The following is a 57,488-nucleotide window of genomic DNA, read 5'->3' as shown; positions in this document are numbered from 1 at the left end:
CCATGGCGGTCAGGGTCAGCCAGCCTCCCAGCCCGGCAATCGCATGGATCGGAATCGCCGCGGCCAGGAGCGCGTCGCCGAAGGCGCCCGCCGATCCGGCGAGAGCAAACGCGAACGCGGCGCCGAGCGCGACAGTTGCGCATAACGCGCCAAGTCCGACGATGACAAAGAGAGCAGATCCCTTCGGCTGGCTGACGAGAGTCAGGCCCAGATCGAGCGCGACCATCGCCAGACCCGCGCCGAGCACCACGCTGCCGGCCGGCAGAAGCCAAACGGCTGGAGCAATTCGTCCGGCCAGTGAGAGGAAACCCAATATCAAGCAGACCAGACCGACGTTGATGAGGAACAAGGCCGGCAAGGCCCATTTGTCGAAGGGGAGCGGCCTTGCGACGAGAACGGGAACGAACTGGAACAAGGCGCCGCATACCGAGAGACTGAGCCAACCGATACAGACCGCATGCACAACGACAAGCGTATCGGGAGCGCCGAGCTCTGCGGCGGGGTAACCGAGTCCGCCGACCAGCATTGCCAAGGCAACGAGCAGCCACCCCAGCGCTGCCGCGAAATAGCTCATCGTCCAGCGCGAGATTTTCGCCCCAATCATGAGCGGCTCCAGTTCTTGATCGCGGACGCAGCACTCGCGACGACGATGCGCCATTCGGCAGTTGCCGTCGCCCGGAGGAACGCAGCCAAGGGGACGCGAACGTTGAGCTTGCGCCATACGATCCCCGGCGATCGGAAAGATGCTAAACTGGCCCGACCGGCCATTCTTTGTCGGAGCGCAACATTCTGCGTCATCAGCGTCGTGATGACCACTCCAGCTCGACCCACGGACTCCCTGTCCCGTCGAGGAACATCCATGTCAGCCGGCAGACATCTTCGGGGGTCTGGCTTGGCAGTTCTGTGTCCCCCGCCCCCTCGATTGCTCGCAATCGCAATCAGCGCAGCTGGCTGGCTGAGTCTATAGTTCGATCCTGCCGAACACTTTCCAACCACCGCTCCACGTCTCCGCGGGCTTCGAGCTCAACCCCCATATCTCCGGCGAAACCTCTCCAGGCATCGATATTGCTGCGCGGCACGCCGACAATCGTCGGTATCGCAAGGTCCAACGCGCGGGCAATCAGATCAAGCGTTCCGCCTCCCCCGCACTCTGCCTTGCCAAATTTGTTCAACACCAGGATGTTTGGACGCGCATCCAGGCTGGCGAGGACTCGAACTGTCACCTCTGCCAGCGCCGATTCATCCAGCCGGCAACCTGTCGCTCCCGATCCACGATCCTCGAAGATCGGGGTTTGATTTGCCGTGTCGAGCTCCTCAAGCAGGACGTCGCACCTGCGATTTTCGTCGAGGAACAGCCTTCGCTGCAGTGCGCCGGCGACCTTCAATCGCGCTCGACGCGAGCGATCCACGAGGTGATCGAACGTCTCGTAGGGATATTTCCCGTCGTCGTATACGAGCGCCACGAGCGGCGCGGCCGCAACGCTGACTTTCTCTACTATCTCATCGTGCATGCGAATCCCAACATCAATTTGACGCTTCGACATTTTTAGCCCGCCCCTCCAGCACGGATAGCCTGCGGTGGATCCGTTCTAGGAGTGATCGATTTCATCCCTCTGCAGCGACCACTTGATCATGGAGGTCAGACAGACGATCGCGGGGTCGGCGGCGCGGTCGATAGCGCTCATCAACCCGAGCCAATCCTCATTCTCTGCGAGATTTGCAAAGCGCCGGACAGCAGCCGACGCATACTCACCGACTTCCTCGCCGAGGCGATCCGCGACAGAGCTGATGCGCACCAGGAGCGTGAGGTCGCCGCACCCCTGCAACACCGCACTCGACTTCGCGTCGTCACTGAGATCGTGAATGAGATCCCCGAGCAGCATGATCGCCCCCCTACTGCGGCAGTACCGATTGCGGCGCCGGCAACGTCACGCCAACGATCTCGGCGCGGCCTGCCAGATTGGCTACATATTGCGCGAGCGCCTGATGCCGCACACGCTCGGTGAGATATTGCGAAATGCGCGCCCTTGCCATGTCGAACGGCAGGACTTGTCCAAGGGCCCGTCGGTCGAGGCGCACGACATGGATACCAAAGCGTGTCTCAATCAGACCGACCTCTCCAACCGACATCCGGGCCAGCGCGGCGTCGAACTCTGCGGTCGTCTGCCCACGCGACAGCTGCCCGAGCCTGCCACCACTCTCCGCCGAGACCCTGCAATCGGAGCGTTCGCGCGCGATGGTCTCGAACAGTTCCGGGCTTCTCCGCACGGCCTCCACGATCGTCCGCCCCTCGTCTCGCGCAGCCGATCGAGCCATCGAATCGCTGCTCGGCGCGATCAGCAGGATGTGAGACGCTTCGTAGAGTTCACCGACCAGAAACCGCTGCCTGTTCTGATCGTAGAAGCGACGGCACGTCGATTCGTCCGGCTCGTGTATCAGAACCTCGCGTGCGATCAGCGCCCGCATCGCCGCTTCTTCCTCGGTTTCGCTGCGACCTTCGGCATCGCGCAGAGGAGCGGCCGTTATGCCGAGCCGCCTGACCTCCTGTCTCAGCAATTCGCGCACCGCAAGCGCGCGCGCCGCCGCTTGCCAGGCAAGGATCGGCTTGTCCGACGGATGGTTCTGAACTTCCCGGGCAATGACGTCGCGTTCGATCACGACTCCGTTCACACTGACCGGCTTCGGCTTTGGAAGCGCCGCGCCCAATGAACAGTCCATCGGCTACTCCGCAGGCTGAATTGGTTGCACAAGATGACGGCGTCCGTCGCGGCTGCGCACCACCTGATAGCCGCGGCGGCCGAGATACCACACCGGCGCACTCCAGATGTGGACCAGGCGGGTGAAGGGGAAGAGCAGGAAGATGGTCATTCCCAGGACCAGATGCGCCTTGAAGATCGGATGGACGTCGACAATGTTGGCGGCGATGCCGGGCTGCAACGTGAGAATGCCCTGCGCCCAGGCCATGAACTTGACCATCTCATGACCATCGAGATGACCGAGCGACACGGGGATGGTCGCCAAGCCAAGCAGCAGCTGGACGAACAGCACCAGAAGGATACCCGTGTCAGCAAAAGACGACGTCGCACGAATCCTGGGATCGAAAAGCCTGCGATGCGCGAGGAGCGAAATACCGACCAGGCACATCAGTCCGGCGCCGCCACCGGCGACGATCGCGAGCATCTGCTTGAAGCCGTGGGACACGCCGAGCATGTCAAACACCCAGATCGGCGTCAGCAGCCCGACGAAATGACCCGCAAAAATGAAGAGGATCCCAACATGGAAAAGGTTCGAGCCCCAGATCAATTGGCGCCGCCGAAGCAGCTGACTTGAGCCCGAGCGCCACGTGTATTGCTCGCGGTCGAATCGAATCAGACTACCGACCAGAAAGACTGTCAGGCAGAGATAGGGATACCAGCCGAAGACGATGGCATTGAGCGTTTGCATGGCCAATCCCTCATTGCAACTGTGACGGCGGCGCGTTGACCGCACGTTTGGCGTGGCGCAGTTTTGCGATCAGATTGTCGTGCCCACAGGCTGCCTGGTCGCCCCCTCCCGGGCCAAACCTGACCTCTTCATCCTCCCAGGCCGCGTCGAGCGCGTGCAGGTCCATCGGATCCACGTCCGCCGCCTTCAGCAGCTCATCGACGATCTCCACGCGGGGCTGCTCCGCGGCGATCTGGAGCAGCGCATCGAACACCGCCCTATAGCTCGACTGCCGACGCCCCAATCGTTCCGCGAGCGCGGCGATGATGTGACTGGTCTGGCCGAGCAACTCGCGCGCGTCCGCAAGCTCCCGGGTGGCGAGGAATTCGAGGAACAGCGGCAGATAATCCGGCAGCTCGTTGCCGGCGATGACGAGGTTCGCACGGTCATACATGGCCCGCAGGTCGACCATGGCCTGGCCGCGGTCGCGGCCTTCGCCATGGACGTGCTCGAACAGATGCAGCGCCAGGGTCTTGCTGCGATCGAACAGCAGGCCGTAGCGCTCCTGCAGGTCGTAGACGTCGCCCGTGGCGATCTCCTGCAGCAGCACATCGAGCTCCCGGCGAATGCCAAGCTGGACGAGGCCTTCCTGGTCGAGCACCCGCGCGAGCTCCGGGATAGCCGTGATCATTTCCCCGCTCGGATAGTTCAGCAATGCCGACAGCACCTTGAACGTCTTCATCAGGCGACCTCCATCGGGTTCTTGGCCTTACGCGGCGATCCGAACAGGTTGACTTCGCTTTCGCCCCCGGAGCAGCCGTTGCCGAACGAGAAGCCGCAGGAGCCGCGGATATCAAACGCGTCGGCACCGAGCTCGCGGTGCGCGGTCGGGATCACGAAGCGGTCCTCGTAGTTGGCGATCGCCATGATGTGGTACATGTCGTCGATCTGCGGGCCGCTCAGGCCGACGCGCCTCGCGATCGCCTCGTCGACCACGCCGTCGATGGTCTTGGCCCGCATATAGGCACGCATGGCCAGCATTCGCTCGAGCGCCAGCGTCACGGGCTTCTCGTCGCCCGCAGTCAGCAGATTGGCGAGGTACCGCATCGGAATGCGCAAGGATTTAACGTCGGGCATCTCGCCATCGTGCCCGATCTTGCCGGACGAGGCCGCCGACGTGATCGGCGACAGCGGCGGCACATACCAGACCATCGGCAGGGTCCGATACTCCGGGTGCAAGGGGAAGGCGACCTTCCATTCCATCGCCATCTTCCAGATCGGCGACCGTATCGCCGCCTCCAGCCATGCATGAGGGATGCCCTGGCGCTCGGCTTCCGCAAGCACGTTCGGATCGCTCGGATCGAGAAAGATGTCGAGCTGGGCCTGGTAGAGATCGCTCTCGTCGGGCTTGGCCGCGGCCTCTGCGATGCGGTCCGCGTCATACAGCACGACACCGAGATAGCGAATGCGCCCGACGCAGGTCTCGGAGCACACGGTCGGCTGCCCCGCCTCGATCCGAGGATAGCAGAAGATGCACTTCTCCGATTTTCCCGAGGACCAGTTATAATAGATCTTCTTGTATGGACAGCCGGAGACGCACATTCTCCAGCCGCGGCACTTGTCCTGATCGATGAGGACGATGCCGTCCTCCTCGCGCTTGTAGATCGCGCCGGACGGGCAGGATGCGACGCATGCCGGATTGAGGCAATGCTCGCACAGCCGCGGCAGATACATCATGAAGGTGTTCTCGAACTGGCCGTAGATCTCCTTCTGCACGCCGTCGAAATTGATGTCCTGAGAGCGCTTGGCGAATTCGCCGCCCAGGATCTCTTCCCAGTTCGGTCCCCACTCGATCTTTTCCATCCGCTCTCCAGACACCAGCGAGCGCGGCCGTGCCGTCGGCATCGCAGATGCCTCGGGCGCACTTTGCAGGTGCTGATAGTCGAAGGTGAACGGCTCGTAGTAGTCATCGATCTCGGGGAGGTCGGGATTGGCGAAGATATTCGCCAGAACCCGCCACTTGCCGCCGATCCGCGGCTGGATCGACCCGTCGCGATTGCGCGACCAGCCTCCCTTCCAGCGGGACTGGTTCTCCCAATCCTTGGGATAGCCAACGCCTGGTTTGGTCTCGACGTTGTTGAACCACGCGTATTCCATCCCCTCGCGGCTGGTCCAGACGTTCTTGCAGGTCACGCTGCAGGTGTGGCAGCCGATGCACTTGTCGAGATTGAGCACCATTGCGATCTGAGCACGGATCTTCATTCTGCAGCCTCCGAGGGGGTCGTGGCCGACCGGTTAGCAGTCGGCTGGTCCAGCCAATCAATCTTCGACATCTTCCGGACGATGACGAACTCGTCGCGGTTGGCGCCGACCGTGCCGTAGTAGTTGAAGCCATAGGCCTGCTGAGCGTAGCCCCCGATCATGTGCGTCGGCTTTGGAACGACACGCGTCACCGAATTGTGGATGCCGCCGCGCAGCCCCGTCTGCTCGGAGCCCGGCACGTTCACGATCTTTTCCTGAGCATGATACATCATGCACATGCCCTGCTTGACCCGCTGCGAGACCACAGCGCGCGCAACCAGCGCGCCATTGGTGTTGTAGGCCTCGATCCAGTCATTGTCGGCGATACCGGCAGCCTTTGCGTCGATCTCGCTGATCCACACGATGGGACCGCCGCGCGACAGGGTCAGCATCAGGAGATTGTCGGTATAGGTGGAGTGGATGCCCCACTTCTGATGGGGCGTAATGAAGTTCAGGATGACGGACGCATTGCCATTCGGCTTGCGATCGATCACCGGCTTGACGGTCTTGGTATCGATCGGCGGCCGGTAGACGCAGAAGCCCTCGCCGAAGGCCCTCATCCATAGGTGATCCTGATAGAGCTGCTGCCTGCCGGTCAGCGTCCGCCACGGGATCAGCTCGTGGACATTGGTGTAGCCGGCGTTGTAGCAGACCTTCTCCGACTCGAGCCCCGACCAGATCGGCGACGAGATGATCTTGCGCGGCTGCGCGACGACGTCGCGGAATCGGATCTTCTCGTCTTCCTTCGGAATGGCGAGATGAGCATGGTCGCGGCCGGTGAATTGCTCCAGGGACGACCACGCCTTGACCGCGACCTCGCCATTGGTTTCCGGCGCCAGGCTGAGGATCACCTCGCAAGCGTCGACCGCACTGTCGATGCGAGCCAGCCCCTGGGTCGGCCCGTCGTCAGCGACGACGCCGTTGAGACGCTTCAGGAGCTCGACCTCATGGTCGGTGTTCCAGGCCATCCCCTTGCCGCCATTGCCGAGCTTGTTCATCAACGGTCCAAGCGAGGTGAAGCGCTTGTAGAGATTCGGATAGTCACGTTCGACCACGGTGACCGCTGGCATGGTCTTGCCGGGGATCGGATCGATCTCGCCCTGCTTCCAGTCCTTGACGTCGAACGCCTGCGCGATTTCGCCCGGACTGTCATGCATGATCGGGGTCAGCACGACGTCCTTCTCGACCCCGAGCACTTCGGGCGCGACCCTGGAGAAGGCCTCCGCGATCCCCTTGTAGATGTCCCAATCGCTGCGCGATTCCCACACCGGATCGATCGCCGCCGAGAGCGGATGGATGAAGGGATGCATGTCGGACGTATTGAGGTCGTTCTTCTCGTACCAAGTGGCCGTCGGCAGCACGACGTCCGAATACATGCATGTGGTCGACATCCGGAAGTCGAGCGTGACCAGCAGATCGAGCTTTCCTTCCGGGGCCTCTTCGTGCCAAGTGACCTCGACCGGTCTATTGTGGCCCTGGTCGCCAAGATCCTTGCCGATCACGCCATGCTTGGTGCCGAGCAGATGCTTGAGGAAATATTCGTGGCCCTTGCCTGAGGCGCCGAGCAGGTTGGAGCGCCAGACGAAGAGGTTGCGGGGCCAGTTCTTCGGATGATCGGGATCCTCGCAGGAGAGCTTCAGCTCGCCCGACTTCAAGGCCTTCGCGACGTAGTCCTTCGGCTCCAGGCCGGCGGCGGCGGAGCGCTTCGATACCTCGATCGGATTGGCCTGCAGTTGCGGCGCGGACGGCAGCCATCCCATGCGCTCCGCGCGGACATTGTAGTCGATCAGCGCTCCGTCCCAAGAACCGGCCGGTGCGGTCGGTGAGAGAATCTCGCTGACATTGACCGTCTCGTAACGCCATTGGTCGGTGTGAGCGTAAAACGCCGAAGTCGAATTCATCTGCCTCGGCGGGCGCCCCCAATCGAGCGCAAAGGCGAGCGGCGTCCAGCCCGACTGCGGCCGCAGCTTTTCCTGACCCACATAATGCGACCAGCCACCGCCGGACTGGCCGACACAGCCGCACATCACCAGCATATTGATGATGCCGCGATAGTTCATGTCCATGTGGTACCAGTGGTTCAGACCGGCCCCGACGATGACCATCGAGCGCCCCCGGGTCTTGGACGCATTCGAGGCAAACTCGCGGGCAACCGCGATGATCTGGCCGCGCGGCACGCCGCAGATCGCCTCGGCCCATGCCGGAGTGTACGGTTCCAGATCGTCGTAGCTCCTGCCAAGGTGGTCGCCGCCGAAGCCGCGATCGACGCCATAATTGGCGGCGAACAAATCGAACACAGTGGCCACGGCCGCCTCGCCATCGGCAAGACGAAGTCGCTTCACCGGCACGTTGCGGGTCAGCACATCCGGATGACTGGTGCCGCTGAAGTGATCGTGCTGACGGTTGCCGAAATAGGGGAATCCCACCGGTGCGATGTCGTCCTCGATGCCGGCCAGAGACAGCCGCAGCCGGGTGTCGTTGTTCGCCGAGCACTTCTCTTCCAGACTCCACTTGCCTTTTTCGCCCCAGCGGAAGCCGACCGATCCCTTGGGCACGACAATGGCCCCGCTGATCTCATCATAGGCGACGGTCTTCCATTCGGGATTGTTGGCCTCGTCGAGCGATGTGGCGAAATCCGAGGCGCGCACGAACCGCTCAGGAACGAGCCGTCCCTCGGATTTCACCAGCCGCACCAGAAATGGCATATCCGTATACTGGCGCACATAGTCGTTGAAGTACGGCGTCTGCCGGTCGATGTGAAACTCCTTGAGGATCACGTGACCCATCGCCATCGCGAGCGCCGCGTCGGTGCCCTGCTTCGGCGACAGCCAGAGATCGGCGAATTTCGCGGCCTCGGAATAATCCGGGCAGACAACGACGCTCTTGGCCCCCTTGTAACGAACCTCAGTATAGAAATGCGCATCCGGCGTACGCGTCTGTGGCACGTTGGAGCCCCACAGCATCAGGAAGCCTGAATTGTACCAGTCCGCGCTTTCAGGTACGTCGGTCTGCTCGCCCCAGGTCTGTGGCGAGGCCGGCGGCAGGTCGCAATACCAATCGTAGAACGACATGCAGACGCCGCCGAGCAGCGACAGATAGCGCGCGCCGGCCGCGTAGCTCACCATGGACATCGCCGGGATCGGCGAAAATCCGAACACGCGGTCCGGACCATGGGCTCTGACCGTATAGGCATTGGCTGCCGCGATCAGCTCATTGACCTCGGCCCAACTCGCCCGCACGAAGCCGCCCAGTCCGCGCTTCTGCACATAGTCCGAGCGCTTGCTCGGATTCTCGACGATCGACTTCCAGGCTGCGACCGGCGTCATCCGCGCTCGCGCCTCGCGCCACAGCCTGAGCAGCCGCGAGCGCACCAGCGGATATTTCACCCGGTTTCCGGAATAGAGGTACCAGCTATAGCTCGCGCCGCGGGCGCAGCCGCGCGGCTCATGATTGGGAAGATCAGGGCGCGTCCGGGGGTAGTCGGTCTGCTGGGTCTCCCAGGTGACGATGCCGCCCTTGACGTAGACCTTCCACGAGCAGGAGCCGGTGCAGTTCACGCCATGCGTCGAGCGCACGATCTTGTCGTGCTGCCAGCGCTTGCGATAGCCCTCCTCCCAGGAACGGTCCTCGGTCGTCATCACGCCGTGTCCGCCTGCGAACTCCTCCTTGGCCCGGGTGAAGAAGGTCAGCCTATCGAGAAAATGGCTCATCGTTTACGTCCTCATTCAGCGGGTTGGGCAGCGGCCGCGATCGCCCGGCGCCGTTCGACGTCGTGCAGGACGCCGCCCTTGCGGGTGTAGACGGCCCAGGTGATCAGCACGCAGGTGACGTAGAAGCCGAAGAAGCCCCATAGGGCGGCCTGCACGCCGCCGGTGAGGTCGATCGAGGTGCCGTAGGATTTGGGAATGAAGAATGCGCCGAAGGCGGCAATCGCGGAGGTGAAGCCGGTGATGGCGGCGGATTCCTTCTCGGCCTGGCGCAGCCGAGTCTCCGCGTCCGCGGTCGGCATGAGCCGGGTCATTTCCTGGCGCATGATGTTGGGGATCATCTGGAAGGTCGATGCATTGCCGACGCCGGTCGCGAAGAACAGCAGCAGGAACATCGCAAAGAAGCCCCAGAATGCACCCGGCTGATCCTTGATGCCGAGGAAGTAGAGCACCCCGAGCACGCCGGCCATCATCAGCAGGAACACCCCGACGGTCACGCGCCCGCCGCCCCATTTGTCGGCCATCCAGCCCGTCGCGGACCGCGACAAGGCACCCACCAGCGGCCCGAGGAATGCGAACTGCAACGCGTCGACGGCCGGGAACTGGGTCTTCGCCAGCAGCGGGAAGCCCGCGGAATAGCCGATGAACGAGCCGAACGTGCCGGTGTAGAGCCAGCACATGATCCAGTTGTGCCGCCGCTGGAAGATGACGGCCTGATCGGCGAAGGACGCTTTCGCGGAGGCGATGTCGTTCATCCCGAACCAGGCGGCGAAAGCACTGGCGACGATGAACGGCACCCAGACGAAGCCGGCGTTCTGAAGCCAGATCGGCATCGGCTGCGACCCGCTCGTCGCCATCGCCGGATCTCCGCCGAACCAGCCGAACACGCCGACCGTGATGACGATCGGCACCACGAACTGGACGACGCTGACGCCGAGATTGCCGAGGCCGGCATTGAGCGCGAGCGCGTTGCCCTTCTCGGCGCGGGGGAAGAAGAAGGAGATGTTGGCCATCGACGAGGCGAAATTGCCGCCGCCAAAGCCGCACAGCAGAGCCAATATCAGGAACACCGGATAGGGCGTTGCGGGATTTTGCACCGCATAGCCGATTCCGATCGCGGGTATCAGCAGCGACCACGTGGCCAGCGTGGTCCACAGCCGGCCGCCGAAGATCGGCACCATGAAGGAGTAGAAGATGCGCAGAACTGCACCGGAGATCCCAGGCAGCGAAGCCAGCCAGAACAGCTCATCGGTCGTGAACTTGAAGCCGACCGAAGGCAGCTTCGCAACCACGACAGACCAGACCTGCCAGACCGCGAAGGACAACAGCAGCGCCGGAATGGAGATCCAGAGATTGCGTCGCGCGATGGCTCGGCCCTGCTCCCTCCAGAACGTGTCGTCCTCAGGCCGCCAGTCGGTGAGAACCGCGCCGGACAGGGCTCCGATGTGCTCGGGCCGGTGGATCTCCTCCATTTCCGGCAGCTCCGGCAGCCTCTTCAGCGCCTCGCCGGCAACGCCGCGCTCCATCTGCCGGATCGAGAGATGCATCCAGACCAGCGCGACCCCGACGAGCAGGAAGAGCAGCATGAAGCAGCTGGTTCGCAGACCGGTGAGATCGACCAGCGCGCCGAACGCGATCGGGAGCACGAATCCGCCGAGCCCGCCGATCATGCCGACCAGGCCGCCGACGGCTCCGACATTGTTCGGATAGTAGACGGGGATGTGCTTGTAGACGGCGGCCTTGCCGAGCGCCATGAAGAAGCCGAGCACGAAGACGATGACGACGAACGGGACGAGCCCCATCTCCAGATGAAAGCCGACCTTTCCGTTGACGGTCGTCACGACGTAGTCCGTCGGCGGGTAGGACAACAGGAAGGTCGCGGCGACACCGACCAGAAATGTCCAGTACATCACGCGACGGGCACCGAAGCGATCGGACAAGTGTCCGCCGTAGGCGCGAAACACGCTGGCCGGAAACGAGAACATGGCGGCCATCATGCCGGCCGACTGGATTCCGACACCGTAGACCTTGATCAGGTATTGCGGCAGCCACAGCGACAGCGCGACGAAGGCGCCGAAAACGAAGAAGTAGTACAGCGCAAAGCGCCAGACCTGGATGTTCTTAAGCGGCGCGAGCTCAAGCCAAGCGCTGCCGGCCTTCTGCTTGCGCTGCCTTCGCGAGCGGACCACCGGGTCCTCCTCGGAGAACAGCCAGAAGACGATCGCCATGACGCCGATCGCGAGCGCCCATATCTGGGCCACGGTCTGCCAGCCATAGGCGACCAGCACGAACGGCGCGACGAACTTGGTGACGGCGGCGCCCACATTGCCGGCGCCGAAGATTCCAAGCGCAGTGCCCTGCTTGGCCGTCGGATAGAACCGCGACACATAGGCGACGCCGACCGCGAACGAACCACCGGCGATTCCGACGAAGAGCGCGGCGACGAGAAATTGCGGATAGGTATGCGCCCAGGTCAGGAGATAGGTCGCGACCGCCGCGGCGAGCATCACGACGGTGTAGACGCGGCGCCCGCCATACTGATCGGTCCAGATGCCCAGTATCAGCCGGATCAGCGAGCCGCTCAGGATCGGGGTGCCGATCAGGAGACCGAACTCGGTTTCGTTCAGATCCAGCTCTTGCTTGATCCGGATGCCGATGATCGAGAAGATCGTCCACACCGCAAAGCAGATCGTGAACGAGATTGTTGAGAGCCAGAGTGCTCGCGTTCGGTGCTCAGGGCTGAAATCTGCGGCGTCCATGGTGGCCTCGACGTATGGCTTCGACGCCACAGCAGTTATTCGGGGCACCAGGGAAAGGTTTTGCGATGCATCAACCGGACGGTCCGGTCGGCCACAATCTGCCAAATGTCTCAGGTCGAATTGTCAGACTGCACGTATGCAATTGACTTTTGTCACGGTTCGGCGCGATAGCGGGTGAGTGACTCTTGGAGTTTCGCTTGCGCCCCGACGAACTCGCCCAGTTGAAGACGCTGCCGCTGTTTGCGGACCTCAGCGAGGAGAACCTGAAGCGGTTGCTCGGCGCGGCTCTGCTACAGCAATTTCCGGCCGGGGTGCGGTTGGCTCGCGAGGGAGATCAGGCCGACTTCCTGCATGTGCTGATTGGCGGGTTGGTGGAAATCTACACCGAGCAGGACGAGGCCGAGTGGGGCATCTCACTGCTTCGTCCCGTGTCGACCTTCATACTTGCTGCAGTCGTGGTCGATCAGGCGTATCTCAATTCAGCCCGCACGCTGACGGAGTCGCGGGTGCTGCTGATCCCCGCCCGCGATGTAAGGGCACTCTTCGACGAAGACATCGCATTCGCACGGATTGTTGCTCAGGAGCTGGCGTATGCCTATCGCGCTTCTGTCAAGAAACTGAAGGGCACCCTGGCCCGGTCGAGCATCGAGCGTCTCGCCAACTGGATCCTCGCCGAAGCCCAGCGCGAACCGGGGCATGCGAATATCGTCATCCCATTCGACCGCGGCACGCTGGCCTCCCACATCGGCACGACGCGCGAAAACCTGTCACGCAGTCTTGCCCAACTTACGAGCCATGGGATTCGCGTCCGCGGACGAGAGATCGTCATCGACCACAAGGAGCAGTTAGAGCTGTTTGCCCGGCCCAAGCCCCTGATCGACGATCCCGGCTCGTAGGCTTCTTTGGCGATCGGTCCTGCCCCTCTGTTGGGAACGGCAAATCAGCAGAGTACGGAAACGGAGCGTCGATATAGTTCTTCTCCGCCGCACACCCACTCCGCGTGACAGACGCTGAGACGCCCCGAAACCGATCGGCCCTGGAAAGTGCGGCCGGCAAAGCCGTGATCGCGGGCGACGCTGAGCCTTGTCCACGAACTCGTCGATCTCGATCGTACGCGTGGACTCCAGGGCGATCTCCTCGAGCTCCTCCTTCGAGACCTCGATGTACTGGCCCTTCTCGAGCTCATAGCCCTTGACGATGTCTTCGTTGGGGACCTCTTCGCCCGTATCGGCGTCGACCTTGACGTACTTGATCCGGTGGCCAGTTGTCCGGTTCAGCTGATTGAAGCTGATCTTCTCGGACTCGGAGGTGGCCGGGTAGAGGGCCACCGGGCACGTAACGAGCGACAGGCGCAGGAAGCCTTTCCAATTGGTGCGGGGGGCCATGTACGCGGAACTCCGGTTGAAATGGTCCGGACTCAAGACGAATGGCGGCGCCGGGTTCCGACGGGCGGCTTTGGTACGCTTCTAAATGGCTGATATCTCAGATAAAATAATGAAATCAACGCTTTGGCGCTTCTCCGTGGTGCCGATGATGGGTCTGGTCATCGTTCCCTGACGGGCCTCATGCGATACAACCGTCTGCGCCGAACGGCTGCTCCCGCAGCTTCTGTCAAACCACCGTCACGTAACGCGAACACAAGGAAACGATCCCGACCTTGGCGGCCGGGGCAGCCGAGCTTGATCCAGTGCTCGGAGCTGCGCCCGCACGGCGCGCTGCATCCGAAGACCGATCGCGGGAATTGCGGGTACCGAATCTTGACCGAAGCAGGCCATGCAGGCCCGTGCGACAATGATCTGATCGCGGAGAAGCAAGGCGTCGGGTCTCTCGGCGCCGGTCCCGTCGCCTGCCGGAGCACGGCTCGGCTGAGGGCGCTGAAGCTGCTGATTGCTGCATCCGGGCTCGCCGGGCTGGGCTATGAGATCGTATGGACGCGTCAGCTCGCCCTCGCCCTGGGGACGGAGATGATGGCCGTGCTCGGCGCCATCGCAGGATTTTTCGCCGGACTGGCGGTGGGCGCCTTCTTCCTCGATGGCCGGATCCGCCGCGCCGCCAATCCGCACCGGGTGTATGCCGTTCTCGAAACGGTCATCGGCCTGTGGGGGCTGTGTGCGATCTGGCTGCTTCCCGCGTGCGCGCGCGCCCTCGCGCCGCTGCTCGGCACGGCTCCGTCGCCGGTCCTGTTATGGAGCGCGAGCTTCCTGCTGCCGACGCTGGTGCTGTTGCCGGCGACGGTTGCGATGGGCGGGACGCTGACCGCGCTGGAACGGATGATGTCCGCGGCGCGTGGCACGCGGCCCGTCAGCGCCGGCGTCTACGGCGCGAACACGGCCGGCGCCGTCGCCGGCACGCTGCTGTCCACCTTCGTGCTGATCCCCGCGCTTGGATTGTCGACGACGCTGCTTTGCCTGGCAGCCGTCAATGCGGCCTGCGCGCTGGCGTCGCTTCGCCTCGGCCGAGCCGTGCAGGTCGACCCTCGGGCGGGCGATGATCGCGAGCCTGCTGTCGCCGACCTCCGCCTGACAGGAACGCTGTTCGTCACCGGCCTGCTCGGCATCGCGTTCGAAGTGCTGGTCGTGCGCCTGGCCGCGCAAATGATGCAGGACACGGTCTATAGCTTCGCCTGTCTCCTGGCCGCCTACCTGCTGGGCACCGCGATGGGCGGCATGATCTGGCAGCGCGTCGGGCCGAGGGTTGCGCTCGGCAGAACCGCGTTGATCAGCAGCACCGCGCTCGTCTGCCTCGGCACGGCGCTCGTGACGCCCTTGCTTAGCGGCGTCGCTGACAGCGCGGCGAGCCTCGGTGTCGCAGGCGAGCTCGGACTCGCGCTGGCGCTGTTCCTGTTGCCCGCGATGGCGATGGGCGCCTTGTTCGGCCAGCTCATGCAGGATGTCCGCAACGTCAGGGGATCGGTCGGCTGGGCCGTCGGCATCAACAGCCTCGGCGCAGCCATTGCGCCGCTGACCGCGGCACAGCTGCTGATTCCCGCTTTCGGCACTTGGAGAGCATTGGTCCTCGTTGCCGTCGGATATCTTCTGCTGCTGCAGCCCCAACGCGCTGCGCTGCGCTGGGCGGCGGCGCCCGCTCTACTTGCACTCGCGCTGTTGTGGCTTCCCGCCCCCCTGCTCATCAAGGTCCCGCCGGGCGGCAAGCTTCTGGCCGTGCGCGAGGGACCGATGGCGACCGCGAGCGTCGTCGACGACGCCTCAGGAGCACGCTATCTTGAGGTGAACGGCCACTTCCGCATGGGCGGCACCAGTTCGGTGCGATCCGATTTCCGCCAGGCCATGCTGCCGCTGCTCTTGCATCCGGCACCGCGCAGCGCCCTCTTCCTCGGTGTCGGCACCGGCGCGACCGTGCTCGGCGCGGCGCAAATGCCGGGCCTCGACGTGCGCGCGGTCGAGCTGTCCTCCGAGGTCGTCGCGCTGCTGCCCTGGTTCGACAACCCCGCGGCCGAGAAGGAAAGGCCGCCGATCTCCGTTGCCGATGCCCGGCGCTTCATCATCGCCGATGACGGACGCTACGACGTGATCGTGGCCGACCTGTTCCACCCGGCGCTCGATGGCAGCGGCGCGCTGTACACGGTTGAACATTTCGCGGCCGTCAAGCGGCGACTGGCGACCGAGGGCGTGTTCTGCCAGTGGCTGCCGCTCTATCAGCTCGATGCGCCGTCGCTGCGCGCGATCGTCAGGAGCTTTCTCGCAGTCTTCCCACAAGGGTCCGCCTGGCTGAACCATTACAGCGTGCGCACGCCGATGCTGGCTCTGATCGGATCAGGCGCCCCGAGCCCGATCGACCCCGAGTTCGTCGCCGCACGGTTCTCCGACCGGAAGCTTCACCCGGTCATTCAACCTCTCGGCTTCGATCAGCCGATCGATCTTCTGGGCCAGTATGTCGCCGGCGCGAAAGCGCTCGCGAGCTTCGCCGGGCCGGGACCGCGCAACACCGACGATTTCCCGTTCGTCACGTTCGACGCGCGCAGCAATGTCCACGCTCTCTCGGCGGCCCCATGGCAATTGCTGCTGACGGTCCTCAGCCAGACAAAGACCGACGCGGTCGATTTGCTGGAAGACTCGAAACGCGGAATGTGGGAGGATCGGCTCGGTGCCTATTGGCGGGCCCGCAACCGATTCATCCAGGCCGGCGCCGCGCTGACCGGCGAACCACGCGGGCCGGCGCTCATCGCAGCCGCCGCACCCGGTCTCCTCGATTCCATTCGCGCCAGCGCCGAGTTCGAGCCGGCCTATGCGCCGCTGATGAGCATGGCAAAAGCGCTGCTTGCATCCGATCGCGCGGCTGCTGAACGCCTGCTTCGGGCGATCGACGTCGCCGCGCCGTCGCGACGCGACGCGCGCGACCTGCTGTCGCGCGAGTTCGAACGGTAGCTCGTCAGGACGAGAAGCTGACGCGGTAGCCCCAGCAGTCCAGATGATCAGGAATCGCGTTGAAGGCGATCGTGATGCGCTGATCGCCCTGATTGCGCGGCACCTCGTGATAGAGATAGCTCGGGAACAGCACGAGATCGCCCGGCTCCGCCTCGGGCAGCACGTATTTGCCGGCATTGAACGGGCCGACTGCGGCGCTGCGCGTGTGATGGCGGAACGAGAAATCGCTGCCACCGGGCGGCCGCACGAACACGGTGCGGCTGCCGGGATGCGACGGCGTCAGATAGAAGATGCCCGAGATGAAGCTGTTGGCGTGGGCGTGCAGGGTCTGGTTGCCGCCGGTCTCCAGCATGTTCGTCCACATCTCCTTGACCGTCCAGCGCAGCTTCTCGCCGAACAGCAGCTCGCCGAAATCGACCAGCTTGGGCACGGCGAGTTCGGCGATGGTCTGAAACAGATTGTTGGCGCGAGGATCGGCGACCTCGGTGTGGAACAGCTGTCCGGACCGCAGATTGTTCTCGATCTTCGAATTGCGGATGGCTGCCACCGCCGCGTCCTTGAGCTCGGCGCTCAAGAGCCCGGGCGAACGCAACAACGGTATCGGGAAAAGAGCTTCGATCTGGTCCATGTCTCAAGGCCTTGCACGCGCCGCAACAGGACCGACAAATTGCCGACTTGCATGACAGCCGGATGACGAGAGTGGAGACGCGGCGCGCGCTCGTCAGCGCGTCGGCATTTCGTCGGCCCGAAGAATGTTGAGCCGCTCGCCGGGCTTCAGGCTGTGGGGCCGGTCGCGCACTTCCAGCACGGCCCGCTCGGCCTTCTCGACACAATCATCGAACTCGCCATTGCCGGCCTCGACCAGCGCCTGCTGAATGTCCCGCTCGGCGAAATAGCGCGAGACGTCGTCCGCCGGCAAGGTCGCCGCCTGCGCACGTGCCTCGGCCACCGCGGCGTCGCAGGCCTCCTGCGTCGGCTCCTCGTCATGCGCCGATGCGACGACGGTCGTGAGGGCAAGAACGGCGAGAATAACGGCGGACAAGCGAGGCATCACGTCGGCGAACCCCAGGGCACAGGTTTCAAAGACGAAGCACCGGTTCGCAAACCGGCGCTCGGAGCGAGCAGGATCCGACGGGGCGGTATCGTCCCGCCGGATCGATGCCGATCAATCAGTCGCGGTTGAAGGCCCAGCGACCCCAGTGGCCCCAGTGGCCCCAATGATCCCAGTCGTGCCAGTGGTGATGGTCGTGAGCCAGCTTTCGCGCCAGCTCCTTGTTCTTCTCCACCAGCAACTTGGGCGCATCGTACGGACGGACGAAGATCGGGTTCGCATAGAACCAGACGTTCGACCAAGCCTGCACGTCGTTGGTCACCTTCTTCACGCCGCCGACCGTGCCGAGGTGCGACGGACATGCCGGATCCGTGCAACTGACGGTGGCGTTGTTGGCGTCGAGCAGCGGATTGCCGGCGCTATCGGACACGTTCGGCGTGGCCGGCGGAATGTTGGTGCCGCGGGCGCGGATGTAGAACGGTGTCTGGCCGGCGATGAAGGTGGTCGTGAAGCTGAGGCGGGTCGAACCGTCGCGCAGCTTGCGGCTCCGCATCTTGGTCGCCTGGATCTGCTTCGCGATCTTGGCCGACGGGTTGTAGACGATGGCCGCACCATCGACACCCTTGGCATTGGCCACCGCATAGCCCGGGGCGCCCGGCGCGATCGGACCGGTGATGTCGCCGGTAATCAGATCGACGTGGTCGAGATAGGGCTTGTTCAACGGCTGCTTGATGCCGACCGGCAGCAGCAGCGGATTGTTGAAGCTGTATGGGCTGTTGTTGGAGGCCGGAACGGTCATCTCCATCTCGAGCGTGACCTTCTCGCCGGGACGCACGACCAGCGTCTCGCCCATGGTCTTCCAGTCGTCGTCCCACTCACCCTTCGCACGGAACTCCATGTCGGAGTCGATGATGTGGGCGTTGACCGAATAAGAGTTGCCCGAACGCATGCCGTCGATGATGGACTGCTGGGAGAAACGCCGCTCGTTCGGCACGTAGAGCCTGGTGTACTCGCCGGGGATGAAGTCCGCCGTCGTGCCGGGATCGCGCGCGCCATAGACGCCGCGGCTGTGCCAGTCCGAGCTCTGGAACAGGAAGAAGTTGCGGCCTTCGCCGAGCAGACCATCCCACAGCCCGCCGACCTTGGCGGTGTAGACGCCCTGCATGCCGTAGGTGCCGCCGCCGACTGCGCCTGAGCCATAGGAGCCCGAGCCGCCGTTCACGCCGCCCTCGGCCATGTGACCCGGGGCCTCGATGCCGAACGCGACCGTCGGGCCGGCATTGTTGAAGTCACGGAAGTGCTCGATGTTGTAGCCGGCCGAGCCGTTCGGGTTGAACGGTCCCTGCCGCTCGGTATGGGTCGGCACCACATAGGATTGCAGCGGGTGGTTCGCCTGCAGCCAGGCGATGCCGGCGACTGCCTTCTGGTGGCCGGCCGTGCCGGAATTGTTGACATTGTCCTTCCCGGCCCAGACCGGGTTGTTGCTGGCATCGACCGGACCGATCGCGTCAGTGTCCCCGCGGTCGAAGCGATATTCGAACTCGGCCATCTTGTCCGCATTGCCGTAGCCCCGCGGGTTCTGGCCGGCGATCACCGCGACGTCGCCATGCTCGTGGCCGGGCAGGATCCACTCCAGGCCCTCGACCAGCACCTTGTTGTAGGTCGCGGTGCGATTGACGATGGTCGGATACTCGATCTCCTTGATCGACTGCCAGCGCCACATCTTGGCGCTGGTGCCGGTGCCGTTGGGCGTGCCCTTCAGACTGGTGATCGTAATGCCGTCGATGGTCTTGCCGAGCGTCTGGCTCCAATACGTCGTCGTATTGTCGCCCGGGATGTTGGCGCTCGCATCGCTGAAGCGGCAATCACGATTGCCCGAACCGCCGTGGTTGCCGAGCGTGAACCAGTCGAGATCGAAATTGTTTCCGCCAGCCGCCGCAGTGCCCTTGCCGACCGAGCGGTCGATCGCATAGCCGGCTGCAACCGAACCGTCGGTGCAGGTGTTGTGGTTGTGCATGTCGCCGGCGACATACGGACTGTTCTTGCTCGTTTCCCCCCAACGCTCCCCAGCGTCGGCGCTCTGTGACAGGGCCAGCGAGACCGAGGCCGCTGTCAGCAGGATTGTCTTGGTAGATGGAACCATTATCGTCGCCCCTAAAGAATTCGATCGATCTCCAAACCGAGATGACAACGCGACCGATGCGCCGTTATCATTCGCGGCGCGAACAAACCAAAACTCGGAGACAGTTTGTTGAAGGATTTATTTTTGCCGGTGCCTTCCCCACGAACATCGCGGTCCGCAGTCGTTGCGAAATTTTTGTGACACTGACGTTTGCCCGGTGACAACGGCAAGTGTGCCGTTGCATATACGCGCCGCGCAACGAGCGCGGTCCGAGTTGTAAAGAACGTATGTCAGCCCCTGCCATGTCGAATGCGGCGCAGACCTTCGAGAGCGCCTCTGCACGCTCCAATCAGCAAGATGGCAACAGCTCTTCCCCTGCGCGATCATCATCCGTGACCGCCCTGCGCGGGCTCAGCAGGGAGCCACTCCTGCACTTCCTTGTTCTCGGTGGCCTGATCTTTGCGGCCGATGCCATCATCCACCCGCCGGCGAAGGACGAGAAGGTCATTGCGGTGACCAAGGCTCTGCGCCAGTCCTTCATCGACACGTTCGACGAGGACAAGCAGCGGACCCCGAGCGAGACCGAGCTGCAGAAGATGGTCGAGGCCTGGGTCGCCAGCGAAATCCTCTATCGCGAGGGCAAGACGCTCGGTGTCGACCGCGGCGACGAGATGATCCGCGACCGTGTCGCGTTCAAGCTGCAATATCTGATCTTCGATCAGGTGCGCGTGCCGCAGCCGAGCGACGAGCAGTTGCGCGCCTGGTTCGCCGACAATCATGCGCGGTTCGACGAGCCCGAGCGTGTCAGCTTCTTCATGACGCCACCCAGCGACGAATCGACGGCGCGGCGCTACCTTGACGACATTCGCGAGCAGCGCGAATCCGAGGAGCTGCGCGATCAGACGCGCGCGGTTCTCGACCGACCAGTGCCGAGCCTGGCCGCCGGCTTCGGCGACGGCTTCAGCGACGGCCTGCTCAAGGCGCCCCTCCAGGAATGGACCTTGCTGCAGTCGAAGGACGGGTGGCACGTGGTTCGTCTCGACGCCCGGACGCCGGGCGCTCCGGCGAAACTCGAGGACATTCGCGCCGAGGCGGCCAAGATCTGGCACACCGAAGAGACGCGGAAGCGGGCCTGGGAGGCGGTGAGCCGGCTCAAGGCCAACTACACGATCAGGTACGAGCCGTGACCGGCGCGCGCGCCCTGCTCGCCATCGTGCTCGCGCTCGCGGCGCTGCTGCCTGGGCGGCCGGCGGCTGCGCATCAGGCGACGATCGCCGTGCTCGAGTTTCGCGAGATGCGCTCCGGCGTCTATATCGGGCGATGGACGACCTTGCCGAAGGATGGCGTCAACCGCATCGATCTCAAGATGCCCCCGCATTGCTACCTGCGCCTGCCGGAGCTGAATTGCGGCGACAAGGGCCTCGTCGGACAGATGACGATCGCCAATCTCGGCGAGGACATGTCGGCAGCCATCATCCGCGTGACGTCCCTGGCTGGAGAGACGCGCAGCTACACGATCTCGGCGGCCAATCCGGTCGTGACGGTGCTCGGCACCGACGCGCCGACGCTCGAGACCTGGCTCGAGCTTGCGAAGACCTATGTCAATCTCGGCATCGACCATATCCTGCTCGGCGCCGATCACCTGCTGTTCGTGCTCGGGCTGATCTGGATCGTCCAGGGCGGCTGGCGTCTGCTCAAGACGATCACGGCCTTCACCATCGGCCACAGCGCCTCGCTCGCCGCAACGGCGTTCGGATGGATCGGCGTTGCCGAGGGGCCGCTCAATGCCTGCATCGCGCTCAGCATCGTGTTCGTCGGCGTCGAGATCGTCAAACAGCAGCGCGGCGAGACCGGGCTGACCGCCCGCTATCCATGGGCCGTCGCCTTCAGCTTCGGTCTCGTGCACGGCATCGGCTTCGCCAGCGCGCTGGCCGGGCTCGGGCTCGAGCGGCGGATCCTGCCTGCGGCGCTGCTCTTCTTCAATGTCGGCGTCGAGATCGGACAGATCCTGTTCGTGCTGCTGGTGCTGGCGCTGATCTGGGCGCATCGCCGCCTCGGCGCGGCGCTGCCGCGATGGGGCGCCGAGCTGCCGGCCTATGCGATCGGCTCAGTGTCGATGTTCTGGTTCCTGGGCCGTCTGGTGCGGGTTCTGGCGGCCGCATGATGACGAATGGGACGAACATGATCGCGCGCAAACTCCTGCACACCATGTTGGGTGCGGCGCTGCTCTCGCTGCTGTCGGCGGATCCGAGCCTTGCCCACGAGCAGACGGGCGTCGGCGGCGGGCTGGCCAGCGGCCTGCTGCATCCCTTGACGGGGCTGGATCACCTGGTCGCGATGGTTGCAGTCGGCATCTGGGGCGCGCAGCTCGGCGGCGCTGCGATCTGGATCCTGCCGGTCGTCTTCCCGCTGGTGATGGCGTTCGGTGCCGTCCTGGGAATCCTCAAGATCGGGCTGCCCGTCCCGGAGCTCATCATCGCGCTCTCGGCGCTGGTCCTCGGGCTTGCGGTCGCGCTGCGCATCCGTGTCCCGTTCGCGATTGCGGCCGTCATCGTTGCGATCTTCGCCATTTTCCACGGTCATGCCCACGGCGTCGAGCTTCCGACGGCGGCGAATCCCCTGGCCTATGGCTGCGGCTTCGTGGTCGCGACCGGCCTTCTCCACGCCTGCGGCATCACCATCGGCGCGCTCGCGCGCTGGCCGGGCGGAGAGCGGATCATCCAGGGCGTCGGGGCAGCCATCGCCGCGCTCGGCGGCTACTTCCTGGTCTCCAGCCTGGGAGTCGCGGCATGAGCACGTTCCGCCGGACTGCGCTGCTCGCATCAGTGCTGCTGCTGACGCAAGCGCAGATCGCCGATGCCCACATCGTATCGGCCCGGCTCGGCGACTTCTACGCCGGTGCCCTGCATCCGCTGCTCACCCTGCAGGACGTCGTGGTCTGGGTCGCGCTCGGATTGCTGGCCGGCTCGCTCGGCGCGGCGAGCGGACGATGGCTGGTCGTGGTGTTTCCGGTCGGCCTGTGCGCGGGGCTTGCGCTCGCCGCCGGCTCGGGCGTGACGGCAGTGTCCCCGTTCGTCGATGCCGCGACCATTCTCATTCTCGGGCTGCTGCTCGCGACGGCCTTGCGCATTCCTGTGGTACTACTGAGCGTGGTTGCATTCGTGCTCGGTGTGATGCGCGGTGCCGCCAATGCCGGCGAGCTCGGGCCGCAGACCGACCGCCTCCTCTACGCCGCCGGGCTCGCCGGTGCGGGCTACGCCACCATCACCCTCGTGATGGCGCTCGCGCTCAGCTTCAGGCGTCCCGACACCGAGCCGCTGTCGAGCTGGCGCGGGATCGCCGTGCGCGCGGTCGGCGGCTGGGTCGCCGCGATTGGCCTGATGATGGCGGGACTATCGCTCGCATCCTGAGCCGCCTATGCTCAGGCGATCTGACACCGCTAGTCCCCACATCGCGTGACGAACGCCATCAACATCCTCTCCATCCTCGTGCTGCTCCTGACCTGCGCCGGCCTGATCTGGACGGATCTGCGCAGCGGCCTGCTGCCGGACTGGATGAATGCGCTGGTCGCCGCCAGCGGCCTTCTAAGAACCGCGACGCTCGACGATCTGCCCGAGGCGCTCTGGAATGTCGCCGGAGCCGTTGCCGTCGGTGTGGCGCTGCTGCTGCTGCGCCACCTCTACATGATGGCCCGCGGCCGCCAGGGACTGGGCCTCGGTGACGTCAAGTTTCTCATGGCAGCAACGTTCTGGGCCGGCCTGCCGAGTCTGCCGATCCTGCTGCTCGTTGCCACGACGACGGCACTCGCCGCGGCGCTCGCGCTCTCCTTCACGGGCCGCCGGCTGACAGCCCAGACGGCACTGCCGTTCGGTCCGTTCCTCATCCTCGGCCTGCTTGCCGTGCTCGTCCTGCAAGCCAGCAGCAGTGAGTTGATCGTGACCTTCTGAATACCGTGGGACGATGTCCTCATCGCGCGCGCCGCGCCATCCGCTCGCGTCCGCCCGGTGGCATGGGCGGGGTCATCGGCGCCGCCTGCACGTCGCTGTTTGCCGTCGTGCCGAGCTGCGGCATCTGCAAGGTGACTGTCTCCGGTGCCTTCAGCAGCGAGGCCTCGCGCGGTCGCAGCGACTGCAGCACCCACCCCTCATGCGAGGCGCCGACCCGCAAGCGCAGCGATGCCTGCGACGAGGCATCGACGAAGATGCCGAAGCTCTCCTCATCCCCGATGACCGTGCCCACGAGTTGCAGGTTTGGTCGTTCCGGCTCTCTCGGCGGCGGAGGCGGCGGCGCGCGCATCACCATGACGGGTGCGGCAACCGGCGGCGGCCGGCGCGAGGCCGAGAAGATCGGACGGTCGCGCGTCACCGAGAGAGCGCTGATGGGAACGTCCCACAGCGGATTGGCGCTCGTGCCAGCCGGGACTTGCACGCTGGCAGCAGCGGCCGGCCGGTTGGAATCGAATGGCGCGGCCTGGACAGGCGAAGCAGGCTCGGGACCATCCGCCGTCTCGCCGCACGCCCGGCCGAGCGAAGCTGTAAGAATGCACACGGTAGCAACGGTGACGAGACCTGAGCGGACGAACGATCGCATCACATCTTTCCTTGCCATTGGCCCGACACGGTGACCAGCACCGTCAGCCGCCCCACGCCGCCGGCGGCAGCCGCCAGCGGCTGCTGCACGTGCAGTTGATCGACGAAGAGAAACGGCAATCCGGCTTCGAGGTCATAGAGCAGCTGCTGCAGCGCCGGCTGCTCGAGCTCGCAGCTGGCGACGACGCTGATCAGGTTGGCGTTGGCGGTGGCGCGCGCCGCCGGCAGTTCGACCTGGGTCGACAGCACGCTGCCGCCGACCTTGCTGATCGCCTCCGTGAGGCGCTGCACCAGCGCCGCGCCCGCGATGGTGACCGTTCGTCCCTCGACGAACACCGATCCGCCCGGAGCCGTCGCGCTGCCCGCGGCCGAACTGCCGGCCGGCCGTTTGCGTCCGGAAAACTGCGACAGCTGCGCGTTGGCGTCGTTGAGCTGGTCGCGCTTGGCGACGAGATCGACGACCGCTGCAGCACCAAGCCAGAGCAGCGCCACGATGGTCACCGCATAGAGGATCGCAGAAGCGGCCGGCGAGTTCACGAAGATTCGGCGCAGCGATGTCGACCAGTTCATGCCCGGTCTCCGAAATAGGCGTTGATGCGCGCCTCGATATGGAAGCGCTCGCCCGCTTCCCCGGCGGTGCGCGTCGTCGGCGCGTAGAAGGTGGCGCGGCTGAACTGCGGCGATTGCTCGATCAGCCGGATCAGCGCGGGTGCATCCTGGGTCAGGCCGGAGATCTGCAGCCGATCGTTCTCGATATGCATCTCGACGACGTAAGTCCCGTCGGGCAGGATCTTCGACAACGTGTCGAGGACGATGACGCTGGCGGGGCTGGTCTGCTTGCGCTTGGCGAGCAGCCCGTCGGCGGCGGTGGCGCCCATCGCGGGCCGCAAGGCGGCGCGAAGCCGCGCGACCTGCGCCTGGGCGTCATCGAGCTCACCATCCACATATCCGCCGATCAATGTCGTCGTGATCAGCAGCATCGCCGTGGTCGCAGCCACCGACAGCCAGCCGAGCTTGAGCACGCGCCCGAGATCGCAGCCGCCGACGAACGACGAGCGCAGCGACGTCTTGAAGATCTGGATGGGGGCGGCATCGGGTGAGCCTGAGCCGACGTCGGTCGTGATGACGAGCTTGGCGGCGCCAACCTGATCGGCCAAGGCGAGCAAGGGCTGGACCAGAGCCCGCGGCGTCGCCGCGAGCGTTAGTGCGATCCGGTCGTTGGCAGTGCGTGGGGCGCTGTAACCGTAGAGGACCTGTTCGAGATTCCACGGCGTCAGCCTGCCGATCTGGGTCCGGATCATGCCGTCGAGAAACGGCTCGGCCTGCTTCGGATAGTCGAGGGGGCGGATCAGGACGCTCTCGGCGGCAAGATGAATCTCCAGCGCGGCGCCGCGCAGCGTTCGCAGCCACTCCGGCGAGAGCCCGACCTGCGCTGCGCCCGCGGCCGGATTCACCCTTGCCGGCGCCAGCGTCGGTTTCGCCTTCGGCGGCGCCTGCACCGTCATGACGACGGTTTCTGGCTGATCGTAGCGGATCAGGACCCGCGGACGTCTGAGCTGCCGATCGGCTACGGCCTCGATCGCTGCGGCGACGCTCGCCGTCCACACCGTCAGTCCGCGCTCGATCGCTTCGGTCAGCTTCATGGCATCCTCTGCGCCTGGAGCGCTCCCCTCGGTTGCGGCCCGTCGTCCTGCCGCGCCAGCAGCCGATAAGGCTCCTCCCCTTCGCCGGGAACGATCACCGCCGTCGCCGCATGACGAAGCCCGCCCGCCGGACCGACGACGATGCGTAGTCGGTAAGCCTTGCTCCTGCCCTTGGCGGCATCCTTCGCAGCGGGGCCCAGCGTCTTGGCGAGCGTATCGGCATCCTGTGACAGCGACGCCCGCGCGTTAAGGAAATCCTTCAAGATCAGCGGTGTCATTCCCGGCAATGCGGCAACGACTTCCGGCGCCGCGATCGTCGGATCGATGCCGGGAGAGCCGTTGAAGACGGTCACCAACGGAAGCACCCGATCGATCAGCGATGCGGGAATGCCGAGGACGAGCGACAGCTCGCCGCCATGCGCGAACGGCGCCAGGCGCGGCACCCGTTTGAGACCGGCCGCCGCGTAGCGCGCCTCCTCCGCCTGGGCCTTGGCTGCATCGGACGGCTTGGAGCGCCAAGCAACCACCCGCTCGGCATGATCCTTGGCAGCGTCCCGGTCGACGCCCAACGTGACGAAGAGATTTTCGAGCATGTCCTCCGACGCGGTGTTGAGATCGATCCGCGCCGCTTCGTTGACGAACGAGACCGCAATGTCGTTGCCTGCAAGCGCCAGCTGGAAACCGCCCTGTCTCGGCCGCTCCTCGTCCTTGGACAGCAGCAGACGATAGGCCGAGAGTTCGATGGCCGCCGAGATCAGCGCATCGGCCTCGACCGCTTCGTCTTCGAGCCGCAGCAATCGCGCCGAGCTTCCCAATTGCTGCGAGACGACCACGACGAGGGCGGCCAGCGCCGCAAGCATCCACAGCGCCGCAATGAGGATGAAGCCATCCTGCACGCCGCGCCCGTCGGCAGAACCTCTGGTGACGGAAGGGGCCGGCATCAATCGATCGGCTCGCTCTTGTTTGGTTGAGGCGGCTCGGCCGCGGCCGGCTGGTTTGCGGTGCCGCCCGCTCCCGAATCGGCAAAGCCGCCGCCCGGCGCATCGACCTGAATACGGACTGCGCTGACGAGAACGGCGGCGCCGCCGCGGCTGTCGTCGTGCACCGTCATGCGAACGGCGGACGGCAGCCTGGTCGCATCGCGCCACTCCGTCGTCCATGCCATCGTCCTGTCAGCATAGGCGAACGACATGCGGAACGGCGCAGACAACAGCACCACGGGATCGCCGAAACGGAAATGCTCGGTCACTGGCTGACCGACCGACACAGGCTCGAACGCGGCACGCGATCGCCGCAGAGCGCGCTCGCCCCTGCTCCCTTCCTCGCCGATGCGCACGATATCGAGGCCATGTCCCGCATTCGGACCAAACTCGGCGCGCACGAACACCGCCGAGACCTCGTTGCCCACGAACAGCGGTCCCTTCTGCTCGCGATTGGCCGAAACAAACTGCGCGGCGGCGAAATCATCGCCGACCCGCCGCAGCGCAGCGGCCACCATCTCCGCGCGCTGCACGCGATCCAGGCCACGCTTCCACGCCGGCAGCCATTGCGACGTCACTGCGGCCAGCGCCGACAAGACGATGCCGGCAATCGCGAGCGCGCCGAGCGCCTCGATCAGCGCGAAGCCCTGCTGTTGCGGCCGATCGGATCGGACGATCATCAGCGCGCTCCTCGCGCGAGGCGGACGGTCTGCACATCGGCCATGGCGCCCGAGCCGGTCTTGACGCGCAAGGTCACCGCCTCCGGAATCCACCCGGTCTGTCCGGCCGGTTCATTCCAATCACCGCCGAGCGGCCTGATCTGCAGCACCACCGCACCGGAGCCGGAGCGCTGATCGGTGCTGCCCGGCTGCAGCCGGCCGCGATCGGTCAGCAATGTGGCCAGCGCCAGCCTCATGTCGGTGACGAGGGTGACGTGCTGCTCGAGCTTGCGAACACTGGCCGCGTTGCGCGACACCACGGCGCCGATGGCGATGATCGACACGCTAACGATGGCGAGGGCGACGAGCACCTCGATCAGCGTGAAGCCGGCTTCACTCCGGCCAGTGCTCTCAACCATTGGCGAGCGCGCGCGAGACAATGTCGATTCTCCCCGTCAGCCAGTTCACCCTGATCTCCAGGCTCAGATCGGCGCGCGACAATGTGATCGCTCCTCCGCAGGACAGTCCGTCAGGAAAGAAGCTGATCGTCGCCAGCACCGGCCGATGCTGGCAGCTGCGCGGCAACGTCGCCAGGAACGCGACATCGTCGGGCAGCTTCAGCGCAGCCGCGCCGCTACCGGAGCGGATCAGGCGGCGCGACGTGTCGATCTCGGTGTCGACGCGCGTGCCTGTCCGCATCGACGAGGCACGATCGGACTTCAGGAGCGTCGCCGCTTGCAGCGCATAGGCCTGCAGCCGCGGCCGCGACGTCTGCCGCGGCAGGTAAGGCAGCGCGACGGACGCCAGCAGCGCGACGATCGCGAGCACACAGACCATCTCGAGCAGCGTAAAGCCGCGCTGGCCGTCGTCACTCACCGCGCGCGCTCGTCTGCGTTCCCAGGACGATGTCCGCCGCCGTCCCGCTGCCGCCCTCCTGGCCATCGGCGCCGTAGGACAGGATGTCATACGGGCCGTGATCGCCCGGTGCGCGGTAGACGTAGGCCGTGTTCCACGGATCTTTCGGGACGGCCCCGCCTCTGAGATAAGGACCGTTCCAGGTGCTCAGTCCGGCCGGCCGTTGCGCCAACGCACCGAGGCCTTCCGAGGTCGAGGGGTAGCGGCCGGCATCGAGATAGAACAGGTCGAGCGCCGCCGAAAAGCTCTGCAACTGGATCCGCGCTGCCTTGGTCTTGGATTCGCTGAGATAGTTCAGAACGCGCGGACCGATCAGCCCCATGATCAGCCCGATGATCGTGATCACGACCAGCATCTCGACCAGCGTGAAGCCGCGCTCGTGTTCGCGCCCGGCCCTCATGGCCGGCCCGATCTGCGTATCCGATCTCATGTCGTTCTCCTTGATGTCGGTCAGCCGACCAGTTGCGTCACCGAAAGCAGGGCCGTCATGATCGAGACGATCAGGCCACCGACGACCACGCTGATGAGCAGAATGGCGGCGGGACCGACGATGCCGACGACACGGTCGAGTCCCCGCTGCAGCTTGGCTTCGTAGAATTCTGCGATCCGGGTCGACAGCGTCGGCAGTTGGCCGGTCTCCTCGCCGAGCCGCAGCATGCGCAGCGCCATCGGCGGCAGCATGTTGTCGGCCGACAGCGCCTGGGACAGCTTGCCACCGTGACGGACGCGATCCGCCGCCGCCGACCATGGCGCGCGCGACGACGTCACCGCCATCACGTCAACGAGGATGCGCAGTGCAGCGCTCAGATTGACGCCGCAGCCGAGCAGCAGGCCGAGATTGCGACAGAACAGGCTGGTCCGATAGAACAGCAAGAGGCTGCCGATGCCGGGCGTCACCGCCAGCACACTGGTCAGGCCGGCGCGAACCGCGGGCTGACGCAACAGCCACCAGCCTGCCGCAAGCAGCGCCGCACAGCCGAGCGTGATCGCAGCTGCATTGGCGCGCAGCAGATCCGACATCGTCATGAAGAAGCCGAGCGCGGTATCGGCACGGCCACCGAAGTCGCGCAGCACGGCGGAGAAGTTCGGCAGCACGGCCACGAGAAAGAACAGCATTACGCCGATCGCCGCGAGGAACACGAAGGCGGGATACTGCATCGCGTCGGTCAATTTGCGGCGCGTCGCCTCCGAACGCTCGCGTTCGCCGGCCAGCGCGGTCAGCACATGATCGAGCGTTCCCGACGCCTCGCCGACGCGCATGAGCGCGACATACATCGGCGAGAACAGCTGCGGCTGGGCAGCCGCCGCGTCGGCGAAGCTTTCACCGGCCATGATCGCCGCGCGCAGCCGCGCCACCACGGGACGCAGGCGACCGATGTCGGAATCGCCGGACAACAGATCGAGCGCGTCGTCGAGTCGCGCGCCGGCCTTGAGCAGCAGGGCCAGATCGCGCGTGAACGTGGTCACTTCAGCCGCGGACGGAGCGCCGAAGGAAAGTCCGGACGCACCGCCCGTCCGCTCCTTCGTCTCCTCGACGGTTTCGATCGGCAGCAGCTGCAGATAGGAGATGCGCCGCTCGACCTCGCCGCGCGACGGCGCGTCGAGAGATCCGACGACGATTTCACCGGACTGCGTCAGGGCGCGATAGCGGTAGCTCGGCACGATTCACCTCACCGCGCCACGAGGACACGAAGCAGCTCGGAGGCCGAGGTGACGCCGGCGCGGCACTTGGCGACACCGTCGTCGAGCATCGTCGTCATGCCTTCCCGGATCGCCAGCCGATCGATCGCGAGGCCGTCGGCACTGTCAGCGATCAGCTCACGCAGGCTGCTGGTCAGCTCGAGCAGCTCGAACACGCCGACACGGCCGCGATAGCCGCTCTGGCCGCATCGCTCGCATCCCGTCGGATGCCAGGTGATGTCGCCGGGCACGAGGCCGAGATGACCGAGGCGCGGATCCTGGCGGCACGTCTCCTCATCAAGCGGCTGCGGCGTCTTGCATTGATCGCAGAGCTGGCGCACCAGCCGCTGCGCGATCACCGCGCGCAGGGTCGAGCGCAACAAGAAGCCTTCGACGCCAAGGTCGAGCAGGCGCGGCACCGCCGCCGCGGCGGTTTCCGTGTGCAGCGTCGTCAGCACCAGATGGCCGGTCAGCGCAGCATGGACGGCGACATGTGCCGTCTCGCTGTCTCGGACTTCGCCGACCATGATGACGTCGGGATCCTGACGCACGAAGGAGCGCAGCGCGCTCGCAAATGTCAACCCGATCGTCGGCTTGATCTGCGACTGATTGATGCCGGGGATCTCATATTCCACCGGATCCTCGACGGTGAGGATCTTGCGCTCCGGCGTGTTGAGCATCGACAGGATCGTCGCCAGCGTCGTGGTCTTGCCGCTGCCGGTCGGCCCCGTGATCACGATCATGCCGTGCGGCAGCGTGATCAGGCGCCGGAGCGCGGTGTCATCGCGCGTGGAGAGGCCGAGACGGCTCGCCACGAGCTGCGAGCGATCCTTCGGCAGGATGCGCAGCACCGCCGATTCCCCGTGCTGGGTTGGCATGATCGCAACACGGACGTCGATCTCGGCTCGGCCGGCGCGAATGCGCGCGGCCCCGTCCTGCGGCAGACGCCGCTCGGCAATGTTGAGACCGGCGACGATCTTGATGCGCGAGATCACCGCCTGCGGCAGCACGCCCGCAGGCGCCGCGATCGGACGCAACAGGCCGTCGACCCGCAGCCTGACCACGAGACCGGTCGAGAACGGCTCGATGTGGATGTCGCTGGCGCGCATCTCGACGGCCTTCTCGATCAGGTCGTTGACCGCGCGGACGACCGGCGCGCCGCTCGCGAGATCGCGCAGGCTTTCGATGTCGTCGTCGCGGAGCTCCTGCGCCGGCGAGATCTCGGCCTCGTCGGAATCGCCAAGTCGTTGGTCGAGGACGACGGCGATATCGTCATGCGAGGCGACCTTGAAAAGAGTCTGCGGGCCAAGCACCAGCTCGGCGGCCCGGCGCACGGCCTGATCGGTCGGGTCGGCCATCGCGAACACGGCGGCGCCGTCAGAGTCTTTGTATGGATAGCCGAGCACTTCGCGCAGGAAGCGATCGGAGAACTCACTCACCGCGGGCAGTGCCGCCATCAGCTCGCGCAGCGCGACGCGCTCCAGTCCGGTGAAGCCGGCAACCTCCTCCGCGAAAACGTCGGCGGTCAAGCCGAACCTGTCCCAGAGCGCGATCTGCGTTTCGCCCGCGGCTCCGCCTTCGCCCGCCGCCAGGGGATGGCGCTCGCGAAGATAGGCATGGAATTGGGTCGACAGTGTACCGCTCATGGCGTGATCCGGGTGGCGCCCGTGCCGGCTCTACGTCTCGGCACGGCGCAACTGGCGACCGACGTTATCGATCGCGAACATGACGGCTGTACGAATGTGGACGGCGCGGACATTTCCGACACACATGTCGCGCAAAGGCGGGCGGCATCAGGCAAAGATACATAAGTGTCACATTGGACCGCTATGCAGGCTGCGCGGTCGAACGAGGCGCGATCCTGGTTCGGCCGGTCAACACGAGTAGATCGGTAAGTCCATGTTTCGTATCGGCAATCGAAGCCAGTCCGCTGCGGTTGTCAGACATGCCTGGTTGCTGACCATCGCGGTGCTGCTCGCGTCCTGCAACATGGCAACGCTCAATTCCCAGGCCAGCGCGCCGGCCGATGTCGACGTCATCGACAAGGTGCGCTCGCTCGATATCCTGCCGCGCGACAATGCACCGGTCGCATCGATCCAGGGACGCCCCGAGGTCGAGCGGGCGAGCGCGCGGACCTATCAGGGGACCACGGTTCAGGAGGTCGCCGAGGTCAGGCCGCTTCCGGCGGCCGATGGCAAGGGCTATGACCTCAATTTCGAGAACACGCCGATCGCAGTGGTCGCGAAGGTCGTGATCGGCGACATCCTCGGCGCGGGCTACTCGATCGATCCCCGCGTGCAGGGCAGCGTCAGCCTGGTGTCGGCGCGGCCGGTGCCGAAATCCGACATCCTGTTCGTGCTGGAGAGCGCGCTGCGCCTGTCGGGCGTCGTGCTGGTCCGCGAAGGCGGCGGCTACAAGCTGACTCCGCTCGGCGACGCCATCGGCGCCGGACGCGTCGACGGCGAGGCCGGCCGCGCCGAGCCCGGCTACGGCGTCTCCGTCGTGCCGCTGCAATATGTCGGCGCGCAGACGATCCTCAAGCTGATGGACAGCTTCGCGACCCGGGCCGGCAGCGTGCGCGCCGACACCACCCGAAACCTGCTGCTGATCCAGGGCACAGGAGCCGAGCGACGCTCCGCGATCGAAACAGTGATGAGCTTCGACGTCGACTGGATGCGCGGCCAGTCGGTCGGCATCTTCCCGGTCAGCAATTCGGCGCCGGAGCCGTTGATGGCGGAGCTGGAGAAGATCATGGATTCCGGCGAGAACGGGCTGAGCCAGAGCCTGGTCAAGCTACAGGTCGTCAATCGCCTGAACGCGATCATGGTCGTAACGCGCAAGCCGGCGCTGCTGCAGAGCGCGGCGACCTGGATCCGCCGGCTCGACCAGGCCGACTCCGGGCGCACCAGCGTCCACGTCTACCGCGTCCGCTACGGCGACGCGCGCCAGCTCGCCAAGGTGCTCACCGACATGTTCGGCGGCGCCGGCTCGTCCTCCACCGACGGCGCCGACGGCCAGACCGCGCCGGGGTCCGACGGCACGACGACGTCGGTCGCCGATCGGCTCTCCTTCAACACCAATGCAGCGGGATCATCGAGTTCGAGCGCCAATCCGGCGAGCCGGTCCCAAGGCGGTGGTCTCTCGAGCATGTCATCTTCGAGCACGTCGTCCTCCAGCAGTACGCCGTCCTCGACCGGGCTGGAGCCACGCAGCAGTGGTGCCGGCGGAGGCCAGGCCATCATGCCGAATGTCCGGATCACCCCGGACACGGTGAACAACTCGCTGCTCATCTATGCCGACCGCGAGAACTACCGCATCATCTCCAGCACGCTGCAGCAGCTCGACCAGCCGGTGCTGCAGGTCGGGATCGACGCCACGATTGCCGAAGTGACGCTCACCAACGAGCTGTCCTACGGCGTGCAGGCCTATCTTTCGAGCAAGGTGCTCGGCCTCGGGACCGACAAAGGATCGATCACCAATACGCAAACCACGTCGGTGGCCACGGCCACGACATCCGCGGCGACGACGGCCTTGATCAACCGCGCTCTGCCCGGCTTCAACTTCCTGATCGGACACGAAGCCTCGCCCAACATGATCCTCGACGCACTCCATACTGTCACCAGCGTCAAGGTGCTCTCCAATCCCTCGCTGGTCGTGATCAACAACCAGACCGCCACCCTGCAGGTCGGCGACGTCGTGCCGGTATCGACCGGCAGCGCGACCGTACTGTCGTCGAGCAACACGGTGGTCAACACCATCGACTATCGCAACACCGGCATCATCCTGCGCGTCGTGCCGCGGATCGCCGCCAACGGCAATGTGCGGCTCGAGGTCGAGCAGGAGATCAGCAACGTCGCGGCCCAGACCGCCGCGAGTCTCACGCCGACGGTGTCGCAACGCAAGGTCAAGAGCGCCATCTCCGTCGCCAACGGCCAGACCGTGCTGCTGGCGGGCCTGATCAGCGAGCAGCAGACCGGCAATCGCAACGGCATTCCGGGCTTCGACGAGATTCCAGTTCTTGGCGACGCGTTCTCGCATCAGGGCAAGAAGGGCACGCGCACCGAGCTCATCATCTTCATCCGGCCGCAGATCATTCGCGACGGCAGCGATGCGCATCAGGTCGCAGAAGAACTCCGTTCCAAGCTCCGCGGATCAGTCGGAGCGAGCATCACGGATGATTTGCGTGTCCGCACCACCCGTTGACCCCAGCCAAGTGATCCGGCCGACGATGGGGCGCCTCGCCATCGCCTGCTCCGCAGCCATCCTGCTGCTGGGAGCACTGGCCTCGCCCGTTCGCGCCGATTCGGTCAGCACCGCACGCATCGCCTATGCGCGCGGCGACTTCGTCCGCGCCGTGCGCGTGCTGACCCCGCCTGCCCTGCGCGGCGATCCACGCGCTCAGGCGATGCTCGGCTTCATGTATGAAAACGGCTTTGGAACCCCGCAGGCCTACGAGGTCGCCAGCGATCTCTATTGCCAGGCCGCCGCAGCCGGCAATCCGTTCGGCCAAGCGATGCTCGGCCTGATGTACGACAAGGGTCATGGCGTTCCACAGGACGTCGTGCTCGCCTACAAATGGCTGAACCTTGCTGCCGGACATGCCAAGTCGACCCAGCGCAGCTACTTCCTGCGGCTTCGCAACGCCGTGGCCTCGAAGATGTCGGCCAGCCAGATCGCCCAAGGCCAGGCCCTCGCGCTGGACTGGATCCCGGGCCAGCTCTGACCGGCATCGCCGATCGGCGATCTTCTTCAGAGTTCAGAGCGAGCCGGCTTCCTGCGGCGATGAGCGAAGGCCCGCCGGCATGTGATGCCGGGCCTGCACGATGCTGCGCCGTGCGTCTCCTGCATCTACGCAAATGCGCGTCTCGCGCGCATTTCACAAAACCGAAGCAAGACCGACACCACGTTGCAATTTGTTGCCGCGATAAATTGCCGCAGGCGAGCAGCCATTCGTAAGCGCGCGCCACCACCCCACTCCGTCCGGAGATGTCATGACCAGAACAGTCACGCGGTCCAAGGCGCTCGCCCTTGCGACCACCGCCGTCTTCACCGCGACCAGCGTCGCACCAGCCTTCGCCGGCGCGGCGACCAGCACCCCGATCGAGCACGTCATCATCATCGTCGGTGAGAACCACACCTTCGACAATCTGTTCGGCACCTACAAGCCGAAGGCTGGTCAGGCCATCGACAATCTGCTCAGCAAGGGCATCGTCAACGAGGACGGCACGCCGGGGCGGCATTTCAAGAAGGCGGAACAGCGGATCGGTCGCGACGAGGCTCGCTACAGTGCCGAGACCGCGTCCACTGGCGCCTACGCAACGCTGCCGCAGCCCTACACCACATATGGAATCGGCCTGCCGCAGAACGTCCTCGACACCCGCTTCCCGGCCAATCTTCCCAATGGCCCGTATCAGATTTCGAAATACGTCTCCTACGCCGCCTATACCGGCGATCCGGTGCACCGCTTCTTCCAGATGTGGCAGGACATCGACGGCGGCAAGCACGACAAGTTCGTGTGGGTCGAGCAGACCATCGGCACCGGCTCGAACGGACAGCCCTATCCGGCCGGCGGGTTCAACCCGATGGAAGGCGCCATCTCGATGGGCTTCTACAACATGAACCCGTTCACCGATGCCTCCGGCAAGGCCCAGCCCGGTGACGCGCCGTTCTTCAAGCAGCTCGCCGACGAATATGCGATCAGCGACAATTATCATCAGGCCATCATGGGCGGCACCGGCGCCAACTTCCAGGCCCTCGTGACCGGCCACGCCGCGTTTTTCACCAACCCCGAGACGCTGAACGGCGCCCCGGCCGTGCCCTATGCCAACCAGATCGAAAATCCGGATCCGGTTGCCGGCACCAACAACTACTACAAGCAGGACGGCTACAGCGGCGGCTCCTACGTCAACTGCTCCGATCCGTCAGCGCCCGGCGTCGCCGCCATCAACGAGCAGCTGTTCAAGAACGGCGTCACCAGCAACAATTGCGCGTCGAACCATTATTATCTCGTCAACAATTACAGCATGTTCTGGAACCAGACCAGCGCGAAGCCGAATGCGCTCGGCTCGGACAAGTTCGTGCTGCCGCCGCAGAGTGCGCCGACCATCGCTGACGTGATGACGGCAAAGGGCGTGTCCTGGAAGTACTACAGCGCCGATCGCGGCGACGACGCCACCACCTTCGCCAAGAGCGTCGACGGCGTGCCGCTGCTGTTCCACTCCTATTGCGGCATCTGCGACCCGCTCACCGGCTTCAACAACATCATGAAGAACCCCGCCGAGGAAGCCAAGCTGCAGAACTACGGCGCCTTCGTGAAGGACGTGCAGAGCAACACGTTGCCGGCCGTGTCGTTCGTGCGTCCGTTCGAGGCGCTCGCAGGGCATCCCGCCGATTCGACCACGGACCTCTATGAGAAGTTTCTCGAGGCCCTGATCAATCGCGTCAAGGCCAACCCGCAGCTCTGGGCCAAGACCGCGATCTTCATCACGACGGACGAGGGCGGCGGCTACTATGACTCCGGCTATGTCCAGCCGGTGGACTTCCTCGGCGACGGCACCCGCATTCCCTTCATCCTGGTCTCGCCGCTGGCCAAGAAGGGTCATGTCGACCACACCTATTACGATCACGTCTCGCTGCTGAAATTCATCGAGCGCAACTGGCGGCTGCCCACGATCTCCGCCGTCAGCCGCGACCGGCTGCCCAACCCGATTCATGATCGGGACGACAACCGCTACGTGCCGAAGAACCGTCCGGCGATCGGCGACCTGATGAACCTGTTCGCCTTCAGCGATAACGATGGCGATCACGATCACGACGGCGGCTGGCATCATCACGACCACGGTGAGCACGGACACGGCGACGACCGCTGATCGACGGGAGTCTGCCGTTGTCAAGAACAGCCCGCCGCACACGTTGCGGCGGGCCCTTCTGTGCATTGTCCGCGGCGGACGACATTGATGGTGCACCGAATTGCAACATCGTGACGCCGTCAGCGGATTGTCAGCCGATCGTCACGCCCCCGTTATCGACCCTCCGCATCGTCCCGCCGCCGCTTGAATGAAGCGGCGCGATGCAACCGAGGTCTTGGGGGATCTTGTAGAATGTCACTTCGATCATCATTCAAATCTGCCTTTCACGAACTGCTCACATTGTCTGTCACGATGTTGTTGCTCGCGTTCGCCGCTGCCGCGCCAAGCCTCGCGCACGATCACGGCTTCGACGACGACGACGACGACAGCTACGCCATCGGTCTGTGGGGCGACCTACCCTATTCCACGCTGCAGGCCACCGTCGGCGTCCCGAACCTGATCGCGGACATGAACGCCCACCGGCTGAAGTTCACCGCGCATGACGGCGACCTGAAGCAGGGCTCCAATTCCGCCTGCGACGCCGGCCTCTATGCCCAGGCGCTCGCCTTCTTCAACAGCCTCGAGGCGCCGGCCATGTTCACGCCCGGCGACAACGACTGGGTCGATTGCGATCGCCCCTCGAATGGCGGCTTCAACTCACGCGACCGGCTCGACTACGAGCGCAAGGTGTTCTTCTCGACGCCGTTCTCGCTCGGCCAACGCAAGCTGCGCCAGGAGGTGCAGACCGATCCGCTGTGTCTCAGCGCCAACGGCACCAAGGTCGGCTGCGTCGAGAATCGCCGCTGGACCGTTGGCCGCGTGACCTATGCGACGCTGAACATCCAGGGCTCCTGCAACAATCTCTGCGACACCAATCCAGATCCGGACGAATACAACGCGCGCAATGCAGCCGTGATTCTCTGGATGCAGCAGACCTTCGCAGAGGCCAGGAAGCGCCATTCCGCTGCGGTGATGTTCATCACCCAGGGCAACCCGGGCTGGGACCAGGCCGATCCCACGCGCGCGCCGCTGCGCGATCCCAAGACGCTCGCCGAGACCGACGGGCAGCCGGATGGCTTCGTCAGCTTCCTGACCGCGTTGCGCACCGAGGTGGAGACGTTCCGCAGGCCGGTCGCCTACGTCCATGGCGATTCGCATTACTTCCGGATCGACCAGCCGTTGCTCAACAGTGCCGGCCAGCGGCTGGAGAACTTCGTTCGTGTCGAAACGTTCGGCGACAATCAGGGCAACGGCAACAACGACGTGCGCTGGGTCAAGGTGACCGTCGATCCGCGCAGCCGCGACGTGTTTTCCTTCCAGCCCGTCACGGTGCCGGCGAACCGCACCGCCGTGCCGGCGCCGGCCCGCAACTGAGCCTCATCATGATCGGGTCGTCCAGCCTGGCTGGGCGACCCTCGTCCTTCGCCAAGCAGCTCTGAAGTTGGACTCAACCGAGCGACCGCAGCCAGGCCAGCCGCGCGATCGCCTGCGACGCCAGCCGCTGCATCAGATCGAGCCGGTCCGGTTCGGTCGCTCGCTCCGCATGCTCCAGATACGCGTCCGCGAGCGCCTCCGCCAGCAAGGCTGCATCGGCTTGCGCGAGCGCCGCCGGCAGGCGCAGCAGGTCCGCAACCTCCGATGCCATTGCCGCGGCTTCATACGCAAGCTCGCGCACGCGATCCGCCGGGCGACCAGCGGCGCGCGCAGCCATCGCGCCGAGCAGTTCCGCGAGGCGGCGTTCCAGCCGGCCGGCGTCGATCGTGCCCGTGTCCGACGCCACCGTCGCCGCGCGCCTGGCGTCGGCCTCAAGATGATAGGCACGGCGCCGCTCCTTGCGCAGCGTCGCGACGTGACCGAGTTCCTCTCGCGCCATGGCCTCGGACGCCTTCTTGACCTCGGGATCATCGGCAAATGCCGCGACATAGGACCAGAACGCGAAGGCCCGCTCCTCGTTGCGCACCGCCATCGACAGCGCGCGGTACGGCGTCATCAGCCGTGAGTCCTGGATTTCGCGCGCCGCGCCGGGCTCAAAGGTCTCCGGCGGCTGCCAGCGCACCAGCGACGCATCGGGGGCACGCCCCGTTCGCGCTTGCGACCATTGCGCGACACTGTCGACATGCTCGCGCTCGGCCGCGGCCAACCTCGCGAAGACGTCGGCCAGATCGAGCCGGCCTTGACGCTGCATCTCTCCGGACAGCTCGTCGTAGCGATCGGCCGCCTCCTGCTCCATCGCATTGGCGAGCGCGAACAGCTCGTCAATCGAATGCAGGTTCCCGGCCGGTTCCGACTTGAGCGAAAGCGTGCGTGACAACAACATATGATAGTCTGCCTGATTGTCCTGGCCTGTTTGATCCAGCGCAACGTCCGTCGGATTGCGACCCACTAGACAACCGGCACGATAAGGAGTCAATTTAGCCCGACTCTATTTGCTCCGGGATTGTCAATGGCGACGATCCTTTCCTTCCCCGAAACAGTCCTGACTGGAATACGGCCCTTCGTGGGCCGGCCGTTCCGCTTGAGGTGATCATGGTTGCGAGTGATGTCGCCACCAAACGGTGGCGCATGCCTGCTATCTTGGTAGCAATCCTCATCGGGCTCTGCACGATCGCGGCCCCGCGCGCAGCACATGCTGCCGGCGATCTCGCAACCTACCTCTCGAAGATCACGCCGGGTGAGCTCTTCCCCGATGCGGATCGTTTCGGCGTGCCGCAAGGCGAGCCGCCGATCATGCCGGTGTATCGCGGCGATCAGCTCAAGGGTTACGTCTATCTCAACTCCGATTTCGCCAATTCCGTCGGCTATTCGGGCAAGCCGATCCACATCCTCGTCGGCATCGATCCCAAGGGCGTCATCACCGGGCTGAAGCTGGTCGATCACAAGGAGCCGATCGTGCTGATCGGCATTCCCGAGCCACGCATCGTTGCCGCACTCAATGGCCTGCTCGGCAAGGACATGACGCCGATCTCGCACGGCGCAGAACATGCGCCGCAGGCCGACATCGTCTCGGGTGCCACGGTCACCGTGCTGGTGATGCACGACAGCATCGTGCGCGCCGCCACGCGCCTGATCCGCAGCGGCCGCATTGGTGCCGGCGCTGCGGCGAGCGCCGCCGCAGCACAGCCGGGCGTGACCAGGACGGTCGATCCCGACAAGAGCGAGATCCGTGACTGGGGCAACCTGCTCGGCGACGGCTCGGTGCGGCGCCTGCATCTCAGCATCGGCGACGTCAACGACGCATTCGCCAAGTCGGGCAATGCGGCGGCCGCGCAAAATCCCGAGCCCGGCGATGCCGGCGACACCTTCATCGATCTCTATGTGGCCATGGCCAGCGTGCCCACCATCGGCCGCAGCCTGCTCGGCGACGAGGGCTATCAGCGACTCAAGCAGCGATTGCAGCCCGGACAGCAGGCGATCGTCGTCGCCGGCGACGGCGTCTACTCGTTCAAGGGCTCCGCTTATGTCCGAGGCGGCATCTTCGACCGTATCGAGGTGCTGCAGGAGGGCGGAAGCACACGGTTCCGCGACAAGAACCACATGCGACTCGGTGCGCTGGCCGCCGCCGGCGCGCCCGCCCTGCGCGAGATCGGACTGTTCGTCACGCCGCCCGAATTCACGCTCGACCCGACCGAGCCATGGCAGCTCCAGCTCCTGGTGCAACGAAGCACCGGCAGCCACGACAAGGCGTTCCTGACTTTCGATGTCGACTACGCCGTTCCAGACGTTTATCTGAAGCACGAGACGCGCGCCGCTGCGACGCCGGCGACGGCCGCACAGCCCGCCCCGTCCACCGCGCAACCAGTCACCGACGACACCGAAGAGCCGTTATGGATGCGCATCTGGCGCTCGCAGACGGTCTCCATCGGCATCACCGCGCTCGCGCTGGCCGTGCTCACCGGGATCTTCTTCTTCCAGAACGTTCTGGTGCGCCGTCCCCGGCTCTACACGTGGGTCCGCCGCGCCTATCTCCTGTTCGTGCTGGTCTGGCTCGGCTGGTACGCCAACGCCCAGCTCTCTGTCGTCAACGTCGTCACCTTCATCAACGCGCTGCTGACCGGCTTCCATTGGGAGTTCTTCCTCGCAGCGCCCTTGATCTTCATCCTGTGGGCGGCAACGGCGGCTGGACTGCTGTTCTGGGGCCGCGGGCCGTTCTGCGGCTGGCTCTGTCCGTTCGGCGCGCTGCAGGAGCTGACCAACACAGTGGCAAAATGGCTCAAGGTGCCGCAGATCACGGTGCCCTGGGGGCTGCACGAGCGGCTGTGGCCGATCAAATACATCATCTTCCTCGGTCTGTTTGGGCTGTCGCTGTATTCGGTCGCGCTCGCCGAGCAGGTCGCGGAGGTCGAGCCGTTCAAGACTGCGATCATCCTGAAATTCTCGCGCAGCTGGCCGTTCGTGCTGTATGCCGCGGCGCTGCTCGGCATCGGCCTGTTCATCGAACGCTTCTTCTGCCGCTATCTCTGCCCGCTGGGCGCCGCGCTCGCGATTCCCGGTCGCATCCGCACCTTCGAATGGCTGCGCCGCTGGAAGGAGTGCGGCTCGCCCTGCCAGCGCTGCGCCAAGGAATGCCCGGTGCAGTCGATCCATCCCGAGGGACACATCAACGTCAATGAGTGCATCTACTGCATGCATTGCCAGGAGCTCTACTACGACGACCAGCGCTGTCCGCACATGATCCAAGTCCGGCTCAAGCGCGAGAAGTTCGAGGCGATGTCATCGCCGTCGATGCGCGCCGCCAAATCCGGTCCGAAGACCGTGATCACCCACGCCGGCCGGCCGACGACGGCGCCGGCCCAATCCAACGATCTCACCCATCCATCATAAGGAGACGACGATGGCGCACGACGACGACCAGACGAAACTCAGCCGCCGGCAGATCGTCGGCACCGCCGCACTGGGCGCGGCCGGCGTGGCCGGCAGCATCGGCCTCGGCAAGAGCATCGAGACGACACCGGCCGCGGCGCAGGCGCGAGCTGGACAGAGCGGGGGCAAGGCCGAGGTCGCGCCGGGTCAGCTCGACGAATACTACGTCTTCTTCTCCAGCGGTCAGACCGGCGAGCTTCGCATCGTCGGCATGCCGTCGATGCGCGAGCTGATGCGTATCCCCGTCTTCAACCGGTGCAGCGCCACCGGCTGGGGCCAGACCAACGAGAGCCGCAAGATCATGACCGAGGGGCTGCTGCCCGAGACGCGCGAGCGGCTCAAGGATCGGCTCGGCATCTGGATGAACGGCGACTGCCACCATCCACACATGTCGTTCACCAACGGCACCTATGACGGACGCTACGTCTTCATCAACGACAAGGCCAATACCCGCCTAGCCCGCATTCGCACCGACGTCATGAAGTGCGACAAGATCATCGAGCTGCCGAACCAGTACACGATCCACGGCATGCGTCCGCAGAAATTCCCGCGCACCGGCTACCTGTTCTGCAACGGCGAATATGAGGTGCCGCTGCCGAACGACGGCAAGGTGCTCGACGACAAGTCGAAATACTGGTCGATGTTCTCGGCCGTCGACGGCGACACCATGACGGTTGCCTGGCAGGTGATCGTCGACGGCAATCTCGACAACACCGATTGCGACTACCAGGGCAAATATGCCTTCGCGACCTGCTACAATTCCGAGAAGGGCGTGACGCTCGCCGAGATGACCGCGAGCGAGCAGGACTGGGTGACGATCTTCAACATCAAGCGCATCGAGGAGGCCGTCAAGAAGGGAGACTTCAAGGAGATGAACGGCGTTCCCGTCATCGATGGCCGCAAGGGATCACCCTACACCCGCTACGTTCCGGTCTCGAACAGCCCGCACGGCCTCAACACGGCCCCCGACGGCATCCATGTCATCGCCAACGGCAAGCTGGCGCCGACGGTCACGGTGATCGACGTCCGCCTGATCGACAACCTGTTCGACGACAAGATCAAGCCGCGCGATGTCGTCGTGGCCGAGCCGGAGCTCGGCCTCGGGCCGCTGCACACCGCCTTCGACGGCCGGGGCAATGCCTACACCACGCTGTTCCTCGACAGCCAGGTCTGTAAATGGAGCCTCGATCTCGCCAAGCGCGCCTTCAAGGGCGAGAAGGTCAACCCGATCATCCAGAAGCTCGACGTCCACTATCAGCCGGGTCACAACCACGCCTCGATGGGCGAGACCCGCGAAGCCGACGGCAAATGGCTGCTGTCGCTGAACAAGTTCTCCAAGGACCGTTTCCTGAATGTCGGCCCGCTCAAGCCGGAGAACGACCAGCTGATCGACATCTCCGGCGACAAGATGGAGCTGGTGCACGACGGCCCGAGCTTCGCCGAGCCGCACGACGCCGTGATCGTGCATCGCTCCAAGCTCGAGGGGCGCGTGACCTCGATCTGGAAGCGCGACGACCCGTTCTTCGCCGACGCCCGCAAGCAGGCCGCGGCCGACGGCGTCACACTGGAGAGCGACGCCAAGGTGATCCGCGACGGCAACAAGGTGCGCGTCTACATGTGGTCCAGCGCGCCTGCCTACGCGCTCGAGAAGTTCGAGGTCAAGCAGGGCGACGAGGTGACCGTCTATGTCACCAACATCGACGACGTCGAGGACCTGGTGCACGGCTTCTGCATCGTCAACTACGGCGTCAACATGGAGATCGATCCGCAGCAGACCTCGTCCGTGACGTTCATCGCGGACAAGCCCGGCGTGTACTGGTATTTCTGCACATGGTTCTGCCACGCCATGCACATGGAAATGCGCGGACGCATGCTGGTCTCGCCGCGGAACGCGTGAGCGATGCGGCGCATGCGCCATATCAAGACTCTGGGGCTGGCGACGCTCGTCGTCGCCGGCCTGCCCTTCCGCGCCCAGGCGGCGACTCTGCAGGTCGGAGCTGAAACCACCGACCTGCAGGCCCTGCTCGACCGCGCCGCCGACGGCGACGAGATCGCGCTCGCCACCGGCACCTATCGCGGACCGCTACGGATCAGCCACCGCTTGACGCTGGCTGGGGCTCCAGGCGCCGTGATCAGCGGTGGCGGCGAGGGCAGCGTCATCACCGTGGCGGCGCCGGGCACCGTCATTCGCGGCCTCGCCATCGACGGATCCGGCCGTGCGCTGGAGCAGATGGATTCCGGCATCTTCGTCGAGCAGGCCGCGCACGACGCACTGATCGAGAACAACCGCATCGAAGGCAATCTGTTCGGCGTCTATCTGCACGGATCGGCCAACGCCATGGTCCGTCACAACAGCATCATCGGCCTGCGCGCGACGCGTGGCGGCGTGACCGGCAACGGCGTCTCCGTCTGGAACGCGCCGGGCGCCAAGGTGATCGACAACCAATTCCGGTACGGCCGCGATGGCGTGTTCGCCATCACCAGCCGCAACAACGTCTTCAGCCGCAATCGCTTCAGCGACCTGCGCTTCGCGGTGCACTTCATGTACACCAACGACAGCGAAATCTCCGGCAACGTCTCGACCCGCAACATCATCGGCTATGCGATGATGTTCTCCAAGGCGCTCGTCGTGAGGGATAACGTCTCGGATCACGACCGCGACCGCGGCTTGCTGTTCAACGCGGCCAATGGCTCGCAGATCTCCGGCAACAGCGTGATCGGCGGGCTCCAGCCGGCAGACCGCTGGGCCACCGCGGAGAACCGGGGCACCGACGAAGGCGTGCCGCAGGCCGATGCGAGCACGGCCACGCCGACCGCCGGCGCCCGTCCCGGTCCCGAGAAATGCGTGTTCATCTACAACACCAACAACAACCATATCACCGACAACTGGTTCGAAGGGTGCGAGATCGGCGTTCACTTCACCGCCGGCTCCGAGGGCAACGACATCAGGGGCAATGCCTTCGTCAACAATGCCAGCCAGATCAAGTATGTCGGCACCCGCCATCTCGACTGGTCGAAAAACGGCCGCGGCAATTATTGGAGCGACAACCCGGGCTTCGACCTCAACGGCGACGGCATCGCCGACACCGCCTATCGGCCGAATGATCTGATCGACCGCGTATTGTGGACCGCGCCGGCCGCCAAGGTCCTGATCAACAGCCCAGCCGTGCAGGTGATCCGCTGGGCGCAGGCGCAGTTTCCCGCGATCCTGCCCGGCGGAGTCGTCGACAGCCATCCCCTGATATCGCCGCCGGCGCGCCGCGCCGCTGCAGAAAGCGGGCCTCGATGACCGCGACGATCCATGTCGCCGACGTGATCAAGCACTACGGCAAGGTCGAAGCCGTGAGGGGCGTCTCGTTCGATCTCGCCGCCGGCGAGATGGTGGCGCTGATCGGCCACAACGGCGCCGGCAAGACGACGCTGATGAAGATCATGCTCGGGCTGATCCGCCCCACCCGCGGCACCATCGCCGTACTCGGTGAAAATCCAGCCGCCGGCGAGTTCTCCTCGCGGCGCCGCCTCGGCTACCTGCCGGAGAACGTCGCCTTCGATGCCGCCCTTACCGGCCGCGAGACCCAGACCTTCTACGCACGGCTCAAGCGCGAGCCGGTCGGACAGGCCCTCGAGCTGCTCGACGTCGTCGGACTAGGCGATGCCGCAAAGCGCCGCGTCAACACCTACTCCAAGGGCATGCGCCAGCGCCTTGGGCTGGCACAGGCGCTGATCGGCCGCCCGCGCGTGCTGCTGCTCGACGAACCGACCAGCGGTCTCGATCCGGAGCTCCGCCAGACCTTCTACGAGGTGATCGAGCGGCTCGCCGCCGAGGGCACGACGGTGCTGCTGTCGTCGCATGCGCTGACCGAGTTGGAGGAACGCGCCGGCCGCGTCATCATTATGAACCGCGGCCTGAAGGTCGCCGACGGCACACTCGACGAGCTGCGCCGCCTCGCGCGATTGCCGACCCGGATTCGAGTCAAGGTCGCCTCCCTGCCGCCGTCGGGCCCGCCGGCCTGGCTCCCGCCGGCCGCGTCCTATCGCCGGGTGAACGGCCACATCGTCGAGATCGACGCAGCGCCGGACGAGAAGATCGAGCTGCTGCGTCTGGCGACGGCCGACGCCACCGCCGTCCAGGATCTCGAGCTCATTCCACCCAGTCTCGACGAGCTCTACGCGCATTTCCTGCGCCACGCGGAGCACCCGCAATGACCAGCGTCATCACCATCGCCGCCAAGGAGATCCAGCAGGCGATCCGCAATCGCTGGGTGCTGGCCTCGACCCTGCTGCTGGCCGGACTCGCGCTGTCGCTGACCTTCCTCGGCAGCGCACCGACCGGTACCGTCGGCGCGCGAGCGCTCGATGTGGTCATCGTCAGCCTGTCGAGCCTGACCATCTTCCTGATCCCGCTGATCGCGCTTCTGATCTCGCACGATGCCATCGTCGGCGACATGGAGCGCGGCACCATGCTGCTGCTGCTCAGCTATCCCGTAGCGCGCTGGCAGGTGCTGCTCGGCAAGTTCCTCGGTCATCTCGCGGTGCTCGCCTTCGCGACCTGCCTCGGCTATGGCGCCGCCGCGGTGGCGCTGCTGATCGCCGGCAGCCACTTCGACAGCGACGGGCTCGCGGCCTTCGCGGCGATGATCGGCTCCTCCGTTCTGCTTGGCGCGGTGTTCGTCGCAATCGGCTATCTCGTCAGCGCCGTCGTGCGCGACCGCGGCACCGCAGCGGGTGTCAGCATCGGCCTGTGGCTCGTGCTCGTCCTGATCTACGACATGGCGTTGCTCGGCCTTCTGGTGATCGACCAGGGCCGCAACGTCTCCGGCGGCGTGCTCAGCGCGCTGCTGCTGCTCAATCCGACCGATGCCTACCGGCTTTTCAACCTGACCGGCTTCGCCAATGTCAGCCTGTTCTCCGGCATGGCCGGGCTCGCCGGCAGCAGCACGCTGTCGGTGCAGGCGCTGCTCGCGGCGCTGGTGCTGTGGACGTTGGTACCGCTCGCCGGCGCCGCGCTGGCCTTCTCACGGAGGGAGCTATGAAACGCCTCGCTTTCGCCTGCGCGCTCATCACCGCCTTTGCTCTCGGCGCCTGCAACGACAAGCAGGCCGCCGCGCCGCCGCCGCCGATCAAGCTGACGGCGGAGGCGATCGGGCACTATTGCGGCATGAACCTGCTCGAGCATTCCGGTCCCAAGGGACAGATCTTCGCCGCCAGCCTGATCGAGCCGGTGTGGTTCTCCTCGGCCCGCGACGCCATCGCCTTCACGATGCTGCCCGACGAGCCCAAGGACATCCAGGCGATCTACGTCTCCGACATGGGCAAGGCCGCGAGCTGGGACAATCCGGGTGCCGACAATTGGGTCGAAGCCCGCAAGGCGGTGTTCGTGATCGGCAGCCGACTCAGAAGCGGCATGGGCAGCGACGAGGCTGTACCGTTCTCGGATCGGAGCGCCGCCGAGCGCTTCGCGGCCGAGCACGGCGGTCGCATCGTCGGCTTCACCGAGGTGCCGCGCGACTATGTGCTGAGCTCCCCCGACGACAACGCCGGCACGAACGAGCCGGGCCACAAGGACACGACTGAGGTGCGACGATGACAAATCAGCTCTCGCGTCGGCGCTTCATCCGCATCAGCGCCGCACTGGCGGGCCTTGCGATCGCACCCTGCGGCAGGCAGGCGGCCGGCAGCACCGCTGGCCTCGTCGAATGGCGCGGCACGTTGCTCGGCGCCGTTGCCACGATCAAGCTTCATCACCATGACCGGCGCGAGGCCGAGCGGGTGATCACGGTCTCGATCAGCGAAGCACGGCGACTCGAGCGCCTGTTCAGCCTTTATCTTGAGGACTCGGCGCTGGTCACATTGAACCGCACCGGCGTGTTGGTCGCACCGGCGCCGGAGCTGGTCGACATCCTCACGCTCTCGCAGCGCTACGCCGCGTTGACCGACGGCCGCTTCGACCCGACCGTGCAGCCGCTGTGGACGCTCTATGCCGATCATTTTTCGCGCCCCGATGCGAATCCCGACGGCCCACCGCAGGCGGCCGTACAAGAGGCGCTGGCGCGGGTCGGCCATCAGCGGCTCAGCGTCAGCCGCGATCGCATCGTCATGCCGCGCGGCACGGCGCTCACCCTGAATGGCATCGCGCAGGGCTATGTCACGGATCGGATCGTCGACCTGCTGCGCAGCGAAGGCGTGCAGCAGAGCCTGGTCGACATGGGCGAAGCCCGCGCCATCGGCGCGCGGCCGGACGCCCGGCCCTGGGAGATCGCGATCGCCGACCCCGACAGTCCCGATCGGATCGCCGCGATGCTACCGATCATCGATCGGGCCGTATCGACGTCAGGCGCCTATGGCCTCCGCTTCGATCCGCACGGCCGCTTCAATCATCTGTTCGATCCGCACAGCGGCGGCTGCGCGCAGCGCTATCGCAGCGTGACCACGGTCGCCGGCAATGCCACGGCGGCCGACGCGCTTTCGACCGCGTTTAGTCTGATGTCGGAGCCTGAGATCCGTGCGCTGCTGCCGCGCACCGAGGTCGACCGTGTCCACCTGATCGACGCGGCGGGAGCCGCAGTCGACCTTATCGGTTGAATTCTTTCTGCGGCTGGATCAGTCGAGAGCACGATCACAGGACGCCAGTCGAGGGACGAAACCACCGGCAGCTCGGACGCGATGCGCGCAGCGGGCCCGCCTCTTCATGTCATATCAAAACCGTGCAGCCATCTCCACGAGCCGCCTGTGCGCCCGCTCACGCGCCACGCCGGTGTGCGCGGCCGGCCCGCTGGTCGGCCCGATCGCCACGAAGTGCAGATCGCGAAGCCCCATGAAGCGCAGCGCCTCGCGCAAATAGGGCGTCGCGAGATCGGTGCGCCCCCGGCTGATGCCGCTGGTGAAGTCGCCTCCGCTGGCGAGGATCACCAGCGTCGGACGATCCTTCAGAAGTGGCAGGTAGCCGCGCGACGGATCGAAGCGAAAGGTGAGGCCCGGCTGATTGATGATATCCAGCCAGTGCTTGAGCTTGTAGGGAATGCCGAAATTCCACATCGGCGTCGAGATCACGACGCGCTCGGCCAGATCGAGCCGCACCGCCATGCGCTCGGCCACCGCGAACGCCTCCCGCTGGCCATCGGTGAAGGCGCGTCCACCCGTGCGGGCATACTTCGCCTGCAAAATCTCGCCCTCGAACTCCGGCAGCTTCTCGCGCCACAGATTCATCTCGTCGACGTCCCAGCCCGGCCGCGCCTGCCTGAAGCGGTCGAGGAAGGCGTGCGCGCCGGCGCTGGATTCGGAGTCTGCCCGCGGCGAGGCGACGAGATGCAGCAGCTTGGGCATGTCTCACCCCAGCGCCCTGATCACTGCGTCGGCCCTAGTCACGACAGCAACGTTCTGCATGGCGAAGTTGATCGACGCATTGTGCCAGTCCGCGTTCATCGTCGAGCAGCAATCCTCCGGCACCACCATGAAGTAGCCTTTGTCGGCCCCTGTGCGCGCGGTGTGCTCGACCGACATGTTGGTCCAGGCCCCCGTATTGATGATCACGTCACGCCCGGTGGCCTTGAGAATGGTCTCGAGCCGCGTGCCCTCCCAGGCGCTCATCCGCATCTTCTCGACGACGAAGTCCCCGCTCCGCGGCTCCAGCCCAGCGACCGGCGCAGCCCCCCAGCTGCCGCGCACCATCGCCTTGCTGTCGACCAGCCCCTCGAACAGCGGCGCGTTCAACGTCACGCCGGGGGCACCGGGCTCGACGACGAACCAGACGTGGACGATGACGACGCCGCGTGCGCGCGCGACCTCGGCAAGCCGGCGGACGTTGTCGACGACGCGCTGCTGCCTAGCATGACCGGGAGCCCCGGAATCGGCAAACGCGCCGCCGTCCATGATGACGTCGTTCTGCAGATCCTGGATGATCATCGCGCAGCGGCGCGGATCGAGCTGCATGTCGCCCGACGCCAGCAGCGGCGCCGATGGCGCGCCTGCGGACGTCGCGCTGGATGGGGACGAGCCCGCCGCAGCCCCCCGCGCCTGGGCCCTCATATAGGGCTCGTGGCGCGGGCCGACCTTGGTCGCGATCGCATAGACCGAATGCGTCGCGGTGAGATAGAGCGTGCGAAAATCGGCGCCGCCCCAGGCGAGATTGGCGACCAGTTCCGGGACGCGCACCTTGCCGAGCAACTCGCCGGTGCGCGCATAGACCCAGACGCCGCCCGGCGCGGTCACCCAGACATTGCCGCGCTGATCGCATTTCATGCCGTCGGGCACGCCGGGCTCCAGCTCGGAGCGGATGCCGCTAGCAAACACGCGCCCGTTCGAGAGCGCCCCGTCGCTACCGACGTCGAACACGCGGATCAACGCCTGCACGGTGTCGTTGACATAGAGCAGCGCCTCGTCCGGCGAGAAGCACAGCCCGTTCGGCTGATCGAACAGATAACGATCGACCAGCAGCCGCGGCGGACCGCCGCCCGGTGGCACACGGTACACGCCCTGGAAGCCGAGCTGGCGCGGCCGCTCGACGCCGTAGACCGGCATGCGGCCATACCAGGGATCGGAGAAGTAGATTGCGCCGCTGGAATGGACGCACACGTCGTTCGGACTGTTGAGCTCCTGGTTGTCGACATGCGAGGCCAGGATCTCGCGGCGGCCATCGGGCCGCTCGCGCACCAGCGACGACGTCGCGTGCTCGCAGACGATCAAATTGAGGTCGGCATCATAGGTCATGCCGTTGCACTTGTTCGACGGCCGACGCATCTCGACCACGCCGCGCCTCGCGTCCCAGCGGCGGCGGACGTCGGCCGGCATATCGGAGAACAGCAGGAAATGCTCGATCGGGTGCCAGATCGGCCCTTCCGTGAAGTCGAAGCCGGTCGCGACCTGGGACACCGGTGCGTAGGGGTCGATCAGGCTCTCGAATTCAGGGCGCAAGGTCACATGGGTCATGGCCGATCCTCGCGCCGACTACGCCGGAAACCAGTGCCGCTGCGGCAGCGACTGCACGATGGGACCCGGCACCTGGTCGTGCAACCGCCCTGTCACCACGCCGCCCTCGATCTTGGCCGGGCGATCATGCACCGGCAACAGATAGCGGGAGCTCGACAGCAGCTTCTTGATCGCCGCCTTCTCGGCGCGCTTCGAGGTGCCGTGATTGCCGGTCGTGCGCGGCTCCGCGTCCTGGATCTCGTTGAACGGGGTCACGATCTGGTCGTTGAAGTCGTAGATCACGTCGCCGCAGATGGTGGCGATGCCGTCGGCGGTGTGGACGTGGATGTTCATCGAGCCTTCGGTGTGGGCATTGGCGGCATCGCAATAGACCCCCGGCATCAGCTCGACAGGTCCGGTCAGCTCGAGATCGAGGAAGCGCAGCGCGCTCTTGGTGTGCAGCCGGTCGATCAGATGCTTGATGTCCGGCGCCGGATATTGCGGGTGCATCAGCCCGGACACCGAATATTCAAGCTCGCGGCGGTTGAGCACGACCGTCGTGTTCATCGGGAACAGATCGTCCTTTCCCGCATGATCGATGTGCAGATGGGTGTGGCAGACATAACGGACGTCGCCCATGCGCACGCCATGCCGCGCCAGCTGGTTCTCGATCATGTTCTCATGGTACTGCAGCCCGCGCATGCCCAGCGTCTCCATGATCTGGTTGGAGCGGTAGCCGGTGTCGACCACGACCGGATACGGTCCGCCCAGGATCAGGAAGCCGAGCGTCAGCACCCGGCGGGTGCGGCCGCAGTCGCGGCCCAGCACGAGGAAGCTCGATTCGAGCTCGATATCACCATAGTCGAGAATCTTGATTTCCAGCGCCATGAGCGTTCCCTGTTGCTTTTGTTGTCGTTGCAGGCGGTATCATCCCAGCCGATAGACGCGGCGCGCCGTCTCTCCCATGACCTGCGCGCGTGCACGCTTGTCGAGGCCGTGGATGGCAGCCTCATAGGCTGCCACCAGTGTGCGATAGTCGGTCCAGAGCTTCTCGATCGGAAAGTTCGAGCCGAACAGGCAGCGCTCGGGGCCGAAGATAGCGAGGGTCTCGCGTACGACATCGGCGACATCAGCGGGATCGTTGCGGCGGATGAAGGTGCCGAGGCCCGAGAGCTTGCTGACGACATTGCGGCAGGCCGCAAGCTTATGCATGCCGGCGCGCCATTGCTCGCGTCCCGCCGGCGACCGGTCCTCCAGCATGCCGGCGTGCTGGAGGACGAAGGTGACGGCCGGACAGCTCTCGGCCAGCGCCGCGGCGCCGGCCATTTGCCCGGCAAACACCTGCAGGTCGAACGACCAGCCGTAGTCGGCCAGCCGCGCCATGTTGGCGCGGACATTCCGTTGACTGCAGAGATCGGGCGACTCCGCGAACCGGTACAACGGATTCTTATGCCAGTGCAGCTGCATGCGAACGCCGCGCACCAGCGGATAACGCGCGAGCCGATCGAATTGCGGCCGCGCGTCATCAACGGCGAGATCGGCATAGGCGACGATGGCATGCGGATAGCCGTGCTGATCGGCGGTGCGCTGCACCCACGCGGCCTCCTCCTCGAAGCCGTCCTTGGCCCAGTTGGTCTGGACGTAGACCGATTGCGTCACACCGCTGCCGGCGATGTCCCCGAGATATTCCTCGATCGGGTAGTCGCGCCGGATCGACTCATAGGGCCCGAAGATCCGCGGCTGCATCGGGCCGACCAGCCAGGGCAGGTCGGCCTGGCGCCAGATGTGATGATGCGCATCGACATAGCCGGTCATGCCGCCCTCCTCTGCGCCAGCGACAACACATGCGCGACGATGGCTTCGTCCGAGCCGCCCGGCACCATGTCATCGACAAGTGGCGCAATGGCCTGCAGCGCTTCCGTCTGCGGCCTGAAGCCCGGCCCAGTCGCCAGCGGCGTCAGCCAGCTCAGGCGCCAGGCGCGCAGCGACAGTTTCCACACGGCTTCGCGGAGCACTTGATGGTCACCCCGCTCCAGCCCGTCCGAGATCACCAGAACCGCCGCGCCCCGCGCATAGATCGAGAATCGCGGCACGCCGAGGAAGGCCTGCAGCGCCTCGCCGATGCGCGTGCCGCCGTCCCAGTCGCTGACGAGATGCGAAGCCGCCAGCAGCGCCTGCTCGCGCCGCTTCAGCCGCAACGGCCGCGTGACCCGCGTCAGCCGCGTGCCCAAGGTGAACACCTCGGCCTGCGGCACCGCCTGGACCAACACATGAGCGAGCCGCATGTTGTCCTCGGTCCGCGCCTTCATCGAGCCGGAGACGTCGATCAACAGCAGCAGCCGGCGCAGCCGCGGCCGGCGCCTCAAGCGCCGCAGCGACAGCACCTCGCCATCGCGCCGCACGCTTTCACGCAAGGTTCGGCGCAGGTCGACGAAGCTGCCGCGCCGCGCGCGCATGCGCCGATGGCCTCGCCGCTTCGGTAGCTTAGCCCGGGCCTGCCGTGCCAGGCGCTGCAAGGCATTGCCGTCGGTTGTCGCCGCCAGACGACGGGCCACCACGGCCTCGGCGCGCGTGGCGGCGAGCCCGGATTCGTTCTGCTCCTGGGCGCTGTCGGGATCGACGCCGCCGTCGCCCTCCTCCTGCAACCGGACGACATCGTCCGGCTGATCGGTCTCGCTGAGAGCCGTCCGTTCGGTCACACCGAAATGGATGTCGAACAGCAAATTGTAGGTCGCGAGCCGCTCGGGCGGTGGCGCCAGGGTCGCCGCGCCGGCACGGCGGATGTCGTCGAGGCTCCTCGGCCCCAGCAGTTCGATTGCAGCGAGGAATGCCGTGGTCTGCTCCGGCGCGACCGCAAAGCCGTTCCGCCGCAACAGCGCAGCGAAAGTGACGAAGATCTCGGCAGCCTGCGGCAGGCGCGCCTCGCTCATGTCATCGCCTCCGCGAGCAGGGCATCGAGCCGAGGCGCGATGAAGGACAGATCCTCCTCGTCCTTCAGCGCTACGCCGATCGAGCGCCGGAAGGCGTCGGGCCAGCGCGCGCCGGTCTGGTTCAGAAGCGTCGCGGCCTCGGCCCAGTCGACCGCCTCGGCAATGCCGGGCGCCTTGCTCAACGGCTCACGCCTGAGCTTCGCCACCGCCGCCACCACGGCGCGCGCGGTGGCCTCGGCCACGCTGGACGCCCGCATCATCACGATCCGCGCCTCGCGCTCCGCATCGGGATAGTCGATCCAATGATAGACACAGCGGCGGCGCAGCGCTTCATGCAGCTCACGGGTGCGGTTGGAGGTCAGCACGACGATCGGACGCTCGGCGGCGCGAACCGTGCCGCGCTCGGGAATGGAGATCTGGAAGTCGGACAGGAATTCCAGCAGGAAGGCCTCGAACTCCTGATCGGCGCGATCGATCTCGTCGATCAGGAGCACCGTCGAGTCCGGCGCGCGCAGGCAGGCCAGCATCGGCCGCTCGATCAGAAAACTCTCGCCATAGATGTCGATGCTCTCCTCGCCGGCCTGGCGGATCGCCAGCATCTGGCGCGGATAGTTCCACTCATAGAGCGCAGCCGCGGCGTCGATCCCCTCATAGCATTGCAGCCGGATCAGCTTGCGGCCGAGCACCGCGGCGATCGCCTTCGCCGCCTCGGTCTTGCCGACGCCAGGCGCACCTTCCAGCAGCAGCGGCTTGCCAAGCGCGAGCGCGAGATAGGCAGCGGTGGAGAGCCCCTCGTCAGCGAGGTAATAGGCCGCGCGCAGCGCCTTCTCCAGCGCCTGCGGCGAGTCGATGCCGACGATGTTGCTGCGGACGACCATGCTGCCTCACCGCCGCGTCTGCGGCCGCGCGCCGCCCTGCGCCTTGATCGCGCGCAGCACCTTCTCCGGCGTGATCGGCAGCTCGTCGATTCGCACGCCCACCGCATTGAAAATCGCATTCGCGATCGCGGGCAGCACCGGATTGGCGCACATCTCACCCGGCCCCTTGCCGCCGAACGGGCCGTCCGGCGCGGGGCGTTCCAGCACGGCAATGTCGTGCGGACAGATGTCGCCAGGTCCCGGCATCAGATATTCGACGAAGTCCCGCGGACCTTGTTTGGGATCGGGATAATACGGCTCGGTCGTCTCATAGAGTGCATGGCTCATGCCCATCCAGGCGCCGCCGACCAGTTGCTGCTCAACGAGGCGCGGATTGAGCGCACGTCCCAGCTCATAGGCGCTGTCCATCCTGACCACACCGACCTCACCGGTCTCGTCATCGACCTCGACCTCCGCGACGAGGCACGCATGCGCGTAGCAGGTGGCCGGCGACATCTCGCCGGTCTCGGGATCGACGTCCGACAACGGCACCAGGAAGATGCCGCGACCGGAGATGGTCTTGCCCTGTCGGAACTGGGCGGCGATGGCGACGTCCTTCACCGAGATCGAGCGATGCGGCGCGCCCTTGACGTGGATGTTGCCGCGGCCGTCGGTTTCGAGATCGCTGGCGTTGACCTCGAGCTCCTCGGCCGCTGCCTCCATCATGACGCCGCGCGCCTCCCTGGCCGCCGCCATGACGGCATTGCCGACGCGATGGGTGCCGCGCGAGGCGAACGAGCCCATGCAGTGCGGCCCGGTGTCGGAATCGGCGGTGTCGACATAAACGTCCTCGACCGGCACGCCGAGCGTCTCGGCGCAGATCTGCCGCGTGACCGACTTCATGCCCTGCCCGAGATCGATCGACGACAGCGCCACCGTGAACTTGCCGCTGGGATTGGAATGCACCAGCGCCTGGCTCGGATCGCCGCCGAGATTCATGCCGATGGGATAGTTGATCGCCGCCATGCCGCGGCCGCGGTGCCTCGTCATTTCAGCGCCTCCTCGTGCCGAATACCGACGAGAACCGCGTCGCGCCGTGTGCGGGAGCCAGTGCCGGGCTCTGTGGGGGTGGTGACGGCGGCTCTGGAGGTGGAGAAACTGGAAGCCCTCGGTCGTAGCTCGTGCGCTGCTGCGCCGGCGCAGGCCGCGCGCTCACCGGCTCACGTGGCGTGGAGGGAACAGCCGCCCGCGTTCCGCCGCCATCCTTGCGCGATGACATGCGGCGGAACTCCTCGCGGATCGGCCATTTGGCCTTCTCGGCCGCGACCTGCACGCATTCGATCAGCGCCGTGTTCTTGGCCTCGCGGCGATGCGCCTTCATGTCGCCGTCGCGATAGGCGTTGAGGATGCGGAATTCCATCGGGTCCATGCCGATCAGATGCGCGAGCTTGTCCATCTGGCATTCGAGCGCGAAGTCCATGCCCGTGATGCCAAAGCCGCGCATCGCGGTGGCCGGCGTGCGGTTGGTGTAGACGCAGTAGATGTCGCCATGGACGTTCGGGATCGTGTAGGGACCGGGCAGGTGCGCGGCGCATTTGACCACCGCGTAGCTCGACAGCCGCGTGTAGGCGCCCGAGTCGAAATAGGCGCGGATCTGGCGCGCGACGATGCGGCCGTCGCGCATCACGCCGTCCTTGACGTAGATGCGTTCGGCGCCGCGGGGCGGCCCGAACTGCATCTCTTCCTCTCGCCCGAGCACGTAGCGCACCGGGCGCCCCGTCAACATCGCAGCGAGAATGGCGAGCGGCTCGGTCAGCGTGTCGACCTTGCCGCCGAAGCCGCCGCCGACGGTGCCGCCGATGAAGTGGAAGGTGTTGGACGGCAGGTCGAGGATCTTGGCGCAGGTGTCGAGCGAGAAGAACAGCGCCTGGGTGGAGGTGTAGACGACATAGCGGCCGTTGGTGTCGGGCGCGGCGATCGAGCCGTTGGTCTCGACCGGCGCATGCTCGATCGGCGACATCTGGTAGCGCTGCTCCAGCACATGATCGGCCTGCGCAAAGCCGCGCTCGACATCTCCGAAGCGCAGCTTCTGGTGATCGTAGCGCTCGTGATAGGTGAACGTGTTCTTCGGATAGGTCTCGTTGACAACAGGCGCGCCCGGTCTCAACGCCTCCTCGACATCGAACACGGCCGGCAAGCTCTCGTAGTCCACCCGCACCTTGGCAGCCGCCTCGGCTGCGGCGCGCGGCGTGTCAGCGACCACGGCAACGATCGGCTCGCCCTTGTAGCGGACCTTATCGACGGCGAGCGTCGGCTCATCGTCCTTGCCGAAATTGATCAGGCTGAGCAGCGTGTTGAGGTTGCGCGGCACGTCGCCGCCCCTGATGATCCGCCGCACGCCGTCGCTTCGCTCGGCCTCGCCGGTGTCGATGCGACGCAGCCGCGCATGCGGCTGCGCCGACCTCACGACCCTCAGATGCAGCATGCCTTGCAGCTTGTGGTCATTGAAATAGGTCGAGGTCCCCGTGACGTGGCCCAGCATGTCCTGGCGCTGCGTGCCCTTGCCGACCTCGTTGAGATTGTCGTCGCGCTCGTCGGCGAAGATGTCCTTGCGCAGTTCCAGCATGGCGATCTCCCCTCAGGCGCTCGCGCGCAGCGACGCGGCTGCCGCCAGCACCGCATTGATGATCGGCTCGTAGCCGGTGCAGCGGCAGATGTTGCCGGAGATCGCCTCCACCACCTGCTCGCGGCTCGGCTGCGGGATCTTGTCCAGCAGCGCCTTGGCCGCCATCAGCATGCCCGGCGTGCAATAGCCGCATTGCGCGGCAAAACCCTCGGCGAAAGCGCGCTGCAGCGGATGCAGGGTCGGGCCGCT

General features: G+C 65.5%; 50 protein-coding genes and 1 pseudogene (2 of these 51 running past the window's edge). 18 read left to right on the top strand and 33 right to left on the bottom strand.

Features of this window, described 5'->3' with window-relative positions:
* The 9 genes from QX121_RS14235 to QX121_RS14195 form a co-directional block, all read right to left on the bottom strand.
* Window positions 1-658, bottom strand: partial view of a hypothetical protein gene (locus QX121_RS14235; protein WP_315812264.1) — the beginning only. The gene continues 734 nt to the left of window position 1, outside the view; the window shows 658 of its 1,392 coding nt (coding positions 1-658); it begins with the start codon at window positions 656-658; the stop codon falls past the left edge of the window.
* Window positions 659-938: 280 nt separating this feature from the next.
* Entirely contained in the window at window positions 939-1,544 is a 606-nt protein-coding gene (locus tag QX121_RS14230; RefSeq protein ID WP_315812263.1) for a DUF2478 domain-containing protein, read from the bottom strand.
* Window positions 1,545-1,589: 45 nt separating this feature from the next.
* Complete coding sequence (locus tag QX121_RS14225; protein WP_315739592.1) at window positions 1,590-1,883, bottom strand: hypothetical protein; 294 nt, start codon at window positions 1,881-1,883, stop codon at window positions 1,590-1,592.
* Window positions 1,884-1,893: 10 nt separating this feature from the next.
* Window positions 1,894-2,718: a peptidylprolyl isomerase gene (locus tag QX121_RS14220; RefSeq protein WP_315812262.1), complete on the bottom strand. Its 825-nt coding sequence runs from the start codon at window positions 2,716-2,718 to the stop codon at window positions 1,894-1,896.
* Between the two features lie 3 nt (window positions 2,719-2,721).
* The gene (gene narI, locus QX121_RS14215) at window positions 2,722-3,444 is read right to left on the bottom strand and encodes a respiratory nitrate reductase subunit gamma (protein ID WP_315714236.1); all 723 of its coding nucleotides are present in this window, start codon (window positions 3,442-3,444) and stop codon (window positions 2,722-2,724) included.
* A 10-nt stretch (window positions 3,445-3,454) separates the two neighbouring features.
* The gene (narJ, locus tag QX121_RS14210; protein ID WP_409999339.1) at window positions 3,455-4,165 is read right to left on the bottom strand and encodes a nitrate reductase molybdenum cofactor assembly chaperone; all 711 of its coding nucleotides are present in this window, start codon (window positions 4,163-4,165) and stop codon (window positions 3,455-3,457) included.
* The gene (gene narH / locus QX121_RS14205) at window positions 4,165-5,685 is read right to left on the bottom strand and encodes a nitrate reductase subunit beta (protein WP_315812260.1); all 1,521 of its coding nucleotides are present in this window, start codon (window positions 5,683-5,685) and stop codon (window positions 4,165-4,167) included. Before narH ends, narJ begins: the two co-directional genes overlap by 1 nt.
* Window positions 5,682-9,434, bottom strand: coding sequence for a nitrate reductase subunit alpha (locus tag QX121_RS14200; RefSeq protein WP_315812259.1), 3,753 nt, complete (start codon window positions 9,432-9,434; stop codon window positions 5,682-5,684). Before QX121_RS14200 ends, narH begins: the two co-directional genes overlap by 4 nt.
* 11 nt (window positions 9,435-9,445) lie before the next feature.
* A complete protein-coding gene (locus QX121_RS14195) occupies window positions 9,446-12,190 on the bottom strand; it encodes an MFS transporter (protein ID WP_315776938.1) in 2,745 nt (914 codons plus the stop codon).
* Between the two features lie 197 nt (window positions 12,191-12,387).
* On the opposite strand from QX121_RS14195, the gene QX121_RS14190 reads away from it, so the two are divergent.
* Entirely contained in the window at window positions 12,388-13,086 is a 699-nt protein-coding gene (locus tag QX121_RS14190; protein ID WP_315812258.1) for a helix-turn-helix domain-containing protein, read from the top strand.
* A 129-nt stretch (window positions 13,087-13,215) separates the two neighbouring features.
* On the opposite strand, the pseudogene QX121_RS14185 reads toward QX121_RS14190, so the two are convergent.
* Window positions 13,216-13,575 (bottom strand): annotated as a pseudogene (locus QX121_RS14185) (Ku protein); the annotation flags it as partial.
* A 372-nt stretch (window positions 13,576-13,947) separates the two neighbouring features.
* On the opposite strand from QX121_RS14185, the gene QX121_RS14180 reads away from it, so the two are divergent.
* On the top strand, window positions 13,948-16,575 hold the full coding sequence (locus QX121_RS14180) for a spermidine synthase (protein WP_315812257.1): 2,628 nt from the start codon (window positions 13,948-13,950) through the stop codon (window positions 16,573-16,575).
* A 4-nt stretch (window positions 16,576-16,579) separates the two neighbouring features.
* Here the strand turns inward: QX121_RS14180 and QX121_RS14175 are convergent, their stop codons facing one another.
* The 3 genes from QX121_RS14175 to QX121_RS14165 all read right to left on the bottom strand — a co-directional run bounded on the left by QX121_RS14175 (window position 16,580) and on the right by QX121_RS14165 (window position 19,769).
* The gene (locus QX121_RS14175; RefSeq protein WP_315739580.1) at window positions 16,580-17,203 is read right to left on the bottom strand and encodes a 2OG-Fe(II) oxygenase family protein; all 624 of its coding nucleotides are present in this window, start codon (window positions 17,201-17,203) and stop codon (window positions 16,580-16,582) included.
* Window positions 17,204-17,296: 93 nt separating this feature from the next.
* Window positions 17,297-17,626 carry a hypothetical protein gene (locus tag QX121_RS14170; protein ID WP_315739579.1) on the bottom strand — a complete coding sequence of 110 codons (330 nt, stop codon included), beginning with the start codon at window positions 17,624-17,626 and terminating at the stop codon, window positions 17,297-17,299.
* Window positions 17,627-17,744: 118 nt separating this feature from the next.
* Window positions 17,745-19,769 carry a hypothetical protein gene (locus QX121_RS14165; protein ID WP_315812256.1) on the bottom strand — a complete coding sequence of 675 codons (2,025 nt, stop codon included), beginning with the start codon at window positions 19,767-19,769 and terminating at the stop codon, window positions 17,745-17,747.
* 281 nt (window positions 19,770-20,050) lie between these two features.
* On the opposite strand from QX121_RS14165, the gene QX121_RS14160 reads away from it, so the two are divergent.
* Genes QX121_RS14160 through QX121_RS14140 form a run of 5 tightly spaced genes read left to right on the top strand, consistent with a single transcriptional unit; the run spans window position 20,051 to window position 23,695 of the window.
* Window positions 20,051-20,935, top strand: coding sequence for a peptidylprolyl isomerase (locus QX121_RS14160; RefSeq protein WP_315812341.1), 885 nt, complete (start codon window positions 20,051-20,053; stop codon window positions 20,933-20,935).
* A complete protein-coding gene (locus QX121_RS14155) occupies window positions 20,932-21,912 on the top strand; it encodes a HupE/UreJ family protein (RefSeq protein WP_315739576.1) in 981 nt (326 codons plus the stop codon). The genes QX121_RS14160 and QX121_RS14155 overlap by 4 nt, the downstream gene beginning before the upstream one ends.
* A gap of 17 nt (window positions 21,913-21,929) precedes the next feature.
* Window positions 21,930-22,541 carry a HupE/UreJ family protein gene (locus QX121_RS14150; RefSeq protein WP_315781142.1) on the top strand — a complete coding sequence of 204 codons (612 nt, stop codon included), beginning with the start codon at window positions 21,930-21,932 and terminating at the stop codon, window positions 22,539-22,541.
* On the top strand, window positions 22,538-23,158 hold the full coding sequence (locus QX121_RS14145; protein ID WP_315812255.1) for a HupE/UreJ family protein: 621 nt from the start codon (window positions 22,538-22,540) through the stop codon (window positions 23,156-23,158). The genes QX121_RS14150 and QX121_RS14145 overlap by 4 nt, the downstream gene beginning before the upstream one ends.
* A gap of 45 nt (window positions 23,159-23,203) precedes the next feature.
* A complete protein-coding gene (locus tag QX121_RS14140; RefSeq protein ID WP_315812254.1) occupies window positions 23,204-23,695 on the top strand; it encodes a prepilin peptidase in 492 nt (163 codons plus the stop codon).
* Between the two features lie 19 nt (window positions 23,696-23,714).
* On the opposite strand, the gene QX121_RS14135 is transcribed toward QX121_RS14140, so the two are convergent.
* The 10 genes from QX121_RS14135 to QX121_RS14090 are packed head-to-tail and all read right to left on the bottom strand — an operon-like array spanning window position 23,715 to window position 31,860.
* Complete coding sequence (locus tag QX121_RS14135) at window positions 23,715-24,338, bottom strand: hypothetical protein (RefSeq protein WP_315812253.1); 624 nt, start codon at window positions 24,336-24,338, stop codon at window positions 23,715-23,717.
* Complete coding sequence (gene gspM, locus QX121_RS14130; protein WP_315812252.1) at window positions 24,338-24,907, bottom strand: type II secretion system protein GspM; 570 nt, start codon at window positions 24,905-24,907, stop codon at window positions 24,338-24,340. Before gspM ends, QX121_RS14135 begins: the two co-directional genes overlap by 1 nt.
* Window positions 24,904-25,980, bottom strand: coding sequence for a PilN domain-containing protein (locus QX121_RS14125; protein ID WP_315812251.1), 1,077 nt, complete (start codon window positions 25,978-25,980; stop codon window positions 24,904-24,906). Before QX121_RS14125 ends, gspM begins: the two co-directional genes overlap by 4 nt.
* The gene (locus tag QX121_RS14120; RefSeq protein WP_315812250.1) at window positions 25,977-26,921 is read right to left on the bottom strand and encodes a type II secretion system protein GspK; all 945 of its coding nucleotides are present in this window, start codon (window positions 26,919-26,921) and stop codon (window positions 25,977-25,979) included. The genes QX121_RS14125 and QX121_RS14120 overlap by 4 nt, the downstream gene beginning before the upstream one ends.
* Window positions 26,921-27,640: a type II secretion system protein gene (locus QX121_RS14115; protein WP_315812249.1), complete on the bottom strand. Its 720-nt coding sequence runs from the start codon at window positions 27,638-27,640 to the stop codon at window positions 26,921-26,923. The genes QX121_RS14120 and QX121_RS14115 overlap by 1 nt, the downstream gene beginning before the upstream one ends.
* Window positions 27,640-28,038: a type II secretion system protein gene (locus QX121_RS14110; RefSeq protein ID WP_315812248.1), complete on the bottom strand. Its 399-nt coding sequence runs from the start codon at window positions 28,036-28,038 to the stop codon at window positions 27,640-27,642. The genes QX121_RS14115 and QX121_RS14110 overlap by 1 nt, the downstream gene beginning before the upstream one ends.
* Complete coding sequence (locus QX121_RS14105) at window positions 28,031-28,495, bottom strand: prepilin-type N-terminal cleavage/methylation domain-containing protein (protein WP_315717469.1); 465 nt, start codon at window positions 28,493-28,495, stop codon at window positions 28,031-28,033. Before QX121_RS14105 ends, QX121_RS14110 begins: the two co-directional genes overlap by 8 nt.
* Window positions 28,488-28,964, bottom strand: coding sequence for a type II secretion system major pseudopilin GspG (gene gspG, locus QX121_RS14100; RefSeq protein WP_315772843.1), 477 nt, complete (start codon window positions 28,962-28,964; stop codon window positions 28,488-28,490). The genes QX121_RS14105 and gspG overlap by 8 nt, the downstream gene beginning before the upstream one ends.
* A 20-nt stretch (window positions 28,965-28,984) precedes the next feature.
* Window positions 28,985-30,196, bottom strand: a complete 1,212-nt coding sequence (locus QX121_RS14095; protein WP_315812247.1) for a type II secretion system F family protein — start codon at window positions 30,194-30,196, stop codon at window positions 28,985-28,987.
* Window positions 30,197-30,204: 8 nt separating this feature from the next.
* Window positions 30,205-31,860: a GspE/PulE family protein gene (locus tag QX121_RS14090; RefSeq protein WP_315812246.1), complete on the bottom strand. Its 1,656-nt coding sequence runs from the start codon at window positions 31,858-31,860 to the stop codon at window positions 30,205-30,207.
* Between the two features lie 253 nt (window positions 31,861-32,113).
* On the opposite strand from QX121_RS14090, the gene gspD reads away from it, so the two are divergent.
* The 4 genes from gspD to QX121_RS14070 all read left to right on the top strand — a co-directional run bounded on the left by gspD (window position 32,114) and on the right by QX121_RS14070 (window position 38,436).
* Window positions 32,114-34,417: a type II secretion system secretin GspD gene (gene gspD, locus QX121_RS14085; protein WP_315739559.1), complete on the top strand. Its 2,304-nt coding sequence runs from the start codon at window positions 32,114-32,116 to the stop codon at window positions 34,415-34,417.
* Window positions 34,389-34,937: a tetratricopeptide repeat protein gene (locus tag QX121_RS14080; RefSeq protein WP_315812245.1), complete on the top strand. Its 549-nt coding sequence runs from the start codon at window positions 34,389-34,391 to the stop codon at window positions 34,935-34,937. The genes gspD and QX121_RS14080 overlap by 29 nt, the downstream gene beginning before the upstream one ends.
* Before the next feature lie 268 nt (window positions 34,938-35,205).
* Window positions 35,206-37,083 (top strand): alkaline phosphatase family protein, encoded by a 1,878-nt coding sequence (locus QX121_RS14075; RefSeq protein WP_315812244.1) that lies wholly within the window; start codon window positions 35,206-35,208, stop codon window positions 37,081-37,083.
* Between the two features lie 231 nt (window positions 37,084-37,314).
* Window positions 37,315-38,436 (top strand): hypothetical protein, encoded by a 1,122-nt coding sequence (locus QX121_RS14070; RefSeq protein WP_315812243.1) that lies wholly within the window; start codon window positions 37,315-37,317, stop codon window positions 38,434-38,436.
* 73 nt (window positions 38,437-38,509) lie between these two features.
* On the opposite strand, the gene QX121_RS14065 is transcribed toward QX121_RS14070, so the two are convergent.
* A complete protein-coding gene (locus tag QX121_RS14065; RefSeq protein WP_315812242.1) occupies window positions 38,510-39,379 on the bottom strand; it encodes a ferritin family protein in 870 nt (289 codons plus the stop codon).
* Between the two features lie 209 nt (window positions 39,380-39,588).
* Between QX121_RS14065 and QX121_RS14060 the strand changes: the two genes are divergently transcribed.
* The 7 genes from QX121_RS14060 to QX121_RS14030 are packed head-to-tail and all read left to right on the top strand — an operon-like array spanning window position 39,589 to window position 48,504.
* Window positions 39,589-41,883 (top strand): 4Fe-4S binding protein, encoded by a 2,295-nt coding sequence (locus QX121_RS14060; protein WP_409999338.1) that lies wholly within the window; start codon window positions 39,589-39,591, stop codon window positions 41,881-41,883.
* Window positions 41,884-41,893: 10 nt separating this feature from the next.
* The gene (nosZ, locus tag QX121_RS14055) at window positions 41,894-43,819 is read left to right on the top strand and encodes a TAT-dependent nitrous-oxide reductase (RefSeq protein WP_315776962.1); all 1,926 of its coding nucleotides are present in this window, start codon (window positions 41,894-41,896) and stop codon (window positions 43,817-43,819) included.
* 3 nt (window positions 43,820-43,822) lie between these two features.
* The gene (locus QX121_RS14050) at window positions 43,823-45,211 is read left to right on the top strand and encodes a nitrous oxide reductase family maturation protein NosD (RefSeq protein ID WP_315739551.1); all 1,389 of its coding nucleotides are present in this window, start codon (window positions 43,823-43,825) and stop codon (window positions 45,209-45,211) included.
* The gene (locus tag QX121_RS14045) at window positions 45,208-46,128 is read left to right on the top strand and encodes an ABC transporter ATP-binding protein (protein WP_315776963.1); all 921 of its coding nucleotides are present in this window, start codon (window positions 45,208-45,210) and stop codon (window positions 46,126-46,128) included. Before QX121_RS14050 ends, QX121_RS14045 begins: the two co-directional genes overlap by 4 nt.
* Window positions 46,125-46,955, top strand: coding sequence for an ABC transporter permease (locus tag QX121_RS14040; RefSeq protein WP_315739548.1), 831 nt, complete (start codon window positions 46,125-46,127; stop codon window positions 46,953-46,955). Before QX121_RS14045 ends, QX121_RS14040 begins: the two co-directional genes overlap by 4 nt.
* Window positions 46,952-47,509 carry a nitrous oxide reductase accessory protein NosL gene (locus QX121_RS14035; RefSeq protein ID WP_315812240.1) on the top strand — a complete coding sequence of 186 codons (558 nt, stop codon included), beginning with the start codon at window positions 46,952-46,954 and terminating at the stop codon, window positions 47,507-47,509. Before QX121_RS14040 ends, QX121_RS14035 begins: the two co-directional genes overlap by 4 nt.
* Window positions 47,506-48,504 (top strand): FAD:protein FMN transferase, encoded by a 999-nt coding sequence (locus tag QX121_RS14030; protein WP_315812239.1) that lies wholly within the window; start codon window positions 47,506-47,508, stop codon window positions 48,502-48,504. The genes QX121_RS14035 and QX121_RS14030 overlap by 4 nt, the downstream gene beginning before the upstream one ends.
* Window positions 48,505-48,618: 114 nt before the next feature.
* On the opposite strand, the gene QX121_RS14025 is transcribed toward QX121_RS14030, so the two are convergent.
* The 9 genes in view from QX121_RS14025 to QX121_RS13985 are tightly spaced (at most 39 nt apart) and all read right to left on the bottom strand, a layout consistent with a single transcriptional unit that may run on beyond the window.
* A complete protein-coding gene (locus QX121_RS14025; protein ID WP_315812238.1) occupies window positions 48,619-49,245 on the bottom strand; it encodes an NAD(P)H-dependent oxidoreductase in 627 nt (208 codons plus the stop codon).
* Between the two features lie 3 nt (window positions 49,246-49,248).
* Window positions 49,249-50,847 (bottom strand): isochorismatase family protein, encoded by a 1,599-nt coding sequence (locus tag QX121_RS14020; protein WP_315812237.1) that lies wholly within the window; start codon window positions 50,845-50,847, stop codon window positions 49,249-49,251.
* Window positions 50,848-50,865: 18 nt separating this feature from the next.
* Window positions 50,866-51,714 carry an MBL fold metallo-hydrolase gene (locus QX121_RS14015; RefSeq protein ID WP_315781179.1) on the bottom strand — a complete coding sequence of 283 codons (849 nt, stop codon included), beginning with the start codon at window positions 51,712-51,714 and terminating at the stop codon, window positions 50,866-50,868.
* Between the two features lie 39 nt (window positions 51,715-51,753).
* Entirely contained in the window at window positions 51,754-52,641 is an 888-nt protein-coding gene (locus QX121_RS14010; protein WP_315812236.1) for an amidohydrolase family protein, read from the bottom strand.
* Window positions 52,638-53,756 carry a VWA domain-containing protein gene (locus QX121_RS14005; RefSeq protein WP_315812235.1) on the bottom strand — a complete coding sequence of 373 codons (1,119 nt, stop codon included), beginning with the start codon at window positions 53,754-53,756 and terminating at the stop codon, window positions 52,638-52,640. Before QX121_RS14005 ends, QX121_RS14010 begins: the two co-directional genes overlap by 4 nt.
* Window positions 53,753-54,634, bottom strand: coding sequence for a MoxR family ATPase (locus QX121_RS14000; RefSeq protein ID WP_315812234.1), 882 nt, complete (start codon window positions 54,632-54,634; stop codon window positions 53,753-53,755). Before QX121_RS14000 ends, QX121_RS14005 begins: the two co-directional genes overlap by 4 nt.
* A gap of 6 nt (window positions 54,635-54,640) precedes the next feature.
* A complete protein-coding gene (locus QX121_RS13995; protein ID WP_315739537.1) occupies window positions 54,641-55,663 on the bottom strand; it encodes a xanthine dehydrogenase family protein molybdopterin-binding subunit in 1,023 nt (340 codons plus the stop codon).
* A 1-nt stretch (window position 55,664) separates the two neighbouring features.
* Window positions 55,665-57,239, bottom strand: a complete 1,575-nt coding sequence (locus tag QX121_RS13990; RefSeq protein ID WP_315812233.1) for a xanthine dehydrogenase family protein molybdopterin-binding subunit — start codon at window positions 57,237-57,239, stop codon at window positions 55,665-55,667.
* A gap of 12 nt (window positions 57,240-57,251) precedes the next feature.
* A protein-coding gene (locus QX121_RS13985; protein ID WP_315776971.1) for a (2Fe-2S)-binding protein crosses the window boundary here: on the bottom strand, window positions 57,252-57,488 show its final stretch. Its footprint extends 243 nt past the window's final position; the window shows 237 of its 480 coding nt (coding positions 244-480); its start codon lies beyond the right edge, outside the window; it ends in the stop codon at window positions 57,252-57,254.

It is taken from the genome of Bradyrhizobium sp. SZCCHNR2028 (assembly GCF_032380995.1).
Classification (GTDB): domain Bacteria; phylum Pseudomonadota; class Alphaproteobacteria; order Rhizobiales; family Xanthobacteraceae; genus Bradyrhizobium.
Note: the sequence above shows the minus strand (reverse complement) of the source record. Positions and strands in the feature narration are given on the sequence as shown.

What these genes read in the sequence shown, in the direction of transcription:
- QX121_RS14230 (WP_315812263.1), bottom strand. Translation starts at nt 1,544, where the DNA reads ATGTCGAAGCGTCAAATTGATGTTGGGATTCGCATGCACGATGAGATA.
- QX121_RS14225 (WP_315739592.1), bottom strand. Translation starts at nt 1,883, where the DNA reads ATGCTGCTCGGGGATCTCATTCACGATCTCAGTGACGACGCGAAGTCG.
- QX121_RS14220 (WP_315812262.1), bottom strand. Translation starts at nt 2,718, where the DNA reads ATGGACTGTTCATTGGGCGCGGCGCTTCCAAAGCCGAAGCCGGTCAGT.
- narI (WP_315714236.1), bottom strand. Translation starts at nt 3,444, where the DNA reads ATGCAAACGCTCAATGCCATCGTCTTCGGCTGGTATCCCTATCTCTGC.
- narJ (WP_409999339.1), bottom strand. Translation starts at nt 4,165, where the DNA reads ATGAAGACGTTCAAGGTGCTGTCGGCATTGCTGAACTATCCGAGCGGG.
- narH (WP_315812260.1), bottom strand. Translation starts at nt 5,685, where the DNA reads ATGAAGATCCGTGCTCAGATCGCAATGGTGCTCAATCTCGACAAGTGC.
- QX121_RS14200 (WP_315812259.1), bottom strand. Translation starts at nt 9,434, where the DNA reads ATGAGCCATTTTCTCGATAGGCTGACCTTCTTCACCCGGGCCAAGGAG.
- QX121_RS14195 (WP_315776938.1), bottom strand. Translation starts at nt 12,190, where the DNA reads ATGGACGCCGCAGATTTCAGCCCTGAGCACCGAACGCGAGCACTCTGG.
- QX121_RS14175 (WP_315739580.1), bottom strand. Translation starts at nt 17,203, where the DNA reads ATGGACCAGATCGAAGCTCTTTTCCCGATACCGTTGTTGCGTTCGCCC.
- QX121_RS14170 (WP_315739579.1), bottom strand. Translation starts at nt 17,626, where the DNA reads ATGCCTCGCTTGTCCGCCGTTATTCTCGCCGTTCTTGCCCTCACGACC.
- QX121_RS14165 (WP_315812256.1), bottom strand. Translation starts at nt 19,769, where the DNA reads ATGGTTCCATCTACCAAGACAATCCTGCTGACAGCGGCCTCGGTCTCG.
- QX121_RS14160 (WP_315812341.1), top strand. Translation starts at nt 20,051, where the DNA reads ATGTCGAATGCGGCGCAGACCTTCGAGAGCGCCTCTGCACGCTCCAAT.
- QX121_RS14150 (WP_315781142.1), top strand. Translation starts at nt 21,930, where the DNA reads ATGATCGCGCGCAAACTCCTGCACACCATGTTGGGTGCGGCGCTGCTC.
- QX121_RS14145 (WP_315812255.1), top strand. Translation starts at nt 22,538, where the DNA reads ATGAGCACGTTCCGCCGGACTGCGCTGCTCGCATCAGTGCTGCTGCTG.
- QX121_RS14135 (WP_315812253.1), bottom strand. Translation starts at nt 24,338, where the DNA reads ATGCGATCGTTCGTCCGCTCAGGTCTCGTCACCGTTGCTACCGTGTGC.
- gspM (WP_315812252.1), bottom strand. Translation starts at nt 24,907, where the DNA reads ATGAACTGGTCGACATCGCTGCGCCGAATCTTCGTGAACTCGCCGGCC.
- QX121_RS14125 (WP_315812251.1), bottom strand. Translation starts at nt 25,980, where the DNA reads ATGAAGCTGACCGAAGCGATCGAGCGCGGACTGACGGTGTGGACGGCG.
- QX121_RS14120 (WP_315812250.1), bottom strand. Translation starts at nt 26,921, where the DNA reads ATGCCGGCCCCTTCCGTCACCAGAGGTTCTGCCGACGGGCGCGGCGTG.
- QX121_RS14115 (WP_315812249.1), bottom strand. Translation starts at nt 27,640, where the DNA reads ATGATCGTCCGATCCGATCGGCCGCAACAGCAGGGCTTCGCGCTGATC.
- QX121_RS14110 (WP_315812248.1), bottom strand. Translation starts at nt 28,038, where the DNA reads ATGGTTGAGAGCACTGGCCGGAGTGAAGCCGGCTTCACGCTGATCGAG.
- gspG (WP_315772843.1), bottom strand. Translation starts at nt 28,964, where the DNA reads ATGAGATCGGATACGCAGATCGGGCCGGCCATGAGGGCCGGGCGCGAA.
- QX121_RS14090 (WP_315812246.1), bottom strand. Translation starts at nt 31,860, where the DNA reads ATGAGCGGTACACTGTCGACCCAATTCCATGCCTATCTTCGCGAGCGC.
- gspD (WP_315739559.1), top strand. Translation starts at nt 32,114, where the DNA reads ATGTTTCGTATCGGCAATCGAAGCCAGTCCGCTGCGGTTGTCAGACAT.
- QX121_RS14080 (WP_315812245.1), top strand. Translation starts at nt 34,389, where the DNA reads ATGATTTGCGTGTCCGCACCACCCGTTGACCCCAGCCAAGTGATCCGG.
- QX121_RS14075 (WP_315812244.1), top strand. Translation starts at nt 35,206, where the DNA reads ATGACCAGAACAGTCACGCGGTCCAAGGCGCTCGCCCTTGCGACCACC.
- QX121_RS14070 (WP_315812243.1), top strand. Translation starts at nt 37,315, where the DNA reads ATGTCACTTCGATCATCATTCAAATCTGCCTTTCACGAACTGCTCACA.
- QX121_RS14065 (WP_315812242.1), bottom strand. Translation starts at nt 39,379, where the DNA reads ATGTTGTTGTCACGCACGCTTTCGCTCAAGTCGGAACCGGCCGGGAAC.
- QX121_RS14060 (WP_409999338.1), top strand. Translation starts at nt 39,589, where the DNA reads ATGGTTGCGAGTGATGTCGCCACCAAACGGTGGCGCATGCCTGCTATC.
- nosZ (WP_315776962.1), top strand. Translation starts at nt 41,894, where the DNA reads ATGGCGCACGACGACGACCAGACGAAACTCAGCCGCCGGCAGATCGTC.
- QX121_RS14050 (WP_315739551.1), top strand. Translation starts at nt 43,823, where the DNA reads ATGCGGCGCATGCGCCATATCAAGACTCTGGGGCTGGCGACGCTCGTC.
- QX121_RS14045 (WP_315776963.1), top strand. Translation starts at nt 45,208, where the DNA reads ATGACCGCGACGATCCATGTCGCCGACGTGATCAAGCACTACGGCAAG.
- QX121_RS14040 (WP_315739548.1), top strand. Translation starts at nt 46,125, where the DNA reads ATGACCAGCGTCATCACCATCGCCGCCAAGGAGATCCAGCAGGCGATC.
- QX121_RS14035 (WP_315812240.1), top strand. Translation starts at nt 46,952, where the DNA reads ATGAAACGCCTCGCTTTCGCCTGCGCGCTCATCACCGCCTTTGCTCTC.
- QX121_RS14030 (WP_315812239.1), top strand. Translation starts at nt 47,506, where the DNA reads ATGACAAATCAGCTCTCGCGTCGGCGCTTCATCCGCATCAGCGCCGCA.
- QX121_RS14025 (WP_315812238.1), bottom strand. Translation starts at nt 49,245, where the DNA reads ATGCCCAAGCTGCTGCATCTCGTCGCCTCGCCGCGGGCAGACTCCGAA.
- QX121_RS14020 (WP_315812237.1), bottom strand. Translation starts at nt 50,847, where the DNA reads ATGACCCATGTGACCTTGCGCCCTGAATTCGAGAGCCTGATCGACCCC.
- QX121_RS14015 (WP_315781179.1), bottom strand. Translation starts at nt 51,714, where the DNA reads ATGGCGCTGGAAATCAAGATTCTCGACTATGGTGATATCGAGCTCGAA.
- QX121_RS14010 (WP_315812236.1), bottom strand. Translation starts at nt 52,641, where the DNA reads ATGACCGGCTATGTCGATGCGCATCATCACATCTGGCGCCAGGCCGAC.
- QX121_RS14005 (WP_315812235.1), bottom strand. Translation starts at nt 53,756, where the DNA reads ATGAGCGAGGCGCGCCTGCCGCAGGCTGCCGAGATCTTCGTCACTTTC.
- QX121_RS14000 (WP_315812234.1), bottom strand. Translation starts at nt 54,634, where the DNA reads ATGGTCGTCCGCAGCAACATCGTCGGCATCGACTCGCCGCAGGCGCTG.
- QX121_RS13995 (WP_315739537.1), bottom strand. Translation starts at nt 55,663, where the DNA reads ATGACGAGGCACCGCGGCCGCGGCATGGCGGCGATCAACTATCCCATC.
- QX121_RS13990 (WP_315812233.1), bottom strand. Translation starts at nt 57,239, where the DNA reads ATGCTGGAACTGCGCAAGGACATCTTCGCCGACGAGCGCGACGACAAT.